The organism is Halorarum halophilum, from assembly GCF_013401515.1.
In the GTDB taxonomy this organism is placed as follows: domain Archaea; phylum Halobacteriota; class Halobacteria; order Halobacteriales; family Haloferacaceae; genus Halorarum; species Halorarum halophilum.
In genome coordinates this window covers 2,614,663-2,669,826 of the sequence record NZ_CP058529.1, presented here as the reverse complement: position 1 = coordinate 2,669,826, position 55,164 = coordinate 2,614,663, and the positions used below count along the sequence as shown (strand labels likewise).

The 55,164-nt window shown below is 68.9% G+C and carries 56 protein-coding genes (2 of these 56 cut by a window edge); 32 read left to right on the top strand and 24 right to left on the bottom strand.

Translation table 11 applies throughout. The features are described from left to right. A protein-coding gene (locus tag HUG10_RS13435; protein ID WP_179170065.1) for a replication factor C small subunit crosses the window boundary here: on the bottom strand, positions 1 to 34 show its 5' portion. Its footprint begins 953 nt before the window's first position; only the first 34 of its 987 coding nucleotides appear in the window; the start codon lies at positions 32 to 34; its stop codon lies beyond the left edge, outside the window. A gap of 116 nt (positions 35 to 150) precedes the next feature. Between HUG10_RS13435 and HUG10_RS13430 the strand changes: the two genes are divergently transcribed. The 3 genes from HUG10_RS13430 (at position 151) to HUG10_RS13420 (ending at position 1,879) form a co-directional block, all read left to right on the top strand. Next, positions 151 to 1,206, top strand: coding sequence for a bactofilin family protein (locus HUG10_RS13430; protein ID WP_179170064.1), 1,056 nt, complete (start codon positions 151 to 153; stop codon positions 1,204 to 1,206). Positions 1,207 to 1,280: 74 nt separating this feature from the next. Next, a complete protein-coding gene (gene samp2, locus HUG10_RS13425; RefSeq protein ID WP_179170063.1) occupies positions 1,281 to 1,481 on the top strand; it encodes a ubiquitin-like small modifier protein SAMP2 in 201 nt (66 codons plus the stop codon). Then, positions 1,478 to 1,879 carry a GNAT family N-acetyltransferase gene (locus HUG10_RS13420; protein WP_179170062.1) on the top strand — a complete coding sequence of 134 codons (402 nt, stop codon included), beginning with the start codon at positions 1,478 to 1,480 and terminating at the stop codon, positions 1,877 to 1,879. The genes samp2 and HUG10_RS13420 overlap by 4 nt, the downstream gene beginning before the upstream one ends. On the opposite strand, the gene HUG10_RS13415 is transcribed toward HUG10_RS13420, so the two are convergent. Further along, the gene (locus HUG10_RS13415; RefSeq protein ID WP_179170061.1) at positions 1,859 to 3,238 is read right to left on the bottom strand and encodes a phosphoglucomutase/phosphomannomutase family protein; all 1,380 of its coding nucleotides are present in this window, start codon (positions 3,236 to 3,238) and stop codon (positions 1,859 to 1,861) included. The genes HUG10_RS13420 and HUG10_RS13415 overlap by 21 nt on opposite strands. A gap of 112 nt (positions 3,239 to 3,350) precedes the next feature. On the opposite strand from HUG10_RS13415, the gene HUG10_RS13410 reads away from it, so the two are divergent. Continuing rightward, the gene (locus tag HUG10_RS13410; RefSeq protein WP_179170060.1) at positions 3,351 to 3,956 is read left to right on the top strand and encodes an NADPH-dependent FMN reductase; all 606 of its coding nucleotides are present in this window, start codon (positions 3,351 to 3,353) and stop codon (positions 3,954 to 3,956) included. Positions 3,957 to 3,984: 28 nt separating this feature from the next. On the opposite strand, the gene HUG10_RS13405 is transcribed toward HUG10_RS13410, so the two are convergent. From HUG10_RS13405 to larB, 3 genes are all read right to left on the bottom strand, one after another. Then, positions 3,985 to 4,233, bottom strand: a complete 249-nt coding sequence (locus HUG10_RS13405; protein ID WP_179170059.1) for a GIY-YIG nuclease family protein — start codon at positions 4,231 to 4,233, stop codon at positions 3,985 to 3,987. A gap of 120 nt (positions 4,234 to 4,353) precedes the next feature. Then, positions 4,354 to 4,506 (bottom strand): DUF7563 family protein, encoded by a 153-nt coding sequence (locus HUG10_RS13400; protein WP_179170058.1) that lies wholly within the window; start codon positions 4,504 to 4,506, stop codon positions 4,354 to 4,356. Positions 4,507 to 4,617: 111 nt separating this feature from the next. Then, positions 4,618 to 5,463, bottom strand: a complete 846-nt coding sequence (gene larB / locus HUG10_RS13395) for a nickel pincer cofactor biosynthesis protein LarB (RefSeq protein ID WP_179170057.1) — start codon at positions 5,461 to 5,463, stop codon at positions 4,618 to 4,620. Positions 5,464 to 5,694: 231 nt separating this feature from the next. Between larB and HUG10_RS13390 the strand changes: the two genes are divergently transcribed. After that, a complete protein-coding gene (locus HUG10_RS13390; protein WP_179170056.1) occupies positions 5,695 to 5,862 on the top strand; it encodes a DUF1931 domain-containing protein in 168 nt (55 codons plus the stop codon). 24 nt (positions 5,863 to 5,886) lie between these two features. On the opposite strand, the gene rpiA is transcribed toward HUG10_RS13390, so the two are convergent. The 3 genes from rpiA to arcD form a co-directional block, all read right to left on the bottom strand. After that, positions 5,887 to 6,579 carry a ribose-5-phosphate isomerase RpiA gene (rpiA, locus tag HUG10_RS13385; RefSeq protein ID WP_179170055.1) on the bottom strand — a complete coding sequence of 231 codons (693 nt, stop codon included), beginning with the start codon at positions 6,577 to 6,579 and terminating at the stop codon, positions 5,887 to 5,889. 216 nt (positions 6,580 to 6,795) lie between these two features. Then, positions 6,796 to 6,990, bottom strand: coding sequence for a cold-shock protein (locus tag HUG10_RS13380; protein WP_179169020.1), 195 nt, complete (start codon positions 6,988 to 6,990; stop codon positions 6,796 to 6,798). A 145-nt stretch (positions 6,991 to 7,135) separates the two neighbouring features. Then, the gene (gene arcD / locus HUG10_RS13375; RefSeq protein ID WP_179170054.1) at positions 7,136 to 8,590 is read right to left on the bottom strand and encodes an arginine/ornithine antiporter ArcD; all 1,455 of its coding nucleotides are present in this window, start codon (positions 8,588 to 8,590) and stop codon (positions 7,136 to 7,138) included. A 203-nt stretch (positions 8,591 to 8,793) separates the two neighbouring features. Here arcD and HUG10_RS13370 point away from each other — a divergent pair, with 203 nt between their 5' ends. The 3 genes from HUG10_RS13370 (at position 8,794) to HUG10_RS13360 (ending at position 12,548) form a co-directional block, all read left to right on the top strand. Further along, a complete protein-coding gene (locus HUG10_RS13370) occupies positions 8,794 to 9,036 on the top strand; it encodes a ferredoxin (RefSeq protein ID WP_179170053.1) in 243 nt (80 codons plus the stop codon). A 643-nt stretch (positions 9,037 to 9,679) separates the two neighbouring features. Next, positions 9,680 to 12,154 carry a DEAD/DEAH box helicase gene (locus HUG10_RS13365; protein WP_179170052.1) on the top strand — a complete coding sequence of 825 codons (2,475 nt, stop codon included), beginning with the start codon at positions 9,680 to 9,682 and terminating at the stop codon, positions 12,152 to 12,154. Between the two features lie 67 nt (positions 12,155 to 12,221). Next, positions 12,222 to 12,548, top strand: coding sequence for a hypothetical protein (locus HUG10_RS13360; protein WP_179170051.1), 327 nt, complete (start codon positions 12,222 to 12,224; stop codon positions 12,546 to 12,548). 37 nt (positions 12,549 to 12,585) lie between these two features. On the opposite strand, the gene HUG10_RS13355 is transcribed toward HUG10_RS13360, so the two are convergent. From HUG10_RS13355 to HUG10_RS13340, 4 genes are all read right to left on the bottom strand, one after another. Beyond that, a complete protein-coding gene (locus tag HUG10_RS13355) occupies positions 12,586 to 14,112 on the bottom strand; it encodes a TrkH family potassium uptake protein (protein ID WP_246310139.1) in 1,527 nt (508 codons plus the stop codon). Positions 14,113 to 14,395: 283 nt separating this feature from the next. Continuing rightward, complete coding sequence (locus HUG10_RS13350; protein ID WP_179170049.1) at positions 14,396 to 14,749, bottom strand: DUF4260 domain-containing protein; 354 nt, start codon at positions 14,747 to 14,749, stop codon at positions 14,396 to 14,398. A gap of 37 nt (positions 14,750 to 14,786) precedes the next feature. Then, positions 14,787 to 15,512, bottom strand: a complete 726-nt coding sequence (locus HUG10_RS13345) for an Sjogren's syndrome/scleroderma autoantigen 1 family protein (protein WP_179170048.1) — start codon at positions 15,510 to 15,512, stop codon at positions 14,787 to 14,789. A gap of 45 nt (positions 15,513 to 15,557) precedes the next feature. Continuing rightward, a complete protein-coding gene (locus HUG10_RS13340; protein ID WP_179170047.1) occupies positions 15,558 to 16,019 on the bottom strand; it encodes a histidine kinase in 462 nt (153 codons plus the stop codon). Positions 16,020 to 16,164: 145 nt separating this feature from the next. Here HUG10_RS13340 and HUG10_RS13335 point away from each other — a divergent pair, with 145 nt between their 5' ends. Then, positions 16,165 to 18,354: an ATP-dependent DNA helicase gene (locus tag HUG10_RS13335; RefSeq protein ID WP_343203200.1), complete on the top strand. Its 2,190-nt coding sequence runs from the start codon at positions 16,165 to 16,167 to the stop codon at positions 18,352 to 18,354. Positions 18,355 to 18,566: 212 nt separating this feature from the next. Then, positions 18,567 to 20,009 (top strand): DHH family phosphoesterase, encoded by a 1,443-nt coding sequence (locus HUG10_RS13330; RefSeq protein ID WP_179170046.1) that lies wholly within the window; start codon positions 18,567 to 18,569, stop codon positions 20,007 to 20,009. A 53-nt stretch (positions 20,010 to 20,062) separates the two neighbouring features. Here HUG10_RS13330 and HUG10_RS13325 read toward each other — a convergent pair whose 3' ends face one another. Further along, complete coding sequence (locus HUG10_RS13325) at positions 20,063 to 20,644, bottom strand: response regulator transcription factor (RefSeq protein ID WP_179170045.1); 582 nt, start codon at positions 20,642 to 20,644, stop codon at positions 20,063 to 20,065. Positions 20,645 to 20,806: 162 nt separating this feature from the next. On the opposite strand from HUG10_RS13325, the gene HUG10_RS13320 reads away from it, so the two are divergent. Further along, on the top strand, positions 20,807 to 21,538 hold the full coding sequence (locus HUG10_RS13320) for an RAD55 family ATPase (protein WP_179170044.1): 732 nt from the start codon (positions 20,807 to 20,809) through the stop codon (positions 21,536 to 21,538). 102 nt (positions 21,539 to 21,640) lie between these two features. Here the strand turns inward: HUG10_RS13320 and HUG10_RS13315 are convergent, their stop codons facing one another. Then, positions 21,641 to 21,982, bottom strand: a complete 342-nt coding sequence (locus HUG10_RS13315) for a helix-turn-helix domain-containing protein (RefSeq protein WP_179170043.1) — start codon at positions 21,980 to 21,982, stop codon at positions 21,641 to 21,643. A gap of 280 nt (positions 21,983 to 22,262) precedes the next feature. Between HUG10_RS13315 and HUG10_RS13310 the strand changes: the two genes are divergently transcribed. From HUG10_RS13310 to HUG10_RS13250, 13 genes are all read left to right on the top strand, one after another. Continuing rightward, positions 22,263 to 22,853, top strand: a complete 591-nt coding sequence (locus HUG10_RS13310) for an archaellin/type IV pilin N-terminal domain-containing protein (RefSeq protein ID WP_179170042.1) — start codon at positions 22,263 to 22,265, stop codon at positions 22,851 to 22,853. Positions 22,854 to 22,856: 3 nt separating this feature from the next. Further along, positions 22,857 to 23,459, top strand: coding sequence for an archaellin/type IV pilin N-terminal domain-containing protein (locus HUG10_RS13305; protein ID WP_179170041.1), 603 nt, complete (start codon positions 22,857 to 22,859; stop codon positions 23,457 to 23,459). Between the two features lie 60 nt (positions 23,460 to 23,519). Next, a complete protein-coding gene (locus HUG10_RS13300; RefSeq protein WP_179170040.1) occupies positions 23,520 to 24,305 on the top strand; it encodes a DUF7500 family protein in 786 nt (261 codons plus the stop codon). A gap of 108 nt (positions 24,306 to 24,413) precedes the next feature. Continuing rightward, on the top strand, positions 24,414 to 24,776 hold the full coding sequence (cheY, locus tag HUG10_RS13295) for a chemotaxis protein CheY (protein ID WP_179170039.1): 363 nt from the start codon (positions 24,414 to 24,416) through the stop codon (positions 24,774 to 24,776). Positions 24,777 to 24,778: 2 nt separating this feature from the next. Beyond that, positions 24,779 to 26,005, top strand: coding sequence for a chemotaxis protein CheC (locus HUG10_RS13290; protein WP_179170038.1), 1,227 nt, complete (start codon positions 24,779 to 24,781; stop codon positions 26,003 to 26,005). Next, positions 25,992 to 26,537 carry a chemotaxis protein CheD gene (locus HUG10_RS13285; RefSeq protein WP_179170037.1) on the top strand — a complete coding sequence of 182 codons (546 nt, stop codon included), beginning with the start codon at positions 25,992 to 25,994 and terminating at the stop codon, positions 26,535 to 26,537. Before HUG10_RS13290 ends, HUG10_RS13285 begins: the two co-directional genes overlap by 14 nt. A 240-nt stretch (positions 26,538 to 26,777) precedes the next feature. Beyond that, entirely contained in the window at positions 26,778 to 28,133 is a 1,356-nt protein-coding gene (locus HUG10_RS13280; RefSeq protein ID WP_179170036.1) for a FlaD/FlaE family flagellar protein, read from the top strand. Then, the gene (locus tag HUG10_RS13275; RefSeq protein WP_179170035.1) at positions 28,117 to 28,551 is read left to right on the top strand and encodes a flagellin; all 435 of its coding nucleotides are present in this window, start codon (positions 28,117 to 28,119) and stop codon (positions 28,549 to 28,551) included. The genes HUG10_RS13280 and HUG10_RS13275 overlap by 17 nt, the downstream gene beginning before the upstream one ends. Then, positions 28,552 to 29,004, top strand: coding sequence for a CARDB domain-containing protein (locus HUG10_RS13270; protein ID WP_179170034.1), 453 nt, complete (start codon positions 28,552 to 28,554; stop codon positions 29,002 to 29,004). Continuing rightward, a complete protein-coding gene (locus tag HUG10_RS13265; protein WP_179170033.1) occupies positions 29,001 to 29,762 on the top strand; it encodes an ATPase domain-containing protein in 762 nt (253 codons plus the stop codon). Before HUG10_RS13270 ends, HUG10_RS13265 begins: the two co-directional genes overlap by 4 nt. 82 nt (positions 29,763 to 29,844) lie before the next feature. Further along, on the top strand, positions 29,845 to 31,515 hold the full coding sequence (locus HUG10_RS13260) for a type II/IV secretion system ATPase subunit (protein ID WP_179170032.1): 1,671 nt from the start codon (positions 29,845 to 29,847) through the stop codon (positions 31,513 to 31,515). Position 31,516: 1 nt separating this feature from the next. Next, positions 31,517 to 33,268 (top strand): archaellar assembly protein FlaJ, encoded by a 1,752-nt coding sequence (gene flaJ / locus HUG10_RS13255; protein WP_179170031.1) that lies wholly within the window; start codon positions 31,517 to 31,519, stop codon positions 33,266 to 33,268. Between the two features lie 407 nt (positions 33,269 to 33,675). After that, positions 33,676 to 33,855: a hypothetical protein gene (locus HUG10_RS13250; RefSeq protein WP_179170030.1), complete on the top strand. Its 180-nt coding sequence runs from the start codon at positions 33,676 to 33,678 to the stop codon at positions 33,853 to 33,855. A 78-nt stretch (positions 33,856 to 33,933) separates the two neighbouring features. Here the strand turns inward: HUG10_RS13250 and HUG10_RS13245 are convergent, their stop codons facing one another. The 4 genes from HUG10_RS13245 to HUG10_RS13230 form a co-directional block, all read right to left on the bottom strand. Beyond that, positions 33,934 to 34,527, bottom strand: coding sequence for a diacylglycerol/polyprenol kinase family protein (locus tag HUG10_RS13245; RefSeq protein ID WP_179170029.1), 594 nt, complete (start codon positions 34,525 to 34,527; stop codon positions 33,934 to 33,936). A gap of 18 nt (positions 34,528 to 34,545) precedes the next feature. After that, positions 34,546 to 36,342, bottom strand: a complete 1,797-nt coding sequence (gene glyS / locus HUG10_RS13240; RefSeq protein WP_179170028.1) for a glycine--tRNA ligase — start codon at positions 36,340 to 36,342, stop codon at positions 34,546 to 34,548. Beyond that, entirely contained in the window at positions 36,342 to 37,199 is an 858-nt protein-coding gene (locus tag HUG10_RS13235; protein ID WP_179170027.1) for a CBS domain-containing protein, read from the bottom strand. The genes glyS and HUG10_RS13235 overlap by 1 nt, the downstream gene beginning before the upstream one ends. A 411-nt stretch (positions 37,200 to 37,610) precedes the next feature. After that, positions 37,611 to 40,430, bottom strand: a complete 2,820-nt coding sequence (locus tag HUG10_RS13230) for a S8 family serine peptidase (RefSeq protein ID WP_179170026.1) — start codon at positions 40,428 to 40,430, stop codon at positions 37,611 to 37,613. Between the two features lie 151 nt (positions 40,431 to 40,581). Here HUG10_RS13230 and HUG10_RS13225 point away from each other — a divergent pair, with 151 nt between their 5' ends. Next, positions 40,582 to 40,725, top strand: a complete 144-nt coding sequence (locus tag HUG10_RS13225) for a DUF7556 family protein (protein WP_179170025.1) — start codon at positions 40,582 to 40,584, stop codon at positions 40,723 to 40,725. A 1-nt stretch (position 40,726) separates the two neighbouring features. On the opposite strand, the gene HUG10_RS13220 is transcribed toward HUG10_RS13225, so the two are convergent. Further along, a complete protein-coding gene (locus tag HUG10_RS13220; RefSeq protein ID WP_179170024.1) occupies positions 40,727 to 40,978 on the bottom strand; it encodes a hypothetical protein in 252 nt (83 codons plus the stop codon). Positions 40,979 to 41,053: 75 nt separating this feature from the next. Beyond that, a complete protein-coding gene (locus HUG10_RS13215) occupies positions 41,054 to 42,787 on the bottom strand; it encodes a methyl-accepting chemotaxis protein (RefSeq protein WP_179170023.1) in 1,734 nt (577 codons plus the stop codon). A 111-nt stretch (positions 42,788 to 42,898) separates the two neighbouring features. On the opposite strand from HUG10_RS13215, the gene HUG10_RS13210 reads away from it, so the two are divergent. Further along, positions 42,899 to 44,632, top strand: a complete 1,734-nt coding sequence (locus HUG10_RS13210) for an excinuclease ABC subunit C (RefSeq protein ID WP_179170022.1) — start codon at positions 42,899 to 42,901, stop codon at positions 44,630 to 44,632. A 153-nt stretch (positions 44,633 to 44,785) separates the two neighbouring features. On the opposite strand, the gene upp is transcribed toward HUG10_RS13210, so the two are convergent. Continuing rightward, entirely contained in the window at positions 44,786 to 45,463 is a 678-nt protein-coding gene (gene upp, locus HUG10_RS13205; protein ID WP_179170021.1) for a uracil phosphoribosyltransferase, read from the bottom strand. A 197-nt stretch (positions 45,464 to 45,660) separates the two neighbouring features. Between upp and mdh the strand changes: the two genes are divergently transcribed. From mdh to HUG10_RS13190, 3 genes are all read left to right on the top strand, one after another. Further along, on the top strand, positions 45,661 to 46,575 hold the full coding sequence (gene mdh, locus HUG10_RS13200; RefSeq protein WP_179170020.1) for a malate dehydrogenase: 915 nt from the start codon (positions 45,661 to 45,663) through the stop codon (positions 46,573 to 46,575). A gap of 71 nt (positions 46,576 to 46,646) precedes the next feature. After that, positions 46,647 to 47,558 (top strand): CPBP family intramembrane glutamic endopeptidase, encoded by a 912-nt coding sequence (locus HUG10_RS13195; protein ID WP_246310138.1) that lies wholly within the window; start codon positions 46,647 to 46,649, stop codon positions 47,556 to 47,558. A 155-nt stretch (positions 47,559 to 47,713) separates the two neighbouring features. Next, positions 47,714 to 47,917: a DUF7569 family protein gene (locus tag HUG10_RS13190; RefSeq protein ID WP_179170019.1), complete on the top strand. Its 204-nt coding sequence runs from the start codon at positions 47,714 to 47,716 to the stop codon at positions 47,915 to 47,917. On the opposite strand, the gene HUG10_RS13185 is transcribed toward HUG10_RS13190, so the two are convergent. The 3 genes from HUG10_RS13185 to HUG10_RS13175 all read right to left on the bottom strand — a co-directional run bounded on the left by HUG10_RS13185 (position 47,914) and on the right by HUG10_RS13175 (position 51,555). After that, positions 47,914 to 48,099 (bottom strand): hypothetical protein, encoded by a 186-nt coding sequence (locus tag HUG10_RS13185; RefSeq protein WP_179170018.1) that lies wholly within the window; start codon positions 48,097 to 48,099, stop codon positions 47,914 to 47,916. The two genes, HUG10_RS13190 and HUG10_RS13185, sit on opposite strands and share 4 nt — an antisense overlap. A 62-nt stretch (positions 48,100 to 48,161) precedes the next feature. Further along, on the bottom strand, positions 48,162 to 50,291 hold the full coding sequence (locus HUG10_RS13180; protein ID WP_179170017.1) for a S9 family peptidase: 2,130 nt from the start codon (positions 50,289 to 50,291) through the stop codon (positions 48,162 to 48,164). 100 nt (positions 50,292 to 50,391) lie between these two features. Continuing rightward, positions 50,392 to 51,555, bottom strand: a complete 1,164-nt coding sequence (locus HUG10_RS13175; RefSeq protein WP_179170016.1) for an NAD(P)/FAD-dependent oxidoreductase — start codon at positions 51,553 to 51,555, stop codon at positions 50,392 to 50,394. Between the two features lie 151 nt (positions 51,556 to 51,706). Between HUG10_RS13175 and HUG10_RS13170 the strand changes: the two genes are divergently transcribed. The 3 genes from HUG10_RS13170 to HUG10_RS13160 form a co-directional block, all read left to right on the top strand. Further along, the gene (locus tag HUG10_RS13170; protein ID WP_179170015.1) at positions 51,707 to 52,831 is read left to right on the top strand and encodes a TAXI family TRAP transporter solute-binding subunit; all 1,125 of its coding nucleotides are present in this window, start codon (positions 51,707 to 51,709) and stop codon (positions 52,829 to 52,831) included. A 96-nt stretch (positions 52,832 to 52,927) separates the two neighbouring features. Continuing rightward, positions 52,928 to 53,422: a DUF1850 domain-containing protein gene (locus tag HUG10_RS13165; RefSeq protein ID WP_179170014.1), complete on the top strand. Its 495-nt coding sequence runs from the start codon at positions 52,928 to 52,930 to the stop codon at positions 53,420 to 53,422. Then, positions 53,419 to 55,164 carry the 5' portion of a TRAP transporter permease gene (locus tag HUG10_RS13160; protein ID WP_179170013.1) on the top strand. The gene runs 963 nt beyond the window's last position, so the window shows 1,746 of its 2,709 coding nt (coding positions 1-1,746); the start codon lies at positions 53,419 to 53,421; its stop codon lies beyond the right edge, outside the window. The genes HUG10_RS13165 and HUG10_RS13160 overlap by 4 nt, the downstream gene beginning before the upstream one ends.

The window sequence follows — 55,164 nt, the reverse complement described above, 5'->3', positions numbered from 1 at the left end:
TCCCGGCCCCGTCCTCGGTGTCGGCCTCGCTCATGTCCCGGGGTGGGCGGCGCGCCGCCATAAACGCCCCGAGACTCGGACGACCCGCCCGACTCCCGACGGCAATCCCCGACCGCGAAACCTATACTCGCGGGTCAGAAACGCGCTCGCGTGTCGTCCCGCGCCGCCCGCGTCGTGCCGGTCGTCGTCCTCTGTGCCGTCCTCGCCGTCGGCCCCGTCGTCGGCGGAACCGCGGCCACCCAACCCGGCGACGGCGTCCCGTCGGGACCGTTCACCACAGTCGCGGTCGCGCCCGGCGAGACCGTCGAGGGGCGGGTGACGGCCACGGGCGGCCGGGTCGTCGTTGCCGGCACCGTCGAGGGGAACCTCCGCGCGTACGGCGCCGTCGTCGTCCTGACCGGGGACGCCGTCGTGACCGGCGACGTGCAGGCGTTCGGCGGCCGCGTCGTCGTCGACGGCGAGGTCAGTGGACCGGTCACGGCCTACGGCGGAACGGTCGCAGTCGCGGGGACCACCGGCGACCTCAACGCCGGCGGCGGGACTGTCCGGCTCTCGGGGACGACCGGCGACGCGACGGTCCTCGGCGGGACGGCCGTCCTCGCCGACGGCGCGACCGTGGACGGCGACTTCGAGTACGACGCCCGACTCGACGACCGCGGCGGAGCCGTGGCGGGCGAGCGACTGGCGACGGACTCCCTGCTCGGTCCGGTCGGGGCCGTGCTCCGACTCGCCGGCTGGCTTCCCGTGGTCCTCACGCTGCTCGGCGGGGCGCTCGGTTTCGCGCTCGCCCGCGCCGATCCGCGGACTGACGTGCTGACGAGGCGGGTCCGCGAGGCGCCGGTACGGGCCGTCGCTCGGGGAACCGGGGTCGCGCTCGCGTCACTGGTCGGGGTCCTCCTCGTCGCCGCGACGGTCGTCGGCCTCCCGTTGCTCGGCCTGCTGGCGCCGCTCCTCCTCGCGGGCGCCCTCGTCTTGCTCGCGCTCGGGAGCCGCGTCGTCGGCGGGGTCGTCGCCGACTACCTCCCGGTCTCGGCGGACGCGGCGGGTCTCGCCGTCGCCGTCTCGGCCGCCGCCCTCGCGACCGTACCGGTCGTCGGCCCCGCCGCTCCGCTCCTGCTCGCGCTCCCCGGCGCGGGCGCCGCGGCGCCGAGCGCGCGGTCCCTGCGAATCCGCTCCCTTCTCTCGGTTCGCGGTTCGAGGGAGTGACGCTCCTCGCGGCTCTCGGTTCGCTTCGCTCGCCGAGAGGGAACGCTGAAATCCGCGGGCCGCCGACTCCGGGCATGGACGTGACCGTCGAGGTCGTCGGCGAGGGGGTCGAGGAGGTGTCCCTGGCCGGGGACGCGACGTACGCCGACCTCTGCCGGGCGGTCGGCTACTCGCCGCACGAGGTGACGGCGCTGGTGGACGGGTCGCCCGTGCCCGACGACCGCGCGGTCGACGCGGCTCGGGTGAAGGTGCTCCGGCTCATCAAGGGCGGATGACCGGGGAGCCGTCCGGCGGTGTCGCGGTTCGCCCGGCCGACCCCGACGACGCGCTCGACGTTCGGCGCGTCGTCGACGGCGCGCTGCTGGACGTCCCCGAGGACCTGGACGACCGGATCCGCGCGGGCGACGTACTCGTCGCGGCGGACGACGGCAGCGTCGTCGGCGCGATCGTCCTCGACGGGAGCCACGTCGAGGCCGTCGCGGTCCGCCGGCGACGACGCGGGGACGGCGTGGGAAGCGAACTCGTCGACGCCGCGGCCGGGCGAGTGGACGGTCCGCTCACGGCCGACTTCCGACCGGCGATCCGGCCGTTCTACGAGTCGATCGGGTTCGACGTCGACGGTTCGGGTGAGAACGAGAGACTCCGGGGTCGCCTACACGAGCGGTTCGACTAGCTCCCGGCCGTCCGCCAGGATCGCCCGCGAGCGCTCCTCCGAACTCGACTCCGCGTAGACGCGCATCTTCGGCTCCGTGCCGCTCGGCCGGACGAGCATCCACGAGCCGTCATCGAGGAGCAGTTTGAACCCGTCCACGGTCACCACGTCGGCGACCGCCTGACCGGCCACCTCGTCGGGGATGTGGTCGGCCAGGTCGTCGATGACCCGCTCCTTCTCGGCGTCCGGGCAGTCGACGCTGATCTTGTCGGCGACGATGCGGCCGTGTTCGGCCTCCAGCCGGTCCACGCGGTCGTCGTAGGGTTCCTCCGCCTCCGTCGCGGCCGCGAGCAGCGCCATCAGCACCCCGTCCTTCTCGCGGACGTGCCCGCGGATCGTGAACCCGCCCGACTCCTCGCCTCCGACGAGCGCGTCGTGCTCGCCGATGGCCTGCGCGACCCACTTGAATCCGACCGGCGTCTCGTAGACCTGCTCACCATGATCCTCGGCGATTCGGTCGATGAGGAACGTCGTCGAGACGGTCCGCACGGCGGGGCCGGACCGGTCGTCGAGCATGCTGTCGTACGTCGCCGCGAAGAAGAGGTTCTCGTCGAGGAAGCCGCGCTCGGGCGTCACGATCGCCAGCCGGTCGGAGTCGCCGTCGTTTGCGACGCCGATGTCGGCGTCGCCCGACTGGACTCGCTCCACGAGTTCCCGCAGGTTCTCGGCGCTCGGTTCGGGCGGGGAGCCCCCGAACGCCTCGTCGCGCTCGGTGCGGAGGCGGACCACCTCGGCGCCCATCGATTCGAGGAGGGCGTCGGTGACGCCGCGGCCGCTCCCGTGCATCGCGTCGTAGGCGACCGTGAGCCCGGAGAGGTCCGCGCCCACGAGGTCGCGGGCGTGTTCGGCGTGGGAGGCGACGAGGTCGACGCGCTCGACGTCACCCCACTCGTCGGTCGTCTTCGGGTCTGCCGCGCGCAGGTTCGCCTCGATGCGCTCGGTGACCTCAGGTAGCGCGGGCGCGCCGTCGTCCGGGATGAACTTCACGCCGTTGTACTCGGGCGGGTTGTGCGATGCCGTGACCATCATCGCGCCCGCGGCGCCGCGCTCGACGACCGCGTGGGCGACGAGGGGCGTCGGGCAGTCGCGCTCCGGGAGGAGCACGTCGAACCCGTTGCCGGCGAGCACCTCGGCGAGCGACTCGGCGAACCCCTCACTCGTCGGCCGGGCGTCGTAGCCGACGACGACCGGGCCCGCCTCCTCGGCCTCGCTCAGGTAGTCGGCGACCGCCTGCCCGACCGCCCGGACGCGCTCGTCCGTGAAGGTGTCGAGCGTCGCCCGCCAGCCGTCCGTCCCGAAGTTGATGGGGTCGGTGTCCATACGTGCCGGTCGCCGGCCGAGGAGAAAAAGCCGGTGACGCCGTCCGCGCCGGGCGGTTCCGAACAGTTCGGGTATCGTGGCGCTTTTCGCTCCGGACGACCGAGTTCCGCCGATGACGGAGGCACCTCGCGTGGTCGCGGTCTGCGGCTCCCGTCGCGAGGGGAGCTACACCCGCGCCGCGCTCCACTACGCGCTCGACGCGGCCGGCGAAGCCGGCGCCGAGACCGACTACATCGACCTCGGCGACCCCGCGCTCGACGTCCCGCTGTACCACCCCGACGTCGACCCCAAGGACGCGGGCGACGTCGCCGAACTCCTCGAGCGGATGCGGGCGGCCGACGGCGCGTTAATCGGCACCCCGGTGTACCACGGCTCGTACTCCTCGACGTTCCGGAGCTTCCACGACTGGTGTTCCTTCGACGAGTACGAGGACACCGTCGTCGGGCTGTTCGCCGTCGCCGGCGGGGGCTCCTACGAGGCAACGCTCGAACACATGCGGGCGACCATCCGCGGCGTCCACGGCTGGACCGCGCCGCTCCAGGTCGGCCTCCGGAACGCCCGAAATCGGTTCGAGAGGCGGGACGGGCCGGGCGAGGGGATCGGCGCCGAGTCGAACTTCGAATTCGTCGACGAGGGACTGCGCGAGCGGACGCTGAAACTCGGCCGGCGGGTCGCCCACTACGCCGGCAACAAGGACGAGTTCCTCGACGTCGTCTGAAGCGCCGACGGGAGCCCCGGCGAGGGGGTCAGTCGTCCGCGACGAGCCGTTCCTTCCGCACGCGGGAGAGCTGTTTGACCTCGTACTCGCGACCCATCGCGGCCGACTGCGAGGAGTACGCCTCCACGTGGACGAGTTCGACGGGGGTCCGACCCCGGGTGTACTTCGCGCCCTCCCCGGCGTCGTGCTCGGCGACGCGGCGCTCGACGTCGGTGGTGTAGCCCGTGTAGAAGGTGCCGTCGGCGCACTCGATGACGTAGACGAAGTGCTCGGTCACGGTCGGGGGGAAGCGTCTCCCGAAGTTAAGTCGGCCGAACGCCGCGTCGTCCCGCCCGGAGTCCGGTCGGGCGGGGTGGCGTGGAGTCGAGACGACGTTCTACACTGGTCAGTGAGCGGTTCAGTCGTCGGCGCGGGTCCGCTCTCGTGCCGCTTCGGCGATCCCTGCGTTCGCCGAGCACGAGGGACAGGCGTTGAGCCGTCCGTGCTCGTCGCTGAACACGCGGGCGAAGCGGTCCGAAATATGCGACCCGCAGTTGTCGCAGCGTGGCATAGTCGACCGGCATCCACGGTGGCCGGTGGGGTCGCATACGACGGCATGACTGATATACTCTTTCACCCGATCCGCCGAGAACGGCCTTTATTCCGGCTCAGGAGGTCGAAATCAGGCTTCCGTACGTGCCCGTGCAACCCGGCGGGCGACGAGGGCCGCCTGCGCGCCCGCGATGAACCCGGCGTCGACGTTCACCGTCGAGAGCACCGTGCACGACTGGAGCATCCCGAGCAGCGCGGCCAGCCCACCGCCGCCGACGCCGTAGCCGGACGACACCGGGAGCCCGACGACCGGGACGTCGACGAGGCCGGCGACGACGGTCGGGAGCGCCCCCTCGCGGCCGGCCGCGACGACGAGGCAGTCGGCCGCCCGGAGGTCGTCGACGACGTCGAGGACCCGGTCGAGGTTCGCCACGCCGACGTCCTCGATCACGTCCACCCGCGGACCGGCCTCGCGGGCCACGACCGCCGCCTCGCCGGCCGCCGTGGCGTCTGCGGTGCCGCCGGTGACGACGGCGACGGTCGCGTCGACCGACGGGGGCTCGAAGTCGGGGGTTCGGGCGACGATCGTCCGGGCGCGGGCGTTCCGCTCGACCGTCGCCTCCGGGTGCGCCTCCTCGAGGTACGCCCGCACGCGGTCGACCGTTCGCTCGTCCGCGCGTGTCACCAGCGCGCGACCCGTCGTCTCCAGCGCCGTTCCGGCCAGCGCCGCGGCCTCGGCGGGCGTCTTTCCCTCGGCCAGGATGCCCTCCGGGAGTCCGCGCCGGCGTTCCCTGCTCGCGTCGAACAGCGCGCTGCGTGAACCGGCAGGGGAGTCGTCCGCCTCCTCGGAACCGTCAGCCGTTCCATCGCCGGACTCGGCCGCCGATAGTTCGGCCGTTGCGTAGCCGTTGAGCCGGGCCTCGGCCTCCGCGGGCGTGAGGTCACCGGCCGCGACGGCCTCGAGCGTGTCTCGCATGGGTGGGTCTGGGAACCGCAGCGACTCCAAGCCGTCGGTGCGGGTCGGCACGTGGGCAATCCTCTTGGATAAGTAAGACGATTTTCCGAATTCGGTGGGATGTGCGGAGGGTGGGTGGGGGGTGTTCGGGGGGTGGGGGAGGGTCGAATCCGCCGTGAACGGGCGCGAGAGGCGTTCGCTTCGGCCTCACTTGGGAAATCTTATAAGGAGGGACGGAAAAAACCCGGGTGCATGGCAGACCTCATCGTCAAGGCAGCCGTCAAGGAGTACCTGGATGACAAGAACGTCGCGTCGGATTTCTACGACGCGCTCGACGGGGAAGTTTCCGAGCTTCTTGAGGACGCCGCCCGCCGCGCGGAGGAGAACGACCGTAAGACGGTCCAGCCGCGCGACCTGTAACCAGGCGACCTAACCCTCCATTCTTTAGCGAACCGACCGCGTAGCGACGCCGCCGTCAGCGTCGCCGACGTGGAGTTCGTCCGCCAGCCCGACGAACAGCCCGTGCTCCAGCACGCCCGGAATCCCGGAGAGCCGCCGCGCCAGCGCCGCCGGTTCGGTGACGCTCCCGAAGTCGCAGTCGAGCACCAAGTTCCCGTTGTCGGTGACGACCGGGCCGTCCTTCCGCTCTGCCGCCCGGAGTTCGGGGTCGCCGCCAGCATCCCGGACCGTCTCGGCGACGGTCGCCCGGGCGTCCGGGAGCACCTCGACGGGGACCGGGTGGGAGAGCACGTCGGCGACCTTCGAGTCGTCGACGACAACGACGAAGCGATCCGCCGCCGCGTCCACGACCTTCTCGCGCGTGTGGGCGGCCCCGCCGCCCTTCACCAGGTTCCCGTCGGCGACCTGGTCGGCGCCGTCGATGGCGACGTCGATCCGCGACACGTCGGCGAGCGATTCGAGCGGGACGCCGACCTCGCGGGCGAGTTCGCGCGACTGGTAGGACGTGGCTACGCCCGCGACGTCGAGCCCCGAATCGACCCGGTCGCCGAGTCGCCGGATGGCGTGTGCCGCCGTGCTCCCGGTGCCGAGGCCGACGAGGTCGCCGTCGGAGACGAGGTCGGCCGCCGACTCGCCGGCGGTGCGCTTGGCCGCCTCGCTGCCGTCGGTGTTCTTCATGCGCGCCTCCACTCGTGCCCCGGGGAAAGCGTTGACGGGGAGTCAGGGACGACCCACGAATCGGGATACGTCAGCCGGAGGAATCGATAGTCATGGCTCGGCAGACCGCAACGGTCGCCAGGTAGACCTGCAACGGTCGCGTCGCTCAGGGATGGTGGTTTGGAAGAATGAAGCCGTCGTCCAGTGCCGCCGTGGGGCGGCGTCTGAAGTCGGTAGTTAGTTGCGGACGACGTTCGTCGCGCGCGGGCCTTTGGGGGCCTGTTCGATGTCGAATTCGATCTCAGTGCCTTCCGTCAGATCCTCGCCGCCGACATCCTCCATGTGGAAGAAAACGTCGTCGTCAGCATCCTCGGTGGAGATGAAACCGTAGCCGCCAGTGTCGTTGAAGAAATCAACTTTTCCGTTCGCCATTTGCAAATAAACGTAGAGCGAGTACACGTAAAGGCGTTCCGAGGGTCGTGATACCACGACCGTCACCACGCCGAACGGGAACCGACGACGATCGACTAAATGCGTCCCAGGTCGCCTGGCGCCTGCGATACTCGAAGCGTCGCCGTCAGCCGTCGGCGGCGACGGGGGCGTCGGCCCCCTCGTCGCGCTCCTCCGCCGAGAAGCCCCACCCCATCAGCGCCGTCGCGAACAGCACGAGCGGCGAGAGGAACGCGAAGAAGTAGTACGGGGCGTACGCGAACGTGCTCACGCCGAACACGCCTGCCATGTACACGCCGCCGGCGTGCCACGGGATGAGCGCGCCCGTCGGCGTGCCGGCCGATTCGATCGCCTGCGAGAGGTCGTCGCTCCCGAGGCCGTACTCGTCGTAGAGGTTCCGGAGCGTCATGCCCGGCACGACGATGCTCATGTACTGCTGGGCGGAGAACACGTTCACCGCGATGGCGGACGCACCCGTCCCGATCACGAGGCCGGTGGTCCCCCGCACGGCGCTCGCCAAGTGGTGGGCTAGCACCGCAAGCACGCCGGTCCGCTCGAGCAGGCCGCCGAGCGAGAGCGCGGCGACGACGACCGAGATGGTCCAGGCGGAGTCGGCGAGGCCACCGCTGGCCAGCAGGTCGTTCACGAGCGCGACGCCCGTCTCCGGGGCGGTGCCGGAGAGGAACACCTCCCAGGCGGCCGTGAACGACTTGCCCTGGACGAGCGAGGTCGTGGCCGTCCCGGCGAGGATGCCCGCCACGAGCGTGGGGAGCGCCGGGTAGCCGTACAGCGCGAGGCCGAACGTGATCACCAGGGGCAGGAAGACGAGCGCGGAGAGGTCGTAGGTGCCCGCGAGCGCGCCCTGGATCTCCCCGACGCGGCCGGCGGGGATGGTTCCGCCGGCGCTGAGGCCGAGCGCGGCGTAGAGGGCGACCGAGAGGCCGAACGCCACGGCCGTCCCGTTCCGCATCGCCCGGATGTGGTCGTAGAGGTCCGTGTTCGTCACGGCGGCTGCGAGGTTCGTCGTGTCCGAGAGCGGCGACTGCTTGTCGCCCGCGTAGGCGCCGCTGAGGATGGCGCCGGCGGTCATCGGCGCCGGGATGGCGAGGCCGGAACCGATGCCGATGAAGGCCACGCCGAGCGTCCCCGCCGTGGTCCAGGAGGAGCCGATGGAGAACGCGACCACGGCCGCGAGGAGGGCCGTCGCCGGGAGGAACACGTCGGGGGTCAGCACCGAGAGGCCGTAGTACATCAGGCCGGGGATCGTCCCCGAACTGATCCACGTCGAGATGAGCGCGTAGATGACGAACAGGATGAGGATCGCCTGGAGGCCCATCAGCAGGCTGTCGGCGATCCCCTCGTAGAGGTCGTCCCAGGAGTACCCGAGCCAGTACTTACCGACGATGCCGGTCAGGACGACGCTCCAGAGCAGCGGGCCGTGCGGGGCGAGTTTCAGGTAGCCCGAGCCGATGCCGAGGAAGACGACGACGCCGAGCACCGGGACGAGCGCCTGCAGGAGGCTCGGTCGCCGCTCCACCGGGATCTCCTCGTACGTGAGCGGGTCGATGGTCAGTGAGGGCACGTGTGGCCCAGGATAATAACTTGAGAGAATTAAAAATGCCGTCTTTATTCTCTTATTGCATCCCAACTGGAATCTTCTCTCTCGTGCCAGGTCGAGATCTGTTCGCGAGTCGGAACGGGCCTCGCGCAGTTATCCTCGATGCGGGACCGCGCGTCCGGGCGCAGAGGCAAGTCGTTAGTACCCCGGCTCACCTAGCCCCGGCAATGAGGATCGAGTTCGACCGCGACACCTGCGTCGGCATGTTCCAGTGCGTCGCGGAGTGGGACGCCTTCGAGAAGAACATGGACGACGGGAAGGCGGACCTCCGGGGCGCCGAGGAGATCGAGGAGAACCTCTTCTCGCTGGAGGTCCCCGAGGGGGAGGAGCTCGACGCGAAGTTCGCCGCGCGCACGTGTCCCGTGGACGCGATCCGGCTGTACGACGACGACGGCGAGCAGGTCGTCTAGGTTCTCGTCGTCGGTTCTGCGTCGTTCGTGAGCGTGGAGAGCCACAGGGGTGACCTCGAAAGCCCCCGCGACCCCTTTCAGTCCCGCCCGCCCGCAGCCACCTTATCTCGGAGCATGCTCCTCGCGCGACGTCGACTGACCCGGAGGCCAGCCGCCGCGCGCCGAGCGGCCGATTCCCCGACGACGCGTCCGGAATCGTAGTCGCATCGCTCCGCCGGACCACCGATCGGGTGGGACTGAAAGGGCCGCGTTCTCGGCGAGCCTGGACCCGTCAAGCACCGCGGGCGAGCAAAGCGAGCCGAGGAGCGCAGGCGCGGTCCCGACCGTCGAGAACGCGGGGGCTTTCGAATCGTTTGCTGCGGAGATCGCCGATTCGGATCGGTCGAACGCGTGTCCGGTTCACCACCATCCAAGCGACCGCCGGGGGAATCGTTATTAGGAATCTCGCGTTCACATCGAACGATGACCGATTCCCAGGACTGCCACATCCCCGAGTGGGCGGCGCTCATGGACGTGTCGGTCCCCGAGACGGCCTGCGAGGAGCGGGCCCTCGGTTCCCGGCCGCGCGAGGACGCCTGAGCGCCGGCTTCAGTTCCGCTCCGGTTGACGAACTTTTACCCGCGGTGACGGCGAAGGGACACCGATGGCGGAGGCCGCCGACCCCGAGACAGAGTACGTCGACCACGCCCTCCTGAACCCCGGGTTCATCGAGCGGCGGCGCTACCAGATCCGACTCGCCGAGACCGCGAAGCGGGGCGACACCCTCGTCTGCCTGCCCACCGGGCTCGGCAAGACCACCGTGTCGCTGCTCGTGACGGCCCACCGGCTCTCGGAGGTCGGCGGCAAGGCGCTGCTGCTGGCGCCGACGAAGCCGCTGGTCCAGCAGCACGCGGAGTTCTACCGCGAGGCGCTGGCGGTGCCCGACGACGAGATCGTCGTCTTCACCGGCGACGTGAAGCCCGCCGACCGGGCGGCGCTGTGGGACGACGCGCGGGTCGTCATCGCCACGCCCCAGGTGGTCGAGAACGACCTCGTCGGCAACCGCGTCTCGCTCGCCGACGTGACCCACGTCACCTTCGACGAGTGCCACCGCGCGACCGGCGACTACGCGTACGTGTACATCGCCGAGCGCTACCACGCCGACGCGGAGCGACCCCTCGTCACGGGGATGTCCGCCTCGCCGGGCGGCGACGAGGAGGAGATCCTGATCGTCTGCGAGAACCTCGGGCTCGACGAGGTGGAGGTGATGACCGAGGCCGACTCGGACGTGTCGGAGTACACCTACGACACGGACGTCCAGTGGGAGAAGATCGAACTCCCGGAGTCGGTCGTCGAGATCCGCGACGCGCTGAACGAGGTGATCAGCGACCGGCTCGAGATGCTGAAGTCGCTCGGCGTCTCGAACACGACCCAGCCCGATGTCTCCCAGAAGCAGCTCAACAAGATGCGCGCGCAGCTCCAGCGCATGATGGACGCGGGCAAGTCGGACGCGTACAAGGGGATGTCCGTCCACGCCGAGGTGATGAAGCTCCGGCGCGCGGTCGAACTCGTCGAGACCCAGAGCGTCGAGGCGCTCCGGCGCTACTTCGAGCGCCAGCGCAACGCCGCCCGGTCGTCCGGGGCGTCGAAGGCGAGCCAACGGATGATCGCCGAGCCGAAGGTGCGGGAGGCGATGCGGAGGGCCGAGTCGTTCGACGACCTCCACCCGAAGTTCCGCCGGACGCGCGTGCTGCTCGCCCAGACGCTCGGAATCGGCGGCGGCGAGCGCGTCATCGTGTTCACGGAGTCGCGCGACACCGCCGAGGCGCTGACGGAGTTCCTCTCCGCCTCCTTCGACACCCGGCGGTTCGTCGGGCAGGGCGACAAGGAGGGGTCGGACGGAATGACCCAGAAGCAGCAGCAGGAGACGCTCGACGCCTTCCGCGCCGGCGAGTTCGAGGTGCTCGTCTCCACCTCGGTCGCCGAGGAGGGGCTGGACGTGCCGGAGGTCGACCTGGTGCTGTTCTTCGAGCCGGTCCCGACGGCCATCCGGTCCATCCAGCGGAAGGGCCGGACCGGCCGGCAGGACGAGGGGGAGGTCGTCGTGCTGATGGCCGAGGACACCCGCGACGAGGCGTACTTCTGGATCAGCCGGCGCAAGGAGAAGCAGATGGAGGAGGAGCTCCGGTCGCTGAAGGGCGTCGCCGAGAACGTCGAGGAGGAACTCGGCGGCGACGGGCAGTCAGACCTCTCGTCGTTCGACGAGAGCGAGGCAGGCGACGGCGCCGCGGACGGGAGGTCCGCGAAGGGCGGGTCGTCCGGCGCTGACACCGCGGAGGGAGGGTCCGGGAGCGCCTCCGCGACCGCGGATACCCAGCCGGGACTCACGGACTTCGACGCCGAAGCCGGCGACGATGCCGACGAAGATACCGACGCCGGCTCTGACGAGGGAGTCGTCGCCACCGCCGGCACCGGCGACGACGTGGAGGGGACCGAGATCGTCATCGACCAGCGCGAACTCGAGTCCACCATCGCGCGCGACCTCTCCACCCGGGAGGGGATCACCACCCGACTGGAGACGCTCGAAGTCGGCGACTACGTGCTCTCGGACCGGGTCGCCGTCGAGCGCAAGTCGGTCGCCGACTTCCTCGACACGCTCGTCGGCGGCGACCGCTCGATGTTCGAGCAGGTTCGCGACACGGCGCGCGCGTACGCCCGGCCGGTCGTCATCGTCGAGGGCGAGGACCTCTACGGCGAGCGGAACGTCCACCCGAACGCCATCCGCGGGGCGCTCTCGTCGCTGGCGATCGACTTCGACGCCTCGGTGCTCCGCACGGAGGACGAGGCGGACACGGCGGACCTGCTGGAGGTCATCGCGCGGCGCGAGCAGGAGACGAACGACCGCGAGGTGTCCGCCCACGGCGAGAAGGCCGCGAAGACGCTCGCCGAGCAGCAGGAGTACGTCGTGAGCTCCATCGCCGACATCGGCCCGGTCACCTCGCGCGCGCTACTGGAGCACTTCGGCACCGTCGAGGCGGTGATGACCGCACGGGAGGGCGACCTGCTGGAGGTGCCGGGCGTCGGCGAGGTGACCGCCGAGCGCATCCGCGAGGTCGTGGGCGCCGAGTACCCGGAGTAGGCGCTCGAACCGGATCGTCGCCCACTTGACCGATAATTTTTCCGTACCCGTGCTCGCAAGCAGACGTATGGTCCCCCCGCGAACCGGCGAGCACGACCGACCGACGAGTCACGCCGACGGTCCGGCCGAGACGGACGGCGGAACCGACCCGGGGTTCGACGAGGCCGCGCTCTACGTCGTCGTCCGCGAGGCCGTCGAGGATGCCATCCTCGGCGCCATCGGGACGCTGATGCTGGTCGGAGTTTCGTTCGTGTTGATAGGGATGGGGTTCACTACCGCCTTCGAGACGGGAGACCCGGCCGGAGCGGCCGTCGGCGCGCTCATGGGCCTGCTCGGGTTGTACGTCGCCGCCTCGACGCTCGAACTCGTCCCACCCGTCAGCGAGTGGCTGTAAGGGGCGAGGAGGAGCGGACTCGAGGCGGGATCGGACCTCACTGCTTCCAGTAGGCGGGCGAGAGGACGATGAGGACCGAGAGCACCTCCAGGCGCCCGAGCCACATGAGGAACACCATGTAGAGCTTCGAGGCGTTCGAGAACGGGAGGAAGTTGTTCATCGGGCCGACGACGCCGACCCCCGGGCCGATGTTCCCGAGCGTCGCGATCGACGCGCTGACCGCCTCGATGGCGGACAGGTCGAGGCCGACGCGGAGCGCGTCCAGGAACAGGACCACGGACGACACCGCGAAGATGGCGAGGAAGCTCAGGACGAGAATGAACACGCCCCTGAGCGTGTCCTCCTCGATCGGCTTCCCCGTGAACCGGATGGGGCGGACCGCCTCGGGGTGGATGGTCGTGTAGAGTTCCCGCGCCATCGCCCGGCGCACGAGCAGCCAGCGGACGATCTTGAGGGACCCCGCCGCGGAGCCGGCCGAGCCGCCGAGGAACATCGCGAGCAGGAGGACGACCTTCGAGGACTCGCCCCACGTGTTGAAGTCCATGCTGGCGTACCCGGTGGTCGTCACGATGGCCACCGTCTGGAACGTCGCCTGCCGGACCGAGTTCCCGAGGTCCCCGGGGATGGGGTCGACGTTCGTCGGGACCGCCGAGAGACCCAGACCCGTGAACAGCAGGGTGGTCAGGAGGACGGCGACGACGCCGATCGCGAGGAGGTACGACCGGAACTCGTCGTTCCGGACCAGCCGGCGGGGCTCGCCCGTGGCGACGTACCACAGGAGCGCGAAGTTCGTCCCGGCGACGATCATGAAGAGGACGACCGCCCACTGGATCGCCGGGGAGAACGCCTCGACGCTCCGTGCTTCGGGGGAGAACCCGCCCGTCGGAAGCGTCGTCAGCGCGTGGGCGACGGCGTTGTACAGGTCCATGTTCGGCGCCATCCCCGCCAGGTGTAGCCCGTAGTACACCGCCACGGCGGCGACGGTGAATCCGACGTAGACCGTCCAGAGGGCGCGGGCGGTGTCGCGGATGCGGGGCGTGAGTTTCTCGAGCGCGAACCCCGGTGCCTCCTCGTTTATCACCTGTGCCCCCCCGACCGAGAGCTCCGGCAGGATAGCGACCATGAGGACGAGGATGCCCATCCCGCCGAGCCACTGGGTGAGCTGTCGCCACAGCAGGATCGACCGCGAGTGGCGGTCGAAGGAGATCTCCCCGAGGACGGTCGCCCCGGTGGTCGTGAACCCGCTCATGCTCTCGAACAGCGCGTTGACGGGATGCGCCACGGTTCCCTCCCCGGCGATCAGGTACGGGAGCGCCCCGATGATCGGGATGGCGAGCCACGTCAGCGCGACCAGCAGGAACCCCTCCCTGTGACCGAGCTCACCGTCGCCGCGAAGCCGCTCGAGCGCGATGCCGAGCCCCGCCATCACCGCGATCGTCACGACGAACGGGACCGGGCTCTCGCGGTAGTAGAGCGCGACGGCCACGGGTAGGACCAGCGCGAGCGACAGGTACTTGAGAACGGTCCCGACGAGTCCGAGGGCGGTCCGGTACTCTACGTACACCCGATACGACCCTCCATGCGACCCCGTAGGGACGGTCGTGGGATATGTCCGACGCCTTCTCCCGCGTTCGTCGACACCGGCGACCCGATCGTTCGCGAGTGGGCCGAAGCGACGCACGAGGCGTACAGGACCGAGTCCGTTCCGCTCGAACAGTCCACCAGGTTCGGTCTGGGAAAGACGATGGCCGGCGGATGGGACTGCTCCACTCGGCGCAGGGACCATCCACCTCCGGACGGCGGAATCCGCCGGATCGCGAACGTGGACACGTCGGCAGGACTGACGGCTACAGCCCGCCGAGGTGCGTCTCTCGGAACCCGGACTCCTCCTTCAGCCCGTACCCGAACGCCCGGTCCGCCCCGATGTGGCCTGCCCACACTGTCCCGCCCCACGCCAGCGGCTCGACGCCGGTGAGCAGGAAACCCGCGAGCAGGGCCAGCGGCCAGACGTACACGTGTACGGCGTTGTACGTGAGCGCGCCGACCTCCGGGCCGACGAGGTAGCCGACCATCGAGAGGTCCGGCGCGAGCGCGAGCACGGCGAGAACCCAGAGGGGACCGTCGAGGACGAGAAGATAGCCGGCGAGTGCGGCGAGGAAGACGGCCGCGCCCTCGACGCGGAGGTAGGTGCGGGTGTTCATCGGCGGGTGGAGGAGGTGCGAGGGGAAAAGGTTCGACTCAGCGCCGCAGGGCGGACAGCGCCGCCGCCGCCTCGCGGGCGGCCGCGAGGTGGTCGCGGGCGACCCGCGGGTCGTCCGTGTCGGCGCCGGCGGCCGCGTGGCGGCTCAGCGCCGCGACGAGGGCTTCGCGTGCCCGGTCGACGTCGCCGGACTGCCCAGTGTCCTTCGGAGTCGTCGGTGGGGACGGTGCGGGCCGCTGATCGTTGCTCGACCCGGCCTGCGAGGGCGGCGCGCGGCGGTGCCCGCCGACGTGTTGGCCGGTCGCGGGCGCGTCGTCGGTACTCCGACCCGCTGAGCCGTCAGTGGGTTGCCCCGCGAGTGCGTCGTCACCGGTCGTCCGGTCGGTCGGGGTTCGTTCGTCGGGCGCGGGGGCCTCGGTCGAGGAGTCGCCGGACGACGGTTCGGCCGGCCGGTCCCGACGGTCCGCCGACGAGGCGTCGGCCTCCTCGGAGTGCGCCTGTGCCTGCGGGTCCCGGCCCTCGGCGCGGCAGGTCACGCAGAACTCCTGGCCGTTCTGCCGGAACAGCGGGTCGCCACAGACGTCGCAGTGCCTGTTCGTCATCGTCGCGCCCTTGAGGAGGAGGTCGCTCATCCGGCGGGTCGACTCGCGCTTCTCGTCGTCGCGGGCGAACTTCTCGCGGAGCTTCTCGCGCTCGGCCTCCTTGTCGAAGCCGGCGTCACCTGTCTCTCCGCCGTCTCCGGGGTCGGCGTCGGTGTCGCTCATAGGTGTGTGATGGACGGGGGCGGCGAAAAAGTCAGCGACGCGCCCCTACAGGTTCCGGACCGCCGGGAACGTCGCGCCGACCACCGCGCCGTACACGACGTGTCCGACGAGGCTCATCGGGTTCAGGTTGGGGAACGGCGGGTTCGCGGGCGATCCGACCGCCGAGAGCCACAGCGGCATCAGCAGGACCGCGAGCGCGACCCAGATGACGACGCCGTAGGCGACGCCCACGCCGATCGACTTCGCCGTGGAGCGGATGTCCGTCGCCTGTGCGAGCGCCGCGAACCCGACGCCCAGCACCGCCGCGTGGGCCATGTGGATCACCCAGCCCGCGAGCCCGCCGGTGAGGCCGTACATGGAGGGGATCGCCACCTCGATGACGGGCGTCATCATCATCGACAGCAGCACGCCCATGGCCGCGCCCCCGGCCAGTCCCGCCACCACGCCACCGCGCCATTCCGTGTTCTCTGTCGATACGCCGGGTTGCGTCCTGGTATCAGTTGCCATACGACTAGGGGGACATTCCCGGCATAGATTACCGTAACTCGGTCGCGCGCGACCGACGGCGAAGGACCATAGAGTTATATACAACGATCCGGCCGGGGACTCGAGCCATCAGAGCGTTGAAATCCGAGGAACCGCTAGTGGGACCGTGTCGACCACCGACGACCACCTGCGCTTCTTCCCGTACGAGGAGCCGTACCCGAACCAGCGGGAGGCGATGGACCGGGTCGGCAACGCGCTCGCGCGGGGCCAGGACGTGCTCCTCGAGGGGGCGCCCGGCACCGGGAAGACGCTCTCCGCGCTCGTGCCGGCGCTCGCACACGCCCGCGAGCACGACCGCACGGTCGTCATCACCACGAACGTCCACCAGCAGATGCGGCAGTTCGTCGAGGACGCCCGCGCCATCAACGAGACCGAACCCATCCGCGCGTCGGTGTTCAAGGGGAAGTCCTCGATGTGCCACATCGACGTGGACTACCAGGAGTGCCAGACGCTGCGGGACACGACCCGGTCGCTCGTCGAGGATCAGAACGACAAGCAGCAGCTCGAACGGCGGCTCGACGACCTCACCGACGAGATGCGCGACGGCGGAAGCGGTGGCGGAGGCGGCGGCGACGGCTCGGCCGCGGAGGCCCGACAGGCGGTCGCGGACGAACTCGAGTCGCTGGAGTCGAACATCGAGGGGGCGACGAACGTCTGCGAGCACTACCTCAACAACCTCACCGCCGACACCGACGAGTTCTTCTCGTGGCTGTTCCGGGACGTGCGTCGGCCCGACGAGGTGTACGAGTACGCCGAGCGACAGGGTCTGTGCGGGTACGAGCTCCTGAAGGAGGGGATGGAGGACGTCGAACTCGTCGTCTGCAACTACCACCACCTGCTCGACCCGCAGATCCGGGAGCAGTTCTTCCGCTGGCTCGACCGCGAGCCGGAGGACGTCATCACGGTGTTCGACGAGGCCCACAACGTCGAGAGCGCCGCCCGCGACCACGCGAGCGAGGCGCTCACCGAGAACACGCTCGAATCGGCGCTCTCGGAACTGGAGGAGACCGACGACTCGCGGGCAGAGCCGGCCGAGAACGTCCTCCGAGCGTTCACGGACGCGCTCCGGGCGACCTGCGAGGACGGGCTCGGCTTCGGCGAGCGCGAGCGCGTCGGCGAGAACTGGTACGACCTCTCGGTCGCGAACGAGGACCGCCGCGACGACCTCACGCTCGCGTTCCTCGAGCGCTACGAGGGGCGGGGCATCCGCGCGGAGTGCGACCTCGCGCTCCAGCTCGGCAAGCGCCTCGACGAGGAGTACGAGGACGCCTACCGCGACGGGGAGACGACCAGCCGGCGGGAGTGTCAGCTCCTCCCCGCGGCGTCGTTCGTCTCGGCGTGGATGGACGGCGGCGGCGAGCTCGGCCAGCACCCGATGGTCTCGGTGCGCCGGGACGCGGGCACCGACGAGGTGTACGGCCGGGCCGAGTTGTACACCTGCATCCCGCGGGAGGTGACCGCGGCGCTGTTCGACGAGGTGTACGCCTCGGTGCTGATGTCCGCGACGCTCCGCCCGTTCGACGTGACCCAGGACGTGCTGGGGCTGAACTCGCCGGCGACGCTGGCGTACGGCCTGGAGTACCCGGAGGAGAACCGCCGGACGTACTCCGTGTCGACGCCGGCGCTGTTCGCCTCGGAGCGCGACGAACCGGACACGCAGGAGACGGTCGCCTCCACGCTCTCGGACGTGATCCGCTTCACGCCGGGCAACAGCCTCCTCTTCTTCCCGTCCTACTCGGAGGCCGAGCGGTACCACGAACTGCTCTCCGGGGACCCCGAACTCGGGACGCTGCTGCTCGACGGTTCGGACCCGGACACCGAGGAGCTGCGTAAGCGACTCGTCGAGAGCGACGACGCCGCACTGTTCACCTCGCTGTGGGGGACGCTGGCGGAGGGCGTGAGCTTCGACGGCGACGCGGCCCGGACCGTCGCGGTCGTCGGCGTGCCGTACCCCCACCTCTCCGAGCGGATGGAGGCGGTGCAGGACGCCTACGACCGGGCCTTCGCGGAGCGCTCGCGGGACGCCGGCTGGGAGTACGCCGTCGAGATCCCGACGGTGCGGAAGACCCGGCAGGCGCTCGGGCGCGTCATCCGCTCGCCGGATGACTTCGGGGTTCGCCTGCTCCTCGACAAGCGCTACACGAACGCGGACATGGGGAAGTACTCCGTGCGCGGGACGTTCCCGCCGGAGGAGCGCGAGGAGCTCATCGACATCCGGCCGGACAAGCTGAAGTTCGCGATGATGAACTTCTACTCCGATCACGACGCCTATTCTGGTTCGCCACCGGAGCCGTAGTCGAGAGGTGCGTCGGTACTGGTCGTGCGGCGCGTTGGATTGACGACCTCGTCGTCACGAGGGAGTACTGTTCACTCTGTGGTGCTCGTAGAGCAGTCGTTCACAACAGTACTGTCGATCGCCGGCAACGACGTTCCTCCTGGTCCCATCAAACAGCTCGGCTACGAATAGGCGAGCGTTTAAATCCGATACCGACCCACCCACGGACACGAATGGCGACCGCCGATGCGACTCCCGACCCCGACGGCTTCCCGGTCCCCGCCCTCCGGGACCGCGCGACGGCCTGCGCCGAGCGCCTCCGCGCGGCCGACCGGGTGCTCCTCTGTTCGCACATCGACGCCGACGGGCTCACCAGCGCCGCGGTCGCGTCGAGCGCCCTCGAACGGGCCGACATCCCGTTCGAGACGCTGTTCTCGAAACAGCTCGACGCCGGGGAAATCGCCCGCATCGCGGCGACCGACTACGACACCGTCCTCTTCACCGACTTCGGGAGCGGCCAGCTCGACGTCATCGCCGAGCACGAGGCCGCCGGCGGCTTCACGCCCGTCATCGCGGACCACCACCAGCCCGCGGACGCGGACACCGAGTACCACCTGAATCCCCTGCTGGAGGGTATCGACGGCGCGTCCGAACTCTCCGGCGCGGGCGCCGCGTACGTCCTCTCCCGCGCGCTCGAACCCGTGAGTGGGAGGAACCGGGACCTGGCTGGACTCGCGGTCGTCGGCGCGGTCGGCGACATGCAGGACTCCGAGGGCGGCCTCACCGGGGCCAACGAGGGAATCGTCGCCGACGGCGTCGTCGACGGGGTGCTCGCCGAGGAGACCGACCTCGCGCTGTACGGGAGACAGACCCGTCCGCTCCCGAAGCTCCTCGAGTACGCCAGCGAGGCGAGGATACCCGGCATCTCGAACGACGAGGCCGGGGCGATCGAGTTCCTCTCCGGGCTGGACGTGGAGCTGAAAGCAGACGGCGACTGGCGCCGCTGGGTCGATCTGACCGGCGAGGAGCGGCAGGCGGTCGTCTCGGCGCTCATCCGTCGCGCGGTCGCCTCGGGCGTCCCCGCCGAGCGCGTCGACGCGCTCGTCGGCACCACCTACGTGCTCGCGGACGAGGAGCCCGGGACGGAGCTCCGGGACGTGAGCGAGTTCTCGACGCTGCTCAACGCGACCGCGCGGTATGAGCGTGCCGACGTCGGGTTGGCCGTGTGCCTCGGCGACCGCGAGGGCGCGCTCGAACGCGCCCGGACGCTCCTCCGGAACCACCGGCGGAACCTCTCGGAAGGATTGCAGTGGGTGACGACCGAGGGCGTCGAGCGCGAGGAACACGTCCAGTGGTTCGACGCGGGCACACGCATACGCGAGACCATCGTCGGCATCGTGGCCGGGATGGCCGTCGGAGCCAGCGGCATCTCCCGGAGCAGACCGATCGTGGCGTTCGCGGAGAAGAGCGACGAGGAGGTGAAGGTGTCCGCGCGCGGGAGCGGCCACCTCGTCCGGGAGGGGCTGGACCTCTCGGCGGCGATGCGGGAGGCCTCGCGGGCAGTCGGCGGCGACGGCGGCGGGCACGACGTCGCCGCCGGCGCGACCATCCCCCGCGGCGAGCGCGAGGCGTTCCTCGTAGAGGTCGATCGGATCGTCGGTGAGCAACTTCCCTGATCGAACGGCGCTCGGTCGGGGGAGGGGGGAAAACGGAGGGGAGGGGCGTCGGTTCAGGCAGACTCGGACGCCGACCGCGAGGAGCCGATGTCGCGGAACAGCATCCGGTAGTCGTCGGGCGAGAACGCCGCGGCGATGTCGTCGAGGTCGTTCTGCAGGGATTCGATGCGCGAGAGGAGGTCCTCGTACTCGGGACTGGATCGGAGTTCGGTCGGCGTACGCTCGGCTTCGAGCACTGCACGCTTCGTCACGAGCGCGGCCGTCCGTTGGAGTTTCGCGTCGTAGTTCGATCGGGTGTCGAGCCGTTCGATCGTCGAGAGGATGTCGTCCCTGGTCGCCGGCTTGACGAGGTAGAGGTCGAACCCCATCTCGACGATGTCAACGTCGGGTTCGACGGCGGTCACCATCGCGACTCGGCAGTCGAGTTCGCGGGACCGGATCTCCTCCAGGACCTCCGCGCCCGAAATGTCGGGGAGTCGTCGGTCGAGCAGCACCGCGTCCACGTTCCCGTCGACCAGTTCGAGCGCCTCCTCGCCCGTGTTCGCCACCTGCACGTCGTAGCGACCCTCGAGATACCCCCGGTACAGCTCCGCGACCTCCGGTTCGTCCTCGACGATCAAGACGCTCCGCGTCATCGTTTCTCCCCCCCTTCGCGCGCGCCCACGTCGGTCATACTGGCCCAGCGGTCGGGTTCCTGCATAAAACTATCGCACGGGAAGTACGTTCTACTTAACGGATGGGCTTCGACGTGCGGCACAACCGTTTTCATTTATGAGGCTGGCGTAACATTCGGGAGTATGGTCGAAACGGTCAAGACGGGAGTGGAGGGACTCGATTCAATCCTCAACGGCGGGTTAGTGAAGAACGCGACGGTGCTCGTTAGCGGGAACCCGGGGACCGGGAAGTCGCTGTTCGGCATCCAGTACCTCTACGACGGCGTCCGGGAGTTCGACGAGCAGGGGATCTACATCTCATTCGAGGAGAACGCGGAGGACATCAAGCAGGCGGCCGAATCGATCGGCTTCGAGGAGTGGGGTGACCTCGTCGAGTCGGGCGCCATCAAGGTGTACGACAAGAGCACGATGCTCCGCGAGGGTGACTTCACCGCGGCGATGGACACCCTGCTCGAGGACTTCGCGAACGCGAACTACGACCGCCTCGTCCTCGACTCGCTCACGATGTTCGAACTGTTCTTCGAGGACGAGAAGGAGAAGCGCACCTACCTGCTGAAGTTCTCCGACATCCTGAAGCAGAACGGGCTCACCTCGCTGCTCATCAACGAACAGGGCGCGGTGTTCCCCGAGACCGAGATCGGCCTCGAGAACTTCCTCACCGACGGGAACATCTACTTCATCCAGACGCCGACCGACTCCGGCGTGAACCGCTACATCTGGGTCGCGAAGATGCGAAAACAGGACATCGACACCGACATCTTCCCGATGGAGATCGCGGACGGCGGCATCAAGGTGTACGAGCGGGCGGGCGGGTTCTCGATGATGGGGCGGGAAGGTCCACAGGCAGGCTTCTAGGAAACCCTTACCTGGGGAATCCCTGGTGCTTCGAGCGTCAGGACGGGAATCGTCCTGACGGAGGGGCGGTGAGGTCGGCCCGTCTCTTGGGAAGTAGGCGTTCTAGTTGTCCGCCATCGTCCGCCAGACCTGGTCGAGCTTGTTCTTGATCTCGGAGCGCTGCTCGAGTTCCACCGTGAGCCCGTCGCGGAACGTCACGGTCACGCCGTCCACGCTCCGTCGGTACACCTTGATCCGGCGGTGCTCGTCCGAGAGCGGTCGGTCGTGTAGCTCGAGAAGCTCCGTCTCCTCCAGCTCGTTGATCCGTCGATAACAGGTCGCGATGGGCACGTCCAGCTCCTCGGAGAGCTCCTGTGCCGACATCGGCTCCCCCGCCGCGTCGAGGATCTCGGGGTTGTACTTGTTCCCCAGGGCCTCGATGATGTCCTGATCTTCCGCCGCCATTCACTATCGCCGATGATTCTCACCGACATAAGCGTACCGCCGGAAATACGGCGACGCTACCGGGATAGTAGCGTCCCCTTACTCGTGCGTATCACCGGTGAGTCCTCGGGAGACGGCCGAAGGATCGCGATCGCGAGATACCTTCGGCCGTAACAGTTCAATTCTCTGTATTGAAAATCAGCGGGGCAGGTTTAATAGTGGATTCCGATTCGCTGGGAGCAGAGCCCGCGTGATGACGCACCGAGCCGAACCGGGACCCAAGCTAAGGTAGAAACAACAAATGTTCGAATTCATCACGGACGAGGAAGAGCGCGGGCAGGTTGGTATCGGGACACTCATCGTGTTCATCGCGATGGTTCTCGTGGCGGCGATCGCCGCGGGCGTCCTCATCAACACCGCCGGCTTCCTCCAGAGCAAAGCACAGGCAACCGGTCAACAGTCAAGTTCACAAGTCTCCGATCGAGTGCAGGAAGTGACGACGACCGGAAGCGTTGGCAACAGCGCAACGATCGAGTGGGTTAACACGACGGTGACGCTCGCCCCGGGATCTGGGGAAGTCGACCTGTCGAATGCCACCGTCACCTGGATCGGACCGCAGGGAACGGAGACCCTAACTCACGACTCGTCTGGCGAGGAAGGTTGGCACTTCACGACCTCGAAGGTGAAGAATACTGACGATTCCGAGACAGTTCTCAATGACCCCGACGACCGGTTCAATATCGAGTTCCATCTCGTCGGCGATGACGGGCCTGGTGCACTCGGTGAAGGACAATCAGTAACGGTCAAAATCAACACCATGTCAGGCGCGACGACGGCCATCCGGTTCACCGTCCCGCAGTCGCTCGGCAACAAGGACGCGGTGGAGCTGTAATCCATGTTCGAATTCATCACGGACGAGGAAGAGCGCGGGCAGGTTGGTATCGGGACACTCATCGTGTTCATCGCGATGGTCCTCGTGGCGGCGATCGCCGCGGGCGTCCTCATCAACACCGCCGGCTTCCTTCAGAGCAAAGCACAGGCGACGGGCGAACAGTCGAGCGCGCAGGTGTCCGACCGGCTGCAGGCGGTCAGTACGACCGGTGAAGTATCAGGTGATCAGGTTGTCAAAGTGAACGTGATCGTGTCCCAGGCCCCCGGCGCTGGTGAAATCGACCTTCGAAACGTCTCCGTCAACTGGATCGGACCGGACGGAACTTACACGATCGTCCACGATAAGGTCGATGATAGTGCGACAAGTGCGGATAGCAAGTTCAATGTCACCGAGGTAAAGGATGCCGACAACTCGGCGTCGGTTCTCAACGACGCGGACGACCGGCTTAGAATGACCTTTGACCTCAACAGTGGCGATAACAAGCCGGACGTACTCGACGAGGGCGAATCCGTCACGATCAAGATCAACACGATGTCCGGTTCGACGACGGCCATCCGATTCACGGTTCCCGAGTCCCTCAGCGGCAAGTCCGGCGTCGAGCTGTAACGTCGGCCTACCAAGACCGACTCGTACCTTTTTATTCACGAAACAACCACGATACAACCAATGAGCGACGACCACGCCCCGGTGCTCGACCCGGACGACCTCGACATCAGTAAGAGCGAGTACGTCCGGGAGATCGGCCAGAACCGGTACGTGGTCTCGGCCGGCGGACGACCGCCGCGCGCTCCACGTTCGGAAGCAACCGACGAACCGGCCCCCGCCGAACCCGATCAGTCGGACGAGCCCTCCACCGCCGATGCGTCCGCGTCAGCTGAGACGACAGAGACGCTTCCCGGAGGGGAGCAACCGGCGGAGCCGGAACCGCAGAGTCGAACAGAACGGTCGACCGAACCGGACGCGCGACGCCGACCGACAGCGAGCGACGACGTGGACCAGCCACACGAGCCCCCGAAGCGGGACGCGACCCCCCGTCAGGGTGTCAAGCGCGGCGCCCCCTCGCGCGGTGGGGATGTCAGCACGAGCTCCGGCGAGGTGGACGGGGCCGCGGTCGGCCGCTGGCTCGCGGAGTCGCTCTCGGACACGGCGTTCGAGTACGGTTTCGACGCCACGATGTCCGTCAACGACGAGACGACCCGTCACCGGATGGTGTCGAACGACGTGTCGACGACGTTCGAGACACTCGCGCTGTGGTTCGCCCGCTCGGCGGCCGGGGACGACATGTCGCCCGAACGGGCGCTCGGCATCCTGCTCGCGGAGATGGATGGCGAGGTCACGCTGCCGACCGCCGCGCTCCAGCGGGCGGTCGCGCGGCACGGCCTGTCCACAGATGACTCCATCGGCGAGCTGGTCGCCGCCGCGGAGCGCGAGAACGGACTGAGACTCGACTAGCCGTGGCAGTTCCGTCGTCCGTTACGGCAGCTTCCGGTCGTATCCGTCGTTTTCACCGTTGATACCCGGGGGAGAGCGTTTATCTCCGTCGCGGGACCCGATTTCGCTATGTCAACCAGAGTGCTCATCGCCGACGACTCCGAGTTCATGCGGAACCTCCTTCGCGAGATCCTCGAAGGGGAGTTCGAGATCGTGGGCGAGGCGGAGAACGGCGTCGAGGCCGTGGACATGTACGGGGAACACGAGCCGGACCTCGTGATGATGGACATCGTGATGCCGATCCGGAACGGGATCGAGGCGACCGAGGAGATCACCTCCTCGGACCCGAACGCCCGCGTCATCATGTGCACGTCCGTCGGCCAGGAGGAGAAGATGAAGGCCGCCGTGAAGGCGGGCGCCGAGGGGTACATCACGAAGCCGTTCCAGAAGCCGAACGTCCTCGAAGCGATCAACGACGTCGTCCCGGCGTAGGGATGTACGTCGACATCAAGTCGCTCGGTACGTTCAGCCGACTGGCCCGACAGGGGGCCGACAGGGCAGCCAACTCGCTCTCGCAGCTGACGGGCGCGAACGTCTACGTCGAGGTGACCGACGTGACGCTGATGGCGGCCGGCGACCTCCGTCGGGCGTTCGCCGGCCGCGAGTTCGTCGGCGTCGAGATCGGACTCACGGGAGGCATCGCGGGCGAGACAGTGATGGCGTTCGAGCGCGAGGCGGCGACCGAACTCGTGTCGAGGCTCATGCCGGGCGGGAGCGACGACGCGGAGTTCGTGCGGAGCGGCGTCACCGAGGCGGGAAACATCCTGACCAGCGGGTTCATCGACGGCTGGGCGGACCACCTCGGCGTCGCCATCGACATGACGCCGCCGTCGTACGTGCGGGCATCGGGCGTCGACGTGCTCCCCGACGGCGCGTTCGACGACGACCGCGCGGGCGTGTTCCTGTTCGAGTCGCACGTCTCCTCGATGGACGCCGACCTGGACCTCTCGATCTTCATGTTGCCCGAGTACGCGGGGTTCACGGACCTGCTCGGCCGCGAGGAGCGGGGGGGAGCCTCCCCGGGCGACGTCGTTCCGGTGGACAAGCTCCCGACGTTCAACCGGATGACCAAGACCGGGGCCGCGAACGCTGCCGAGAAGGTGACGATGATGACGGGCACCGAGACCGACGTCGAGGTCTCCCGGCTCCGGTTCGTGCCCGTCGTGGACGTCCCCTCCGAGGTGGGCGACGGGACGGTCGCCGGGACCGTGTTCGAACTCCACGGGGAGCCGAGCGGCTACCTCGCCATCCTGTTCGACGAGGCGTCGGCCGAGGAGGTCGCGAGTTCGATGATCCCGACCGAGACGGACCCCGGCATCGGCGACATGGAGAAGGGGGCGCTCCGGGAGCTCGGCAACATCATGACCAGCGGGTTCATCGACGGCTGGGCGAACGTGCTCGGGACGAGCATCGAGCACACCCCGCCGCAGTTCGTCCACGACATGGGGTCGGCAGTGATGAGCCCGCTCGTGAGCCGACTCGGCCGCACCCAGGAGCACGCGTTCATCATCGACTCCACCGTTCGAACCCCCGGCGGCGGCGTCCGCTGTGACATCTACGCGCTCCCGGACCAGCGCGAACTCGCCGCCGCGCTCGACCGCATCGACCCCGCGGTCGCGGACGGGGGGCGCGAGGACGCCGGAGTCGATGGGACCCCCTGATGCGCCGGCCGTCCCCGGCTGCTCGGACGGAACCGCGGTGAACGTGCCGCGCGGGGACGTCCCACGACGGAAGGTCGGCCTCTCGGACGCGACGGTCGCGACCGACGGGAGCACACTCGTCACGAGCGGACTGGGGTCGTGTCTCGGCGTCGCGCTGTACCACCCCGCGGTCGGAGCGGGCGGACTCCTCCACGCGATGCTTCCCGAGGCCGAGGGCCACCCCGGCGTCGAGCAGAAATTCGTCGTCGAGGGGATCGACGCGCTGGTGTCGGACCTGGCCGACATCGGCGCGCCGCCGAGCGGCCTGCAGGCGAAGCTCGCCGGCGCCGCGGAGATGCTCCAGCTCGACGTCGACGACGGGGCGTCGGTCGGAAGCCGGAACGTCGCGGCGGCCGAACGTGCGCTCGCCGAGCTCGACGTCCCGATCGTCGCCGCGGACACCGGCGGCCACCGCGGCCGGTCGCTCCGGTTCGACACGGCGGCCGGACGGCTCCACGTCGTCTACGCGGGTGGCGACAGCGCGGTCCTGTGAGACGCCGGTGACGCACGCTGGTAGGGATCGTCGACGCTCCGGACACCCCTCCGGGTTCGGCCGTCGAACCGTCCTGCCGACGCTATTCTTTCCCCTTCGACCCGTCCCCGATTCGGCCGAACACCGACTCTACGGGGCGATACGCGGGTGTTCAGTGAACTCCGGACCGCAAGGAGCTGTTATCTATCCTGATAGTCGACGGGGAGAGTTTAAGGGTGGTCCGGGGGAGGAATCGCAATAATGGGTCTCCTCACCGCACTGTCGGGAGCAGGAGCAGGTTTCGCCGGGGTCGAACTGGGGCTGCTGGCCTCGTTCGGTCTCCTCGGCGCGAGCCTGCTCGACCGCTTCCGCGATGACGACGAGTCGGCCGGGGACGCAGGGGACGACGACCCGTTACTCGACGACGACGGCGCCTTTGGCGGCGACGACGGCGGGGACGGCGACGACGACCTCGGCGGCCTCGGAGGAATGGACGACTGGGACGACGACGACCCCTTCGGGGGTGACGACGAGGAGGAGGACACCGCCGAGCTGGAAAAGCGGCTCGAGGACCTCGAGAACGAGGTCGCCAGCCTCTCCTCCACCGTGAACACCGTCCGTTCGGAGAACGAGGAGATCTCCGGACAGGTCGACGACATGGGCGAGGACGTGCGCAGCCTGCTCGACATCTACGAGATGGTTACGCGCGGCATCAACCCGTTCGTCGACGACGTACAGACCGGCGGCATGGCCGGCGGCGACGACCTCGGCGAGGAGGGCTCGTTCGGGCTCTTCGACGAGGACGGCGACGACGACGCGGACGAGGAGGAACTGGACGAGGACCTCGCGAGCGCGGACGCGGAGGGGTTCTTCGACGAGGAACTAATCGACGACGAGGAGGACGGCGAGGACGACCTCGGCGACCTCGACGCGATGGACGACCTGGACGACGATGACGACGACGACACGGAAAGTGAAAACATGGCCAGTGAGAACGGCGGCGGCAAGAGTTTCAGTGAACTGAAAGACGAGTACGAGTCCGGCGACGCGGAGTGGGCCGGCGAGGGGGAGGAGGACCCGCTCGACGGGGGCGACGACGGTGCGTTCGCCCTCGACGGCCCGGACGAGGACCCGCTCGACGCCGAGCCGGAACCGACGCCCGAGCCCGTCTCGACGGCCGGTCCGACCGACCCGACGGCGAACGCCGACGACGAGGGCGGCTTCGAGTTCGTCGAGGAGGACGACCTCTCCGACGGCCCGCGGAAGCCGTACCTCACCTCCCTCCCGGGCGACTACGTCGGGGACCTGATGGTGATGGAGTGGCTCGAGTACCTGGTCGAGGAGTCGAGCACCACCGACACCGTCCGCGCCGTGAACTACTACGAGCGCGTCGAGTGGATCGACGAGGACGTGGCGACCCAGCTGAAGGCGTTCCTCTCCGGGTTCGGCGACATCGACCGGAACCTGATGGATCGGCCCGGCACCTCCGAGCTCGACCTGGACCACCACACGCAGAGCCTGAAGTACATCATGCAGCTGACCAACGCGACGGCGGAGTCGGTGGTCATCGACCGCTGGCCACAGCTCTCGGGGGGCCTCCATGGGCCTCAGCGTTAGTGCCGCCACGGCCGTCGTCTTCCTCGGCCTGTTCATCGCCGCCGGGTCGTTCTACCCCGCGGTGGCGAACGGCGCCGAACTCGTCAGCGACGCACAGCAGGAGACCAATGACCGCGCCCTCGACCGGCAGAACACGGACATCACAGTGACGAACGCAACATACGACGACGAGAACGGGACGCTCGTCCTGAACGTGACGAACGACGGCTCGACCGCGCTGGACCTCGACGCCGTCGACGTGCTCGCGGACAACACGTACCTAACGGCGAACGCGACCGTCGAGGGCGACGACACCACCGGCGTGTGGCTGCCCGGCGAGTGGGCGCGTTTCGAGGCCGACATCGCCCCGGGACCGGACCGTGCGACCGTCGTCGTCGACCACGGCGTCCGTGACGGCGTGTCTGTGGAGGTGGTCTGAGTGGCGAGCGGGGGCGTCGCGGAGATGGTGCTGTTCATCGCCGCGCTGCTCGTCGCGGCCTCGGTCGCCGGGACGCTGACCAGCGAGGTCACCAGGATCGGCGACGCGATCAGCGACCGCTCGCTCGACGTCGCGAGCGACGTGCGGACCGACGTCGAGATCGTCTCCGACCCCGCGACGGGGGTGTACAATGCCTCGGGGAACGACAACGTCACGGTCTACGTCCGCAACACGGGGTCCTCGTCGCTCCTAGCGGAGCCGTCGACGTTCGACGTGCTGCTCGACGGCACGTACCAGGGTGACGTCTCCGTCGCGGCGATGCAGGGCGGCGCGATGTGGCACGAGGGCGAGGTCGTGGAACTGACTATCCGGACGACCGGACTCGACCCAGGTGACCACCGGCTGAAGCTGGTGGTCAACAACGACGAGGAGGTGTTGATCTTCCGCACATGAGCAGTCGAAACCCCAACAGCAACCTGTTATCGATCGGCATGCCCGAGCGCGACCAGCTGAACAAGGAACTCGGCGGGGGCATCCCGCGCGGGAGCATCGTCCTCCTCGAGGGCGACTACGGCGCGGGCAAGTCCGCCATCTCCCAGCGGTTCAGCTACGGCCTCGTCGACGAGGGCGCGAGCGTCACGCTGCTGTCGACCGAACTGACCGTCTCCGGGTTCATCGACCAGATGTTCTCGCTGGACTACGACGTGACGAAGCCGCTGTTGAACGAACAGCTGCTGTTCCTCGCGGCCGACTTCGACTCGGGCGGGGCGTTCTCAGACTCGAGCGGCGAGCGCAAGGAGCTGCTGAGGCGCCTGATGGAGGCGGAGACGATGTGGAACTCCGACGTCGTCATCCTCGACACGTTCGACTCCATCCTCCGGAACGACCCGACGTTCGAGGCGCTCGTCCGCAACAACGAGGAGCGCCAGGCCGCCCTGGAGATCATCTCCTTTTTCCGGGACATGATCTCCAGCGGGAAGGTCATCGTGCTCACGGTCGACCCGTCCGCGGTGGGCGAGGAGGCCATCGGGCCGTTCCGCTCCATCGCCGACGTGTTCCTCGAACTCCAGATGATCGAGGTCGGCGGCGACGTCCGCCGGAACATCTCGGTGAAACGCTTCGCCGGCATGGGGAGCCAGGTCGGCGACAGCATCGGGTTCTCCGTCCGCTCGGGGACGGGCATCGTCATCGAATCGAGGAGCGTCGCGTAATGACGAGGCTGGACGTGCACCCGGCGGGCCATGGTGCCCGAACCCGCGCGTCCGTAGCTGAAAGGAACGAGGTGAACCAGGCATGACCGACCACGGCACCGCGAAACCGTCGAGCGAACTGAAGCAGATGGCGATGAAGCGCCCGCACCTCCGGGAGCACCTGCAGAAGTTCAAGCAGATCACCGGCGAGTTCCCGATGTTCGTCGACGAGATCGAGGGCGACCACGAGGCGCGCCGGCCGAACGTGATCTACCCGGTCGGCGGGCCCATCTTCTGTCACGTCTACGGCGACTTCGGGCAGGACACGAAGTACTACGCCGTCGAGCCGACGCTCTCGACCGCCGAGGAGACCGTCCTCGACGTCGTGAAGGGGCAGCTGCTGAACAAGAGCGGTCACCGCGAGGCGCCCGACCAGGAGTCGGGCTACGACGACCTCATCGAGGAGCTGCTCGAGGAGGTCACGGTCATCGCCGAGGAACAGGGTGACTACGGCCCGCTGTCGAAGGTGCTGAACTTCGGGCGGACCGAGGTGTCCAAACAGACCTACGAGAACATCCGCTACCGGCTGAACCGCGACATCGTCGGCTTCGGCCCGCTCGAACCGGTCATGCGCGACCCGGAGAACGAGGACATCCACGTCATCGGGCCGAAGGAGTGCCACGTCGACCACGGCGTGTTCGGCATGCTGGAGACGACCGTCGACTTCGGGACCCCCAAGCAGTTCGACAACTGGCTGCGCAACATGGGCGAGCGGATGGGCGACCCCGTCTCCGACTCGAACCCCATCGTCGACTCGACGCTCCCCGACGGGTCGCGTATCAACATCATCTACTCCGACGACGTCTCCATCAAGGGCTCCTCGCTCACCATCCGCCAGGGCGAGGAGACGCCGCTCTCGGTGAACCAGATCACGAACTGGGGGACGCTGTCGCCGGAACTGGCAGCGTACCTCTGGCTCTGCCTGGAGAACGAGCAGACGGTGTTCGTCGTCGGGGAGACGGCTTCGGGGAAGACGACGACGTTGAACGCCATCCTCTCGTACATCCCCCGGGACTCCAAGATATACACCGCGGAGGACACCGCCGAGGTCATCCCGCCGCACAACACCTGGCAGCAGTTGCTGACCAGGGAGGGCGACGGCGCCGACTCGAACGACGTGGACATGTTCGACCTCGTCGCCGCCGCGCTGCGGTCCCGTCCCGACTACATCATCGTGGGCGAGGTTCGCGGGGCGGAGGGGCGCATGGCGTTCCAGGCGGCCCAGACCGGCCACCCCGTGATGCTGACGTTCCACGCGTCCGACATCGTCTCGATGATCCAGCGGTTCACCTCCGACCCCATCAACGTTCCCGAGACGTTCATGGACAACGCCGACGTGGCGCTGTTCCAGAACCGCGTCAAGCAGGGCGACAAGGTGCTGCGCCGGGTCACCTCGGTCCAGGAGATCGAGGGGTACTCGAAGGAGATGGACGGGGTCGTCACCCGGCAGGTGTTCGACTGGGACCCAGTCGAGGACGAGATCGTCTTCCGCGGCATGAACAACTCCTACGTGCTCGAGGACCAGATCGCGACGCTGCTCGGCTACGCCGACACCCGCGACATCTACGACGACCTCTCGTTCCGCGCGGAACTCATCGAGCGGATGATCCAGGAGGGCGTGCTCGGCTACCACGAGGTGAACGACGCCATCAACTCGTTCCACCGGGACGGCGTGGAGGGCCTCCCGTTCGACATGCACCGCTCCACGAGGTAAGATGAGCACCGGCACCGGCAGCGGGAACTCGGACTTCTTCCCGGACTCCCTCTCGGAACTGGCCTCGGAACTGCTGGACTCGTACGACGAGCTGGAGATGCCGAAGCGCCAGTACGTGGGCTACGTGCTGCTGCCGGCGCTCGCCTTCTTCCTGCTCACGCTCGCCGGGGCCGTGCTGTTGCCGTTCTCGCTGTCGGTCCGCGTGCCGGTCCCGCTGCTCGGCCTGCTCGTGTTGGGGGCGGCCGTGGGCTACCCGAAGCTCTACCTCAACAGCCGGAAGGTCGCCATCGAGAACCAGCTCCACCTCGTGATGACCCACATGACCGTGCTGTCGACGACGAACATCGACCGCATGGCCGTGTTCCGGACGCTCGCGAGCGAGCCCGAGTACGGCGCGGCCGCCGACGAACTCGGCCGCGTCGTCCACCTCGTCGACACGTGGAACCAGTCGCTCGACGACGCGCTGCGCCGGCGGGCCAAGGAGGTGCCCTCGGACGCCTTCTCCGACTTTTTCGACCGGCTCGGCTACACCATCGGCGCCGGCCAGTCGCTCGACGAGTTCCTGCTGTCCGAGCAGGACGCGGTGGTCCAGAACTACATCACGGTGTACGAGGGCGCGCTGGGGAACCTGGAGGTCATGAAGGACCTCTACATGTCGATGATCCTCTCGATGACGTTCGCGCTCGTGTTCGCCATCGTGCTGCCCATCCTCACCGGCGACAACCCCACCGTCACCGTCGCGGCGGTCATTGTCATGTTCATGCTGGTCCAACTGGGCTTCTACGTCATGATCCGGGCGATGTCCCCCCACGACCCGGTGTGGTTCCACTCGGAGCAGGGCGCGCCGAGCGACCTGCGGCTGTGGGGGAGCCTGATCGTCGGCGTCGGGCTGACGTTCCTGCTCGTGCTCGTCGTCGGCCTGGGCCTGTTCGGCTACGGGCCGGGACTGCCGGGGCTGCTGTTCTTCCTCGACGAGACGCCGCTGCCGCTGTACATCTGCGTGCCCATCACGCCGATGATGCTCACGGGCGTGATGCTCCGCATCGAGGAGAACAACATCGGCGAGCGCGACGACGAGTTCCCGTCGTTCATCCGCGCGCTCGGCGCCGCCGAGTCCGCGAAGCAGTCGACGACCGGGGACGTGCTCCGGACGCTCCACCAGAAGGACTTCGGCTCGCTGACGCCGGCGATCGTGCGGCTGTACCGCCGGCTCAACATCCGCATCGATCCGAACCAGGCGTGGCACACGTTCGCCGCGGACACGCGCTCGTACCTCATCCAGAAGTTCTCGGACATGTACCTCGAGGGGCGCGAGATGGGCGGCCGGCCGAAGATGCTCGGCGAGCTCATCTCCAAGAACATGAACACGGTGATGCAACTGCGCGAGCAGCGCCGTCAGGCGACCGTGACGATGATCGGCCTGCTGTACGGCATCACCGCCGCCTCGGCGTTCGCGTTCTTCATCGGCCTGCAGGTCGTCGACATCCTGGCGGACCTCTCCGCGCAGTTCAACGTCCAGAACGCCGGCGGCGTCGCACAGCTCATCTACGCGGGCGTGTACGACATCCCGCTCATCCAGTTCCTGCTGCTGCTGGTCATCCTGTTCAACGCCGTGCTGTCGTCGATCATGATCCGCACCATCGACGGCGGCAACAAGGCGAACGCGTACCTCCACTTCGTGGCGATGACCTGGCTCGGCTGCGGCGTGGCGATGTTTACCCAGCGGCTGGTTACGGAGATTTTGACGATCTGAGTCGGGGTCCCACGCGGTCGTCTTGAATGAATTGAGGAGAACGAGTCGGGGAGGTGCGACCGACTATGGCCAAGCGTCATGAGAGCCACACCCTCCCCAGCCGATTGCGCTCCTCGGCTCACTCCGTTCGCCTGCGGTCCTCACCCCTGGCGCGCGTGTGCTCGCTTCGCGGGACTCGCATCGCTCGCCCCGCGTGCTCTCGTTCGCTCCTGGCGTCGCTCACGAGAACCCCACGAGGGGGCTCACGTCACGCGCCCCACCTGCAAGCTAGGAACCGAACGTGCCCGTCCGACCGGAACCCCTTCGTTTCCCCTCGAGACACACCTCGTCCGCCCGATTTGACCGCGAGCGAGCGGCCTCCGACACGCTACCAACGCTTATCCGGCTACGTCACCTCGTTCCGGGGAATGGGGCTCTTCAGAAAACTCGGGAAGGAGGTCGAGCAGTTCAAGCGGACCGCGACCGAGGCGGCCGCCGAGGACGGCGCGTATCGCTGCGAGGCCTGTGAAGCCGAGTTCGCCGCCGAGTACGACCAGTGTCCCGAATGCGGGGCCGAGACCGTCGTCCCGACGACGGTCGAGGAGTGAGTACCGCAGCGGGACCCCTTCGTTTCCCCTCGAAACACGGCCCGTAACCGCGATTTTGAGGGTCCGCGTGAAGCGGGGTCAGACCGCGAGGAGCAGGAACACGACGGTCATCGCGAGGCCGGCGACCGGCGGGATGGTGAGGTTGTCGTCGATGACGTAGCCGCGGATGACCGGCTTCAGGCCGTCGGCGACGGTGGCGCCGAGCGCGCCCGCGGCCGCCGCGGCGACGCCCGCGAGGAGCTGCCCGGCGGCGGTGGTGAACGGCACCGCGAGCGCGAAGCAGACGAGGAACATGACGCCGAGCACGCCCAACTCCTTCGCCGTCGTCGCGTCGTTCGAACCAAGGTAGCCCGAGACGGGGTCGCCGATGGAGAGCATCAACATCGCGGGGACGGCGACGCGCGGCTCGAACGCGAACGCCGCGATCGCCATCCCGACCATGTACAGCGCGTAGCCGGCGACGTTGTTCGCCTCGTACTCGCGGGTCAGCCGGTCGTACACCGCGTGGTCGAGCCCGACGACGAGCCGGAGGAACTCCAGGACGAACGCGACGACCGTACAGGCGACGAGGAACAGCTGGAGCCCCCGCCAGGTCAGCAGGTCGAGGACGTACAGCAGCGGGATCCCCGTCCCCGAGGCGTGGACGGCCCTGCGGCCCAGTTCGCTCGTCATGGCAACCCCCCAGTCATCCTACGCGGTCTCGACGTCCGTCTCGACTGTCCCGTGCGCCGACTCGAGGTCGGCGAACGTGCGCTCCGCCTCGGCGTCGAGCAGCGCGGCCAGTTCGGCCGCCACCTCGGCGACGGGTACGCGCACCTGTACCGCAGAGTCCCGTTCACGGAGCGTCACCGTGTCCGGGCCGTCGCCCTCGACGCCGTCCCGGTCGACGGTGACGCAGAACGGCGTGCCGACCTCGTCCTGCCGGCGGTAGCGCCGGCCGATCGAGCCCGACTCGTCGTGCTCGACCGCCAGCCCGGCGGCCCTGAGGTCGCGGGTGACCTCGTCCGCCAGGTCGAGCAAGCGCTCGTCGTTCGAGACGAGCGGGAAGACGGCGGCGTCGGTCGGCGCGAGTTCGGGGTCGAGCGCGAGGTACGTCCGCTCCTCGCCGTCGACGGTGTCCTCGCGGTAGGCGTGCTCGACGAGCGTGTAGAGGACCCGGTCCACGCCGAACGACGGCTCGACGACGTGGGGTGTGACGTGTTCGCCGTTCTCGGTCACCTCCTCGACCGAGAAGTTCGCCACGTCGGTCGGGACGGCGGCTTCGTCGCCGTCGACCTCGACGGTGACCTCCTCGCCCGCGAACGCGTCCGGGTCGCGCTCGGCGAGCCGTTCGAGCGCCTCGGCCACGTCGCCGGCCCGGCCGCCGAACTCGGGGCCCAGCGTCGCCATGTCCGGGTCGACGGTCGCGCGCTCGACGATCCGCGGCTCGTCGTACTGCCTGAACACGGTGAACGACTCGCCGGAGTGCTCGGCGTGTTTCGTGAGGTCGTAGTCGCCCCGGTAGGCGAAGCCCGTGATCTCGATCCAGTCGCCCGAGACCTCCGACTCGGCGTCCCAGCAGTCGGCCGCGTAGTGGGCGAGTTCGCCGGGGAGGTGCTGGCGGAATCGGAAGCGGTCCATGTCGACGCCGACGCGCTCGTACCAGCCCTGCGCGACGCCGAGGTAGTAGCCGACCCAGTCGGAGCCGACGACGCCCTCCTCGACCGCCTCGCCGACGGTCGTCTCGTACGACTCGCCGTCCTCCGAATCCTGTTCGGTCGCGGGGTAGAGCGTCACCTCGACGTCGGCGACCTCCTCCAGCGGCGGCTCGTCCGTCTCGGGGTCGATGAACGTCTCGAGTTCGGCCTGCGTGAACTCCCGGACGCGGATGATGCCGCGGCGGGGGCTGATCTCGTTCCGGTAGGCCGGGCCGATCTGGGTGACGCCGAACGGGAGGCGGTTCCGCGCGTACTCCTTCAGCCGGGGGAACTCCACGAAGATGCCCTGCGCGGTCTCGGGGCGGAGGTAGCCGGGCTGGCCCGAGCCGGGGCCGATGCTCGTCTCGAACATGAGGTTGAAGTCCTCGACCGGCTCGTCGGCGAGCGCCGCGCCGCAGTTCGGGCACTCGATGCCGTGCTCGGCGATGAGTTCGCCGACGCGCTCCGGGCCGAGCGCCTCGGCGTCCTCGATGTCGGTCGCGCCCTCGACGAGGTGGTCCGCGCGGTGGGAGACGCCACACTCGGGGCACTCGACGAGCATGTCGTCGAAGCCGTCGAGGTGGCCCGACGCCTCGAAGACGGCCTCGGGCATCACGGTCGGCGCCTCGATCTCGAAGTTGCCCTGCTTCACCGTGAAGCGGTCGCGCCAGGTCGATTCGAGGTTGTCCTTCAGCGCGGCGCCCTTCGGGCCGTAGGTGTAGAAGCCCGCGACGCCGCCGTAGGCGCCGTTCGAGCCGAAGAAGAAGCCGCGCCGCTTGGCGAGCTCGATGACGTCCTGCTGGCGTGCCATCAGAGCGCCTCCAGCAGGTGGACGTCCCGCACGATGCCGACGAGGTCGCCGCCGTTCACGAGCGGGAGCTGTTCGATGTCGTTCGAGATCATCTCCTGGGCGGCCTCCTGGACCGACCGCTTGCGCGAGACCGTGAGCACGTCCTCGGTCCGGAACTCGGAGACCGGCTCCGCGGGGATCTCGACGTTCCGGGTGGGGATGTAGGCGCTGCCGACCGCCTTGATGCCCTCCCACTTCCAGTCGTCGTCCTCGTCGGCGATGGAGTCGCCGGTGTCGTCGGCGCCCTCGACGACGCGGGCGACCTCGAGGATGTCGACCTCGGTGAGCATGCCGTCCATGTCGCCCTCGTCGTCGAGCGTGACGGCGTACGGGACGTTCGCGAAGTAGAGCTCCCGCTCGGAGACGGGGAGCGGCGTCCCCGAGTACACGGTGTTCACGTCCGCGCCGGCGACGTCGCCGCAGATCGCGTCCGTCTCGGCGTCGCCGTGGGCGATGGCGTGGACCACGTCGGTGACGGTGACGATGCCGGCCAGCGCGTCGCCGTCGTTCTCCTCGACCACCGGCAGCCGGCGGATGGCGGAGCCGACCATCAACTGAGCGGCGTCCCGGAGGAACGTGTCCGGTGTCACGGTCGGGACCTCGCGCATGAGAATCGCGAGCTGGTCCTCGTCGGGGCGCTCGATCAGGTCGTCGCGCGAGACGAGTCCGCGGTACTCCTCGCCGGCGTCCGTCTCCTTCACGACGGGCACGGAGGAGAACCGGTGTTCCTGCAGGTACTCCAGCGCGTCGTCACGCGTGCCCGGAAGCGAGACGGTGACCAACTCCGCCCGCGGCGTCATCGCGTCGGCTACCTTCATGTCACGGGTGTACCGCGCCGTGCCTCTTGTATACTGCGAAGGTGTGTTTCGCGTTGGTACGGTGTTCGTGGAGGTGAGTGGGAGCGTCTGCTTTTCTCGTAGTTATCCATCGTGGACCGACACGGTCACCGGGAACACCCCTATCCTCACCCTCCCCAACCGCCTGCGCTCCTCGCTCCTTTCAGTCGCTGTGGTGCTCAGCCCTCGCGCGACTGTGGCCGCGCAGAAGGCGCGGCCAGCCGCGCGCCAAGCAGCCGATTCACCTATCGACGCGCATGGAATCGTAGCCTTGTCGCTCACCGAACGGGCGATCGGATGGGACGTTCGAGGTGGTCCCGCGCCCATTCGACCGATCCGGGCGTTCGATTCACGTGCCCGCGAAAACGGATGCCCCGAACGTGCCAGTAGCGACTACTCGCCCTCGGTTCCCACGGTCCCGGCGGTGCCCGACACGCCAGTCCAACCGTCGCCGGCATCAACCTGCACCGGCCCGAACAGGTGCTCCTGCGGGAGTTCGAGCAGGTCGGTCGGCGCCGTCACCTCGTAGGAGAACGTCACCTTCTCGCCCGCCGCGACCTCGCCGAGTTCCACCGTCGTGACGCCGTCGACGTCCAGCGGATCGGTGAGCAGGTCGTCGACGAGGCTCCAGCCGTCCGGGACGACGTCCCGCACGACCGCGTCCTCGTCGGCCTCGACCGTCACCTCGACGGTGTGGGTCGCGCCGGCGCCGAGCAAGCCGTCGTCGTCCGACTCTCCGTTTCCGTTACCCCGGCTCCCGCGGGCGCGGATTCCGGGCGTCTCGTCCACGGTGAGATCGAACGCGGCCCGAACGTCGTCGCCGTTGACCGCGCCGGGGACGTTCACGAGCTTCGCGACGACGAGGTACGTCGAACTGCCGCCGCCGCGCTCCTCGCTGGCGGAGACCGACGCCGACCCGGCCACGCCGGCCGCGCGGTCGACGACGTTCGGCTCGCCGTGCGCTGCGGGGTCGCCGCCGTCGTAGACGAACAGGTCCACGTGGGGCGGCGCGGTCGCCTTCGCCGCGTCGTCGCCCTCGTAGCCGGTGAACTCCACGCTCGCCTCGAGTTTGCCGACGCCGAGTTCGACGTAGCCCGCGACCGCGCGCTCGTCGTGCGGGAGGTCGAGTCCGAGCGTCTCGCCCGTCGTGCCCGACAGCTCCCGGGTGACGGCGTCGACGGCGGCGCCGGCGTTCAGTCGGCCGTACCCCTCGAACGGATCCCGGCCGCCGAAGTCGTACGTCGGGGCCTTCGCCCGGTGGTGCGGCGCGGCCGCGAGCGCCGTCTCGCTCGCCGTCGCGAGGAGGACGCCCTTCAGTCGCATCGCGTCGTCGAACGTCGCGTCGGCGGGCGCGGGCAGCGACAGCGCCTCGGGGCCGTCCTCCTCCATCGCCTGGGCGACCAGCCCGGTCGCCCCGGTCGTGAACGGCGTCGCCATCGACGTGCCGGCCTTCCCGGTGTAGTCGCGGATCGGCGCCTGCTCGGACTCGGGCGCGTCCGCGACGCCGTTCATCGCGGCGTTCACCGGGTCGGTCACGGTGCCGCCCGGCGCGGCGACGTCTGGCTTCATGTACGTTCCGTAATCGTCCTCGTCGACGCCGCCGATGCCGCCCGAGGAGTAGCCCGAGATGCCGTCGAGCGGGCCGGTCGCGACGACGCTCACCGCCTCGTCGGCTACGGCGGGCGAGCCGTTGCCGTTGAGCGGCGTCGCGGCGTTGCCGGCGGCCGCGAGCGTCAGGATTCCCTCCTCGGTGATCTCCTTGACGACGCCGGGGATGCGGTCGAGGGTGCCGGCGGCGGCGCCGAGCGGGAGGCCGCCCACGTAGCCCCACGACATGTTGACCGCACGGAGTTCGAACGTCTCGGCGAACTGTCCCGCGTAGCGCCCCAGGTCCTCGGTCGGCCCGGAGAGGCCCTGGAGGCAGATCAGGCTGTGGTCCGGCGCGACGCCGGTGTGGAGGCCGTCGCCACCCGTCTCCCGATCGCCGGCGGTCGACTCGGGGTCGCGGAAGGTGCCGACGGCGATCGCCTCGACGTACGCCGACGCGTCCAGTTCACCCGCCGCCGTCCGCACGGTCACTGTGTACGTCCCGGCCTCGACGGCGGGCGCCTCGACGACGACGTTCGCGCCGGGGTCGCCGTCCGTATCGACGGTCGACGAGTCGAGTTCCTCGCCGTCCGGACCTTCGAGGAACAGCTCGACCGCGACGCCGTAGGCCGACCCGAACACGCCCGTCCCGGCGTCCGCCTCGACCTCGTAGCTGAGTGCCGACCCGGTGATGGTGTCGAGCGTGACACCGGGCTCCTCGACCGTCACGACCTCGTCGTCGACGACGCTCGCCCGGCCGCTGCCGCCCATGATGGACGAGCAGTGGGTGCCGTGGCCGTTCTCGTCGCGCGGGCGGTCGTAGCTCCCGTACTGCGAACCGGCGTCGTACCAGCCGACAGTCTTGGGCGTCGTAGCGGTCGCGCCGCCGTCCACGTCCGCGAACACCACGTCGCTGTCGTACGTCGTCCTGGTCCCCTCGACGGCGTGGTAGCCCCCCGCGATCTCGTACTCGGTGGTCGTGTTGAGGTACGCCTCGACGGCGAACCGGTACTCACGGCCCGCCTCGACAGGGACGCCGGCGAGCGTCTCCGGCTGGCTCCCCGTCGCGGCGCGAGTTTCGGTCTCCCACGCGTCGCCCGTCCACGCGTCGAGCCGGAACTCCAGGTCGTTCTCCGCGACCGGCCCCCACGAGAGCGTCGCGTCGAGTTCCTCGGCCCCGGCGGGGACGGTGAACTCGTGGTACGTCTCCTCGCCCGTCGCGAACGTCCCCGGGCCCATCGTCCCGGCGAACGACTCGCCGTCTCCGGTGTCGACGCGGGTGAGGTCGTTCTCCGCCGGCCGGGTGAGCTTCAGTTCGCCGCCCTCGACGAACGCGGTGACGCCGTTCCACGGCCCGAGGTCCGGGTGGCGGGAGTCCAGCCCGGAGTCGGTGAGCCCGATCGCTCGGTCCCTTCGCCCGCGGTAGCCCCGGTCCCACACCCGCTGGGCCTCGATGGCGCGCCAGTTCCGGAACCGACCGACCGCCTCGCCGTCCGCGGCTGCCGCCATTCGAACCCCCACGCCGCCGAGCAGCCCGGCGCCCGCGAGCGCACCGCTGGCTCGGACGAACGTGCGCCTCGACACGTCGGTCTCCGTTCCGTCGTCCCCCATGTCGTGTGAAGACATGCCCCACCCCTCGGAGCACGGAAAGTAAAATCCATCGGATAACTCCGAAAAAGTTAGTAAGAACGTCAGGGGAATACCATGACAGCCGCCGACCCCGCCGCGATGATGCAGATTCGATTGATTTATACGTCCCTGAAAGAGAGTCACATCCATGACACGGGGTCGCACGGAGTCAGAGGTGATGGCGTCGGTCGACGAGAACAGTTCCGAGTTCGTCATCGCCGACATCGCACGGGAGGACGCGTGGCTCTCCGTCGAGGAGCGAGACGCGCCGGTGCTCGAACAGTGGTGCTAGCTTAGACCTCGTCGTCGGGGTCGTGCCGGTCGGCCATCCGGCGCGCCTCGGCAGCGTAGCGGTCCGCGGTGCCGTCGTCCTCGACCCCTTCGAGTTCCGACTCCGGTCGGTCGACGGCCGCCGTGGCCGGGTTCCGACCGAGCAGTTCCACTGACGCCTGCCGTCGGTAGTACCGCTCGCCGTCCTCGGTCGCGTACGTCAACGAGACCGTCTGTCTGGTGTCGTACTCCCGCTCTACGAGCCACAGTTGCATACGTCGGGCTACGGTCGGTGGGGGTGAAAAGGGACCGTTCGATCGGTGATCGGTCGCTCCCGTCGCGTCGCCCGATCAGGGGAACTGAAAGCCGCCGAGGTTCTCGTCGGCATGGTCCGCGTCGACCCACTCCGCGTCCACAGGCTCCGCGTCAGCGTCGATCGCGGCGTCCTCCACCGTCACGCCGCCGTCCGTGCGGAACTCCACGGAGGCCGCGTCGCGGCCGCCGTCCGTCGCGGCCCCCTGTCCCTTCAGCTCGCGGACCCGTTCGGACAGATCCTCGATGGCGTCCGTCTGCTGGTCGGTCGCGGCCACGATGCGGTCGGCCGCGGTCTCCGTCTCGGTCGAGCGCTCGCGCACGTCCTCGATGGTCGCGGTCAGCTCCTCGACCGTCGTCGCCTGGTCGTCGGTCGCGCGGGAGACCTCGGCGATGCCGTCCGCCGCCTGGTCGATGGACGAGGCGATGTCGTCGAACGCCTCCAGCACGTCGTCGATCTGATCGGCCGCGTGGTCGATCTGCTGGTGGGACTGCTCCGCGGCCACCACGGTCGAGTCGGTCTGGCTCTGGAGCTGTTCGATGCTGCCCGTGATCTGCTCGGTGTGCTGGCGGGTCTCGTCGGCGAGCGTCTTGACCTCCTCGGCGACGACCGCGAAGCCGTCGCCGTCCTTGCCGGCCCGCGCGGCCTCGATGTTCGCGTTCAGCGCGAGCAGGTTCGTCTGCTCCGCGACGTCGGAGATGACCTCCACGACGGACTCGATGTCGTCCATCCGGTCGCCGAGGCTCGTGACCGAGTCGACCAGTTCCTCGCCGATGTCGGTGACGTCGTCGGTCGCCTCCCTGGCGTCCTCGGATGCGTCGAGCCCCTCGCTCGCGGCCTCGCGCGCCTGCTCGGCCGCGGTGTCGACCTCCTCCGCCGTGGCGGCGACCTCCTCCATCGACGCGGAGAACGTCTGCATCTCGCTCACACCTTCGGTGAGTAGTTCGTTCTGCTCGGCGACGTTCCGGGCGATGTCCTCGGCCGCGTCGACCGCCTCCTCGACCGACTCCTCCAGGTGGCCGGTCTGCTCGTCGACGCCGACGGCGGTCGACTCGAACGACTCGGCCATCTCGTTCAGTTCGCCGACGACCCCGAGCAGGCGGTCGTCGAGGCAGTCCTCCTCGTCGACGTAGTCCGCCCTGGCGTCGAGGTGCCCGGCGACGAGCTGCTCGATCGTCCGCTGGAGTTCGTCGACCAGCGCCTCGACGGCCTTCTGTCGACGCACCTGCTCGGTCTGGTCGCGGACCGTCTCGACGACGGCGACGAGTTCGTCGCCCTCGTACAGCGGCATCGCCGTGAAGTAGATGTGCCGCTCCCGGCCGTGCTGGTCCGTCATCACGCTCGTGTCGGCGTACAGCGAGAGTTCCTCGTCCTCCAGGTCGACGTCGTACTCCTCGTGGACGGAACGGGGCGTCTCGAGCACCTTGTCGGCGAGCGTCTGCGCCCGGCGGCCGTCCGGGTAGAACATCTCGCTCGCGTGCGGGTGGCCGATGGCCTCCTCGCTGGTGGCGCCCGTCAGGTTCTCGATCCCCCGGTTCCAGGCGGCGATCCGCCCGTCTGCGTCCAGCATGAACACCGCGGATCCGACCCCGTCGAGCAGCATGTCGTCGTCGACGTTCAGTTCGGCCTCGTCGGTCAGTTCGGTTTCGTCCTCCTCCGAATTAAGCGCAGGGTCCCCATCGGCCCCCGATTCGACGGCGACACCTCCGTCCGGTATGGGGTCGCTCTCGGCACCGAACCAGCGCCGAACGCGACTGAGTAGCGACGTCATAGCCCCAGAGGCTCGCTAATACCCCGTTAACGTTGTCCTCAAAAATTCACAGTTGATACTGCAAGATGGTGACGCGTCACCCTCAAGCGGCCGGAGCGCCGAATGCGGACGATGGATGCGAGCGAGGTCCGTGAACGGGCCGAGACCCTCCCCCGAGAGCCCGGCGTGTACCAGTTCCACGAGGGCGAGACCGTCCTCTACGTGGGGAAAGCGGTGGACATCCGCGACCGGGTTCGGTCGTACGCCGACCCCCGTTCGGCCCGCGTCCGGCGGATGGTCCAACGCGCCGACGCGCTGGAGTTCGCGGTCACCGACACCGAGACGCAGGCGTTGCTGCTCGAGGCGAACCTCATCAAGCGGCACAACCCGCGGTTCAACGTCCGACTCAAGGACGACAAGTCCTACCCCCTCGTCCAGTTGACCGACCACCCGATCCCGCGGATCGAGGTGACGCGCGACCCCGAGGAGGGCGCGACGGTCTTCGGGCCGTTCACCGACAAGGGACGCGTCGACACGGTCGTCAAGGCGCTCCGGGAGACGTACGGCGTCCGCGGTTGCTCGGATCACAAGTACGCCGGCAGGGACCGTCCCTGCCTCGACTACGAGATGGGGCTGTGTACGGCGCCCTGCACGGGGCAGATCGCCGAGGGCGACTATCGACAGGACGTGGAGTCGGTCGTGCGGTTCTTCGAGGGCGAGACCGGCGTGCTCGGGGACCCGCTCGCCCGGGCGATGGACGAGGCGGCGGCGGCCCAGGAGTACGAGCGGGCTGCCAACCTCCGCGACAGACTCGACGCCGTCGAGTCGTTCCACGGCGAGGGGGAGGAGGCCGTCTCGGGGCGGTCGGACGAACGCGACGTCGACGTGCTCGGCGCGGCGCTCGAGGGCGACGCGGCGACGGTCGCTCGCCTCCACAGCGAGCGCGGACAACTCGTCGACCGGACGCGACACTCGCTGGAGGCACCCGAGGGGGAGGACCGGGTAGCCGAGGTGCTCGCGGCGTTCCTGGTCCAGTACTACGCCGAACGCGAACTCCCGGACGCCGTCCTGCTGTCGGAGCGGCCGGCCGACGACGACGTGCTCGACTGGCTCGCCGCCGAGGGCGTGTCGGTTCGCGTGCCCGGGACGGGGAGGGAGGCGAAGCTGGTGGAACTGGCGCTCAAGAACGCCCGCAGCGCGCCGACGCGGACCGACGGCGTCGCGGCGGTCGGGGAGCGACTGGGGATCTCCAGGCCCGACCGCATCGAGGGGTTCGACGTGAGCCACGGCCAGGGGAAGCACGTCGTCGGGTCGAACGTCTGCTTCGTCGACGGGTCGGCGGAGAAGTCCGACTACCGCCGGAAGAAGCTCACCACGCGCAACGACGACTACGCGAACATGCGCGAACTAGTCCGCTGGCGGGCGGAGCGAGCCGTCGACGGGTACGACGACCGCCCCGACCCGGACCTGCTGCTCATCGACGGCGGCGACGGGCAGCTCGGTGCCGCCCGCGACGCGCTCCGGGAGGTCGGCTGGGACGTACCCGTCGTTGCGCTCGCCAAGGACAGGGAGCTGGTGATCACACCCGACGGCGTGCTGGACTGGCCCGACGACGACCCGGCGCTCCACGTCGTCCAGCGCGTGCGCGACGAGGCGCACCGCTTCGCGGTCCAGTACCACCAGACGCTCCGCGACGACGTCTCGACGGTGCTCGACGAGGTGCCCGGGATCGGCCCGCAGACCAGACAGCGCCTCCTCCGGCGGTTCGGCTCGGTCGAGAACGTCCGCGGGGCGAGCGTGGACGACCTCCGGGACGTCCCGGGCGTGGGGGCGAAGACGGCGGAAGCGCTCCGCTCGCGGCTGTAGGCTGACAGGCGGTCCCCGGCGCTCCGATCGTGTCGCGACGAGGTGGACCGCGCACCCGCGAACTCGTCGCGACCGAACTCAGGTCACGGGGCGACTGGTCCCGTCTTCACGGAAAAGGTCGTGGGACGATGGAAGCGGGGATCCCGTGTTCGGTTACTTGGTTCGGAACGCGCGGTCTCCGGCGTCGCCGAGGCCGGGGACGATGAACCCCTCCTCGTTGAGGTGGTCGTCGATGGAGACCGTGAGGAGGTCGGCCTCCGGGAACTGGTCGCCGACGCGGACCAGCCCGTCGGGGGCGGAGACGGCGGAGAGGACGAACAGGTGCTCGGGCTCGGGACCCTGGTCGAGAACGTGCTCCAGCACGGCACACATCGTCGACCCGGTCGCGAGCATCGGGTCGGCGACGATGACGGTGTCGGTCTCCGTGATCTCGGGGAGCTTCGTGTAGTCGATACTGATGGGGAAGGTGCCGTTCTCGCCCATGCCGGCCTCCTCGTCCCGGCCGGCGGAGATGACGCCCTGCTTGGCGCGGGGGAACGCCTTCAGTAGCCCCTCGACGAACGGCGTCGCGGCGCGCAGGACGTTCACGATGACCACGTCGTCGAGCCGCTTCACCCGCTCGCCGGTCGTCTCGGCCAGCGGGGTCCGGATCGAGACGAACTCCGTCTCCATCGCGCCGTCGATGATCTCGTAGCCGCAGATGCGGCCGAGTTTCACGAGCCCCTTGCGGAACCCGACCTGAGACGTTTCGACGTCGCGGAGTCGCGAGAGAGTGTCCTTGGCGAGCGCGTGGGTGATGAGATGCGCGTCGCCCCGTTCCTCGATTGGCATACACGAGAGGCGAACGGGAGAGGCCATAAACCCCGGCGGAACCGCCGCTCCAGGGGTGTGCGTCTCGCTCCCGGTCGGCAGCGTGCCGTCTCCCCACCGAACGGTTCGACGATCGTCGTCTTTCGATACGACGCCTGATACCCGAAATCACGGCTTTCGAAACGTTTACCCGAATTTCGGGCCGCAGTTTACGTGGTATGACGAAGGTTAGCATCATCGGCGCGGCAGGGACCGTGGGAGCCGCGGCCGGCTACAACCTCGCGCTTCGGGACATCGTCGACGAGCTCGTGTTCGTCGACATCCCGGACCAGCGGGAGACGACGGTGGGACAGGCGGCGGACACGAACCACGGCATCGCCTACGACTCGAACACCACGGTCGTCCAGGGCGAGTACGAGGACACCGCCGGCTCCGACGTGGTCGTCATCACGGCGGGTATCCCGCGCCAGCCCGGCCAGACGCGCATCGACCTCGCGGGCGACAACGCGCCCATCATGGAGGACATCGGCTCGTCGCTCGCCGAGCACAACGACGACTTCGTCTCCATCACGACCTCGAACCCGGTCGACCTGCTGAACCGCCACCTGTACGAGGCGGGCGACCGCGACCGGCACAAAGTGATCGGCTTCGGCGGCCGGCTCGACTCCGCCCGGTTCCGCTACGTCCTCTCGGACCGCTTCGACACGCAGGTCAAGAACGTCGAGGCGACCATCCTCGGCGAGCACGGCGACGCGCAGGTACCCGTCTTCTCGAAGGTCCGGATCGACGGCCGCGACCCCGAGTTCTCCGGCGACGAGAAGGAGGAGATCCTCGGCGACCTGCAGGAGTCCGCGATGGACGTCATCGAGCGCAAGGGTGCGACCCAGTGGGGCCCGGCGACGGGCGTCGCCCACATGGTCGAGGCCGTGCTCTACGACACCGGCGAGGTGCTCCCGGGGTCGCTCAAACTGGACGGCGAGTTCGGACACGAGGACACCGCGTTCGGCGTGCCGGTCAAACTCGGTTCGAACGGCGTCGAGGAGGTCGTCGAGTGGGACCTGGACGACTACGAGGTCGACCTGATGGACGAGGCGGCCGGGAAGCTCTCCGACCAGTACGAGAAGATCGCGTAGCCACCCGTCGCGGCGGTTCCCGTCCGGTTCTTCGGTGGATTCACGTCTCCCCGCCGAGAGGCGTCACCGACGTGGTCCTCGAAACCCGCCGCCTCGGCGTCTTCCTGGCGGTCACGTTCGGAGTTTCCTGGGCGACTGCCGGGGCCATCTACGCCACCGGCGGCCTCGTCGACAGCCCGACAGTGCTCGGCCCACTCACGCTCGCGAGCGTCCTGCTCCCGACGACGTACATGTTCGGTCCGGCGGTCGGAAACGTCGTCGCGCGCGTCGCGACGGGCGAGGGTCGAGCGAACCTCCTGCTCTCGCCGGACGCGACGGGACATCTCCGGACGTACGCAGCGATGTGGTTCGCGCCCCTCGTCCTCACCGTCCTCGGTGCTATCGTCTTCTTCGCCGCCTTCCCCGACACGTTCGATCCGTCGATGCGCGCGTTCGTCGACTCGCTCGGTGCCGCCGGCGCGACCGACCTCGACCCGACGACGCTCGTCCTCGTCCAGGTCGTCGCCGCCGTCACGGTCGCCCCCCTGCTCAACGGCCTGTTCGCGTTCGGCGAGGAGTTCGGCTGGCGGGGCTACCTCCTCCCGAAACTGCTCCCGCTCGGCGCCCGCCGGGCGGTTCTCCTCCACGGAGTCGTCTGGGGCGTCTGGCACTGGCCGCTCATCGCGATGGGGTACGAGTACGGTTTCGGCTACACGGGGTTCCCGTGGACCGGGTTCGTCGTCTTCCTCGGCTTCACCCTCTCGCTCGGGATCGTCTTCGCGTGGGCGACGCTTCGGGAGGGGAGCGTCTGGCCGGCCGCGATCGGACACGGCGCGGTGAACGCCGTCGCGGGGCTCGCGGCGCTGTTCGTGCAGGGGAACCCGAACCCGTTGCTCGGGCCGCTCCCCGTCGGGCTGCTGGCGATGCTGCCGTTCGCCGCGATCGCGGTCTGGCTGCTGCTGCGCTCGCCGACGTTCGCTGGGAACGCGACGCTCGGCACGTAGGTTCAAGTACGAAATCCCGACCAGTCGCCCCGTGACCTGAGTTCGGTCGCGGCGGGGCACGCGGGTGCGCGGTCTCCCCCGTCGCGATGCGGTCGGACCGCCTGCAAGCCCTCCCGGAGGCAACGCCTATATCCCTCCCTTCCGCACGGCTCGCCATGGCAGACTCCTGCGACGCGTGCGGCGACGAGGTGGCGGACGCGCTGGCGCGCATCGTCCGGCTCTCGGTCGACCGCTCGACGGTCGACGAGCAGCGGCTCTGTCCGGGATGCTTCGCCGACTGGATCGAGCGCTACGAGACCGAGATGACCAGCGAGGCGCCCGTCACCGTCGACGGGGACGGCGACATCATCGTCGACTAGAGCTCCACCGAACACGTCGTCCCGAGCGCCAGCCCCGCGTCGTCGATGTGGGCGGCGAGACAGCCGTAGTTGCAGAAGGGTACTTCATCGCCGTCGGCGACGTCCTCCCCCCACTCACGTACGGAGATCGGATCGTGATCGGTCACGTCACAGCCGCAGTACGCGCAATCGGTTCCGTTCATTGTGGCTGGAACGCGCGCGAACGGCAAAAAGGATCGAACACGTCGAACGCAGGTCGGAGGACCTACTCGTCGCCGTTCTTCCCGCTCCCGTCGTCCGCGTCCGCCTCGTCGTCCTCGCCGGCGCTCAGCCCGTCGTTCTCCGGCCGGTCGAGCGCCCGCTCCGCGTCGTGGTACGACGAGTAGCCGTCGAACCAGCGCGCCATGCGCTCGATGCGGTCCACGATGTGAGCCGGTTCGCCGGACCGGGACAGCTCGTGCCCCTCGCGCGGGTACCTGACGAGCCGCGTCTCCGTCCCCTGCTTGCGGAGGATTCGGTGGAACAGTTCGGCCGTGTTCGCCGGCGTCCGGAAGTCCTGATCGGAGTGGAGTACGAGCGTCGGCGTCGTCACCTCGTGCGCGTTCGCGACCGGCGACTGCTCCCAGAGGAACTCCGGCTCCCCCCACGGCGTCGTGTCGTAGTCGCCCTCTAGGAGCTTGTACGCGCCGTCGGTCGAGCCGTAGAAGCCGGTGAAGTCGTAGACGCCGCGCTGGGAGACGGCCGCGCGGAAGTAGTCGGTCTGCCCGACCGTCCACGAGGTCATGTAGCCGCCGAACGAGCCGCCGGTGAGGAAGACCTCGTCCTCGTCGACGTAGTCACGCCCGGCGACCGCCTCGACCCCGGCCAGCACGTCGGTGAGGGTGACGTTCCCCCAGTCGCGCTCGATGGCGCTCATGTACTCCTCGCCGAAGCCGGTCGAGCCGCGGGGGTTCGACCAGAAGACGACGTAGCCGCGCGCGGCGAGCGTCTGGAACTCGTGCCACATCGTCCCCGAGGTGGTCCACATCGCGTGCGGGCCGCCGTGGATCTCCGCGACCATCGGATACCGCTCCGGTTCCGCGGACTCCGTCCGCTCCTCCGAGGCGCTTCGTGCCTCGCTCTCGTCGAACTCCGGCGGCACCAGAACCCACCCTTCGACGGGACCCCGTTCGGACTCGAACTCGACGGGTTCCGGCTCCGGAAGCACCACGCCGTCGAGGTACTCGGCGTTCAGGTTCGACAGCCGACGCTCCTCGCTCCCGTCGGCTACGCCGCCTCCGTCTCCCCCGGGGACGAGTACGAAGACGTCGCCGGGGTGGTCCCACTCGGACTTCGTGATCGCCACCACATCCTCCCCCACGTGCGCGCCGTTGACCTCCCCGCCGCGGTAGAGTCGCTCCGGGGTCTCGCTCGCGTCGCCGGGTGCCGACCAGAGCGCGCTAGCCCCCTCGTCCGGCGTCGAGAAGTACACCGTCTCGCCCTCCGGGCCCCACTGCGGTGCCGCCTCGTGACCGAGGCCACGATCGATGTCGGCCGTGACGTCGTACACCTCGTCGGCCGCGCGGTCGTAGACGTGGAGTTCGGTCGGCCTGAGGGACGCCTGTTCCGGTTCGGTGTAGAGGCAGGCGACGCGCTCGCCGCTGGCGGTGAGGGCCATCCTGAAGCCCGTCGTCTCGTGGACGCGCTCGGCGTCGTCCTCGTCCGTGTCGTGAGCGACGACGCTGAACCGGTAGTTGTCGTCCGGGTCCTCGCCGAGGTCCTTCGCGGCGTAGAACAGGGTCCCCTCGTCTCCCCACGTCGGCGTCGAGTGGTCGACGTCGCCGTCGGTGAGCCGGTCGATGTCGCCCGATTCGACGTCGAGCACGTAGACGTGCGATCGCTTCCCGTCGAAGTACTGCTGCCCGGAGCGGAACACGGTGCGGTCGATGACGCGCGGGTCCGGTTCCTCGGGGTCGTACTCCTCGGGCACCTCGAGGTCGCGCCCCTCCTCGCGGTCCTCGGCCGTGACCGCCTGGACGAACGCGATCCGGCTCCCGTCCGGGCTCCACTCGATGCTCGAAACGCCGCCGACCACGTCGGTGACCTGCTCGGCCTCGCCGCCGTCCAGCGGGAGCACCCAGAGCTGCTGTGTGTCGTCGTCTTTCCCGCGCGTGGAGGTGAACGCGAGCCGATCGCCGGAGGGCGAGAACCGCGGTTCGGCGTCGTTCCCCTCGACGAGGGTGAGCCGCCGGGGCTCCTCGCTCCCGTCGGTCGGCGCGACGTACACCGTCGACTCGTAGGACTCGTCGTCCTCGGGGACGGTCCGCACGAACGCGACCCGTTCGCCGTCCGGCGCGACCCGGGGGTCGCTCGGCTTGGCGATGTCGTGGTAGTCGCTCGCCTGGATTCGATCCATACCGCGGGCCTCGGAGTGCCGGCGGAAGAACGTTCGGAACCCGGAAGCCCTGGACCGCCGACTACGACCGTGGTCGACTCAGTGCGGGCCGCTTCGATCGCTACCGAAAGCGCGCGGGGTCGAACGCCGACAGGTCCGCGTCCGGGTCGACGCCCCGGACGAGGTCGGCGACGACCTTCCCGCTGTAGGGGCCGAGCGTGAGCCCGGTCGGTCCGTGGCCGGTCGCGAGGAAGGCGCCCGCCACGTCGGGCGTCGGGCCGAGGATCGGGAGGCCGTCGCGGGCGACCGGCCGGAGGCCCACCCTGGTCTCGACCGGCTCGGCGTCCCGGAGACCGTCGGCGACGCGGAGCGCCTCGCCGTACACGTCGTGGAGGCCCTCGAGCGTGGCGCGCGGCACGAATCCGGTGCCGTCCTCGCGGGTGGCCCCGACGGCAACGCGGCCGTCCGGCCAGGACACCATGTACTTGTGTCGGAACGGGCTGACGATGGGCCAGCCCGCGGTGTCGGCGTCGACCGCGAGGTGGACAATCTGTCCGCGCTGTGGTTCGACCGGAACCTCCAGCCCGAGCGCGTCGCCGAACGTTCCGGACCACGCGCCGCCCGCGACGACGACCGCGTCGAAGTCGCGGGAGTCCCCGTCGGCGACGACGCCCGTGACGGCTTCGTCCCCAGTGCCGCCGGCGCCGTCGTCTTCCGTCCGGATATCGGTCACGTCCGCGTGTTCTACGGCGAGGCCGTGGGACTCACCGGCGGTCCGCAACGCGGCCGCGAAGGCCCGCCCGTCGACCCGCGCCTGGTCGCGGTACACCATCGCGCGCTCGGCGTCGCTCAGCGGGGGGAACAGGTCGCGGGCCTCGTCGATGGAGAGCTCCTCGAACGTCCCCGGTTCGGGGGTGCCGTACTCCTCGGCGCGTCGCTCCGTCCGGCGCTTCGCCCGTTCGAACGGGTCGACCTCGTCCGCGTCGACGGCGACGCTCAGGAGGTCGGCCCGGACGTACCCGTGGTCGGTCGCGCCGTCGGCCTCCAGCGCGGCGACGAGGTCGGGGTAGTGGTCGGCCGCCTCGACGGCGAACTCGAACCACGGCACGGAGCCGGTCCGACTGCTGGTCGCGGGGGCGACGATGCCGGCGCCGGCGTCTGTCGCCCGCCCCTCGTCCCGGCGATCGAACAGGGTCGTCTCCACGCCCTCGCGAGCGAGGTGGTACGCCACGGCCGAGCCGACGATGCCGCCGCCCACGACGGCGACGGCGTCCGGGTCGCTCATGGGGACCGGTGGAACTGCTCCCCCGTGAAGCTACGTCCCCCCGTGTCGGACTGCCGGGTTTTCGAGCGGCCGTGGCACTTGTTGTCATTTGTTACCCAAACTTCCAGGATGAAGGGACACTGCTAAATATTCGCCGACAGCAATTGAACGTATGGCTCGTTATCTCGATCGGCGGAAGTTTATCGCAACGACCGGGACCGTCGGCCTCCTCGGCCTCGCCGGCTGCAGCGGTAACGGTGGCAACGGCGGAAACGGCGACGACGGCGGAAACGGTGGCAATGGTGGCAACGGCGGAAACGGCGACGACGGCGGCAACGGCGGCAACAACCAGCTATCCTGGCACGCCGGCGGGACCGGTGGGACGTACTACCCGCTGTCGAACCAGTTCAAGCAGATCGTCGACGGGAACACCGACTACAGCCTACAGGTGCAGTCGACGGGTGCCAGCGTCGAGAACGCCGGCAGCCTCGGCAACGGCAGCGCGGACTTCGCGCTCCTGCAGAACGACGTCGCCTACTTCGCCGTCAACGGCGAGGGCATCGAGGCGTTCCAGGGGAACGCGATCCCGAACATCCGGGGCGTCGCGACGCTGTACCCGGAGACCATCCACGTCGTGACGCCGGCTAACTCCGACGTCGAAACGATCCAGGACCTCGAAGGGAAGACCGTCAACACGGGCGACCTCGGAAGCGGGACGCAGGTCGACGCGAAGCAGATCCTCGACGCGGTCGGCATCCAGGACTACACCGAGCAGAACACCGACTTCTCGCAGGCCGCGGAGCAGGTCCAGAACGGCGACGTCGACGCGGCGTTCGTCGTCGGCGGATGGCCGGTCGGCGCCATCGAGGACCTCGCCACCAACAGCGACATCCGGCTCGTCGAGATCTCCGGCGACGCCCGCCAGCAGGTCAAGGACGCGGGGTCGTACTTCGCCGACGACGAGATCCCCGCCGGCACCTACGACGGCATCGACGAGGCCGTCCAGACGGTCGCCGTGCAGGCGATGATCGCGACGAACGCCGACCAGTCCGAGGAAGTCGTCGAGGCGGTCACCGCGGCGATCTTCGACAACACCGACCAGCTGAACATCAAGCAGGAGTTCATCACCGCCGACACCGCTCAGGACGGCATGTCCATCGAACTCCACCCCGGCGCGCAGGCGTACTTCGACTCGGCCGGCGGCGATACCGGCACCGGGACTGACGGTACCGAAACGGGCGCCACGGAGACCGGTACCACCGAAACCGGCACCACCGAGACCGCCACCGACAGCTAATCGGACCGCCGAGCACCCCGAAGACCGCTCACCGTCCGCGGTTTCCCCACTCGTACAGATGAGTTTCCGACCGACGACGCGTTCTTCGCACCGGCCATGAGCGACCGTCTCGGAGGGCGGTCGCTCGCGTTCGCGCTCGCCACGCTTCTCGTCCTCGTCGCCGTCGGCGGCGCCGCTGCGGTTCAGTCCGAGCGCGTCCTCGTCGTCGAAGACGCCGACACGGGCGAGCGACTGCTCACCGAACCGGTCGAGAACGGGACGACGGTGACGCTCGCGTACGATCACAGCGTCGAGGGGAGCCCCGTCCGCGACGTATACGCCGTCCGCGGCGACCGGCTCGTGATGACGCGCATGGAGTTCGCGTCGTACGGCTGGGGGTTCCCGGCGCAGGCGAACGTCACCCGCGAGAACGGGAGCTTCGTCTCCCGACCCGACGACGTGCGGCTGTCCGAACTGTACGTCTCGCCCGGCGACGTCGCCGACCACAGGCTCCTCGTCGGTGACGAGACGTACGACCTCGTCGCGCTCTCGGACGGCACGGTTCGGATCCACCTCGAACGCCGCAGTACACTACAGCGACTCACGCCATGACTGTCGACGACACCCAACCCCAGGACGACGAACTCTCCGATGAGGAGAAACAGGAACTGCTCGATGAGCTGGAACGCAAGCGGAGCCTCCGCGGCGCCGGCGCCGTCGTGGTCGCCGTCGTCGGCGTGCTCTTCTCCGCGTTCCAGATGTGGCTCGCTGCGCGCGGGTTCATCTTCGAGGTGACGCTGCCCGTCCTCGGGACGGTCCGCCTCGCCGCGCTCCAGCAGCTCCAGATCCGCGCGATCCACGTCGTCTTCGCGCTCGTCCTCGCCTTCATGCTCTACCCGCCGACGTCGGCCGACGGCTTCTTCGCGCGGCGGCTCGCGCGCGTCGTTCCGGGGCTCGAACGCCGCTTCGGGTCGACCCACCCGGCGACGCGGGCGGCGACCGGCGTCCGCTCGGGCGTTCGCTGGGCCGTCGCCGACCCGGGACGCGACCGCATCACGCCCGTCGACCTCGTCCTCGTGCTGTTCTCGGTGGCGACGGCGGCGTACATGATCACCGACTACGACGAGATCCAGACGATGCGGTCGCTCGGACTGAGCTTCGGTCGACCCATCGGCGAGGCGGTACCGTATCTGGCCCCCGTCGTCGACGTCGTCGCGGCGCTCGGGATTCCGCTCGACGAGGTGTCGTACGCCTTCGTCCTCGGCGTCGTCGGCATCCTGCTCGTCCTCGAAGCGACGCGGCGGACGCTCGGAACGCTGCTGATGTTCATCGTCTCCTCGTTCATCCTCTACGCCCGGTACGCGGGACGCATCCCGCAGGACATCCCGTATCTCGGCATCCTCTCGACGCCGTCGGCGACGTGGCAGTCGGTCGTCCAGAACCTCTGGTACAACACCGCGAACGGCGTCTTCGGCATCCCGGTCGGCGTGAGCGTCCAGTTCATCTACATCTTCATCCTCTTCGGCGCGTTCCTCGAGATGAGCGGCGCGGGCCAGTGGTTCATCGACCTCGCCTACTCGATGACCGGCTCGCGGAAGGGCGGCCCGGCGAAGGCGAGCATCCTCTCCAGCGGCTTCATGGGGACAATCAGCGGGTCGTCGATCGCCAACACCGTCACGACCGGCGCGTTCACGATCCCGCTGATGAAGCGATCGGGCTACCGTTCGGAGTTCGCCGGCGGGGTCGAGGCGTCCGCCTCCTCCGGCGGGCAGATCCTCCCGCCCGTGATGGGTGCGGCCGCGTTCCTCATCGTCGAATTCGTCGGCGTGCCGTACGACGAGGTCATCATCGCCGCGACGGTCCCCGCCATCGTCTTCTTCTTCGGCGTGTGGGTGATGGTTCACCTCGAAGCGTCGCGCGAGGGGATCGGCGGCGTCGACCCCTCGGAACTCGTCGCCGTCGGCAAGCACCTGAAGCGCGGCTGGTTCTACCTCGCCCCCATCGTGCTGCTGCTCGTCTACCTCATCGGGATCCGGTACTCCGTCGCGCGCTCGGCGTGGTACACCATCGTCGCCATCGTCGCGCTCATCGCGCTCGTCGCCGCCTACAACGAGCGGACGCGGCTCCCGCTGCTCGGGACCATCGCCGCCCTGTTCGCGCTCGAAACCGCCGCGAACTACCTGACTGGCGCCGGGGTCGTCGGCGCGCTGACCGGCGGGGGAACCGGCGGCACGTCGCTTCGCGCCGCACTCGACGTCGCGGCAGGACAGCTCGGCACCATCATCGTCCTCGTGAGCGCGGCGTTCCTGCTCGCTCGGCCGCGCCTCCGGTCGCCGCTGCTCGAGTACGACGCC

Excerpts from the sequence above, each read along its gene's own strand:
- HUG10_RS13245 (WP_179170029.1), bottom strand. The coding sequence starts at position 34,527 with ATGACGAGCGAACTGGGCCGCAGGGCCGTCCACGCCTCGGGGACGGGG.
- samp2 (WP_179170063.1), top strand. The coding sequence starts at position 1,281 with ATGGACGTGACCGTCGAGGTCGTCGGCGAGGGGGTCGAGGAGGTGTCC.
- mdh (WP_179170020.1), top strand. The coding sequence starts at position 45,661 with ATGACGAAGGTTAGCATCATCGGCGCGGCAGGGACCGTGGGAGCCGCG.
- cheY (WP_179170039.1), top strand. The coding sequence starts at position 24,414 with ATGTCAACCAGAGTGCTCATCGCCGACGACTCCGAGTTCATGCGGAAC.
- HUG10_RS13275 (WP_179170035.1), top strand. The coding sequence starts at position 28,117 with ATGGGCCTCAGCGTTAGTGCCGCCACGGCCGTCGTCTTCCTCGGCCTG.
- HUG10_RS13310 (WP_179170042.1), top strand. The coding sequence starts at position 22,263 with ATGTTCGAATTCATCACGGACGAGGAAGAGCGCGGGCAGGTTGGTATC.
- HUG10_RS13315 (WP_179170043.1), bottom strand. The coding sequence starts at position 21,982 with ATGGCGGCGGAAGATCAGGACATCATCGAGGCCCTGGGGAACAAGTAC.
- HUG10_RS13220 (WP_179170024.1), bottom strand. The coding sequence starts at position 40,978 with ATGCAACTGTGGCTCGTAGAGCGGGAGTACGACACCAGACAGACGGTC.
- HUG10_RS13215 (WP_179170023.1), bottom strand. The coding sequence starts at position 42,787 with ATGACGTCGCTACTCAGTCGCGTTCGGCGCTGGTTCGGTGCCGAGAGC.
- HUG10_RS13225 (WP_179170025.1), top strand. The coding sequence starts at position 40,582 with ATGACACGGGGTCGCACGGAGTCAGAGGTGATGGCGTCGGTCGACGAG.
- HUG10_RS13320 (WP_179170044.1), top strand. The coding sequence starts at position 20,807 with ATGGTCGAAACGGTCAAGACGGGAGTGGAGGGACTCGATTCAATCCTC.
- HUG10_RS13350 (WP_179170049.1), bottom strand. The coding sequence starts at position 14,749 with ATGAACACCCGCACCTACCTCCGCGTCGAGGGCGCGGCCGTCTTCCTC.
- larB (WP_179170057.1), bottom strand. The coding sequence starts at position 5,463 with ATGCGAGACACGCTCGAGGCCGTCGCGGCCGGTGACCTCACGCCCGCG.
- rpiA (WP_179170055.1), bottom strand. The coding sequence starts at position 6,579 with ATGAAGAACACCGACGGCAGCGAGGCGGCCAAGCGCACCGCCGGCGAG.
- HUG10_RS13265 (WP_179170033.1), top strand. The coding sequence starts at position 29,001 with ATGAGCAGTCGAAACCCCAACAGCAACCTGTTATCGATCGGCATGCCC.
- HUG10_RS13180 (WP_179170017.1), bottom strand. The coding sequence starts at position 50,291 with ATGGATCGAATCCAGGCGAGCGACTACCACGACATCGCCAAGCCGAGC.
- HUG10_RS13360 (WP_179170051.1), top strand. The coding sequence starts at position 12,222 with ATGGTCCCCCCGCGAACCGGCGAGCACGACCGACCGACGAGTCACGCC.
- HUG10_RS13330 (WP_179170046.1), top strand. The coding sequence starts at position 18,567 with ATGGCGACCGCCGATGCGACTCCCGACCCCGACGGCTTCCCGGTCCCC.
- HUG10_RS13280 (WP_179170036.1), top strand. The coding sequence starts at position 26,778 with ATGGGTCTCCTCACCGCACTGTCGGGAGCAGGAGCAGGTTTCGCCGGG.
- HUG10_RS13230 (WP_179170026.1), bottom strand. The coding sequence starts at position 40,430 with ATGTCTTCACACGACATGGGGGACGACGGAACGGAGACCGACGTGTCG.
- HUG10_RS13305 (WP_179170041.1), top strand. The coding sequence starts at position 22,857 with ATGTTCGAATTCATCACGGACGAGGAAGAGCGCGGGCAGGTTGGTATC.
- HUG10_RS13380 (WP_179169020.1), bottom strand. The coding sequence starts at position 6,990 with ATGGCGAACGGAAAAGTTGATTTCTTCAACGACACTGGCGGCTACGGT.
- HUG10_RS13370 (WP_179170053.1), top strand. The coding sequence starts at position 8,794 with ATGAGGATCGAGTTCGACCGCGACACCTGCGTCGGCATGTTCCAGTGC.
- HUG10_RS13235 (WP_179170027.1), bottom strand. The coding sequence starts at position 37,199 with ATGAAGGTAGCCGACGCGATGACGCCGCGGGCGGAGTTGGTCACCGTC.
- HUG10_RS13345 (WP_179170048.1), bottom strand. The coding sequence starts at position 15,512 with ATGAGCGACACCGACGCCGACCCCGGAGACGGCGGAGAGACAGGTGAC.
- HUG10_RS13410 (WP_179170060.1), top strand. The coding sequence starts at position 3,351 with ATGACGGAGGCACCTCGCGTGGTCGCGGTCTGCGGCTCCCGTCGCGAG.
- HUG10_RS13210 (WP_179170022.1), top strand. The coding sequence starts at position 42,899 with ATGGATGCGAGCGAGGTCCGTGAACGGGCCGAGACCCTCCCCCGAGAG.
- glyS (WP_179170028.1), bottom strand. The coding sequence starts at position 36,342 with ATGGCACGCCAGCAGGACGTCATCGAGCTCGCCAAGCGGCGCGGCTTC.
- HUG10_RS13420 (WP_179170062.1), top strand. The coding sequence starts at position 1,478 with ATGACCGGGGAGCCGTCCGGCGGTGTCGCGGTTCGCCCGGCCGACCCC.
- HUG10_RS13325 (WP_179170045.1), bottom strand. The coding sequence starts at position 20,644 with ATGACGCGGAGCGTCTTGATCGTCGAGGACGAACCGGAGGTCGCGGAG.
- HUG10_RS13285 (WP_179170037.1), top strand. The coding sequence starts at position 25,992 with ATGGGACCCCCTGATGCGCCGGCCGTCCCCGGCTGCTCGGACGGAACC.
- HUG10_RS13260 (WP_179170032.1), top strand. The coding sequence starts at position 29,845 with ATGACCGACCACGGCACCGCGAAACCGTCGAGCGAACTGAAGCAGATG.
- upp (WP_179170021.1), bottom strand. The coding sequence starts at position 45,463 with ATGCCAATCGAGGAACGGGGCGACGCGCATCTCATCACCCACGCGCTC.
- HUG10_RS13170 (WP_179170015.1), top strand. The coding sequence starts at position 51,707 with ATGGCTCGTTATCTCGATCGGCGGAAGTTTATCGCAACGACCGGGACC.
- HUG10_RS13175 (WP_179170016.1), bottom strand. The coding sequence starts at position 51,555 with ATGAGCGACCCGGACGCCGTCGCCGTCGTGGGCGGCGGCATCGTCGGC.
- HUG10_RS13340 (WP_179170047.1), bottom strand. The coding sequence starts at position 16,019 with ATGGCAACTGATACCAGGACGCAACCCGGCGTATCGACAGAGAACACG.
- HUG10_RS13365 (WP_179170052.1), top strand. The coding sequence starts at position 9,680 with ATGGCGGAGGCCGCCGACCCCGAGACAGAGTACGTCGACCACGCCCTC.
- HUG10_RS13250 (WP_179170030.1), top strand. The coding sequence starts at position 33,676 with ATGGGGCTCTTCAGAAAACTCGGGAAGGAGGTCGAGCAGTTCAAGCGG.
- HUG10_RS13185 (WP_179170018.1), bottom strand. The coding sequence starts at position 48,099 with ATGAACGGAACCGATTGCGCGTACTGCGGCTGTGACGTGACCGATCAC.
- HUG10_RS13390 (WP_179170056.1), top strand. The coding sequence starts at position 5,695 with ATGGCAGACCTCATCGTCAAGGCAGCCGTCAAGGAGTACCTGGATGAC.
- HUG10_RS13300 (WP_179170040.1), top strand. The coding sequence starts at position 23,520 with ATGAGCGACGACCACGCCCCGGTGCTCGACCCGGACGACCTCGACATC.
- HUG10_RS13290 (WP_179170038.1), top strand. The coding sequence starts at position 24,779 with ATGTACGTCGACATCAAGTCGCTCGGTACGTTCAGCCGACTGGCCCGA.
- flaJ (WP_179170031.1), top strand. The coding sequence starts at position 31,517 with ATGAGCACCGGCACCGGCAGCGGGAACTCGGACTTCTTCCCGGACTCC.
- HUG10_RS13415 (WP_179170061.1), bottom strand. The coding sequence starts at position 3,238 with ATGGACACCGACCCCATCAACTTCGGGACGGACGGCTGGCGGGCGACG.
- HUG10_RS13165 (WP_179170014.1), top strand. The coding sequence starts at position 52,928 with ATGAGCGACCGTCTCGGAGGGCGGTCGCTCGCGTTCGCGCTCGCCACG.
- HUG10_RS13400 (WP_179170058.1), bottom strand. The coding sequence starts at position 4,506 with ATGCCACGCTGCGACAACTGCGGGTCGCATATTTCGGACCGCTTCGCC.
- HUG10_RS13190 (WP_179170019.1), top strand. The coding sequence starts at position 47,714 with ATGGCAGACTCCTGCGACGCGTGCGGCGACGAGGTGGCGGACGCGCTG.